The sequence below is a fragment of the Pseudoalteromonas sp. GW168-MNA-CIBAN-0100 genome (assembly GCF_040309225.1).
Taxonomy (GTDB): domain Bacteria; phylum Pseudomonadota; class Gammaproteobacteria; order Enterobacterales; family Alteromonadaceae; genus Pseudoalteromonas; species Pseudoalteromonas arctica.
In genome coordinates this window covers 1-57,671 of record NZ_JBEOOL010000012.1, presented here as the reverse complement: position 1 = coordinate 57,671, position 57,671 = coordinate 1, and the positions used below count along the sequence as shown (strand labels likewise).

Genomic DNA, 57,671 nt, shown 5'->3' with positions numbered 1-57,671 from the left:
GCCAAACAGAGCGCTTACAGGGGCTACTTAAAACCCGTTTAGCCCAGCTATATAAACAAACACCCTCATCTCAAATTGGTTACTTATATGCTCGCGTTTTACAAAAAGAGCACCTTTTCAACGAAGCTATTGATATTGCTAACAACGTTTTGATTAAAGAGCCACAGCATAGTAATAGCCATTTATTGCTAGCCAATATCTTTATGACTCAAGGTAAGTTCGCACAAGCAAAAAAACACTGCGTAGCCTTAATTGGGCAAGTAAGCACTATTACTGCTAGCACCTGTGTACTCGATGTACAAAGCCAACATGAAAGCGTTTTAGACAGCTACCAAGCATTAGTAAAAATTATAAATAATAATCAAACTAGCCTAGCTACAAACCATGTTTTAAGTGAAATGAGCTATCGTTTAAATAACTACAAACAAGCATTGTCTCACTTACAAAGTGTAGATTTAGTTCAAGCCCCTGTGAGCCTAATTGTTTTATGGGCCGATATTCAAATTGCTCTAAATCAACCACAACAAGTATTAAATACATTAAGCGTACTGCTTCCTGATAAAAGTAATTTAGAGGATGCTATTTTGCTAAGACTTTCAATCGCAGAAAAAAAACTAAATAAACGCGATAAAAAATGGCAAAATACAATGGCGCAAAGAGTTACACTACGAGAGCTTCGCAAAGATTCTTTTCATGCAAGTGACTTAGCTAAATATTACCTTGATGTACAACCAAATCGCGAAAAAGCACTTTACTGGGCTCATATTAATTGGCAGCAGGCTAAAATGAGCACCGATGAGCAATTACTTATTCAAGCAAAAGCGATGCAACGAGATACACTATGAAAACGCCTTATCTATTTATACTCACTTTAATGCTGTGCATTTTTTCAACTTACAGCTTTGCCCATCAACTAAGTACAAGTTATATAACCTTAAATAGCGAGAACAATAACGACACCAACAAAAACCAATACACGGGTACCTGGCAAATTAATATAGCCGACTTAGAGCACGCAGTGCCTCTGGATTTAGATAAAAACGGGCAAATTTCGTGGGCAGAAATAAAAGCAAAACGTAGCTCAATTAATAACTTCATTGAAGAAAATTTAAATATCACGCAAAACGCGCAATCATGCCCTTTAAAAAGTGAAGGTATCTATCAGCTAGATAACCATTTTAACCAGCCTTATTTGGTGATTCCGCTGCTGTTTAGCTGTGATGACAATGAAGCAATCTCCCTTTCCTATTCTGCTTTTTTTAAAACCGATGCCAATCATAAATCCATCGTAAATATAAACGGTGTATCTCGTGTATTTAATATCAACGAGGCACAACAAACGTTCAGCTTTGAGCAAACAAGTTATTTAAGTACGTTTAATCAATACGTGTATCAGGGTGTTTTACATATTTGGATTGGTATTGATCATATTTTATTTTTAATCGCCCTGTTACTTACCTGTGTTTTAAAGCGCAGCGATAAAGCATGGCAAGGTATTAGCTCTAAAAAACAAATTATTAAACACACAGCATTGATAGTAACCGCGTTTACGCTTGCGCACTCTATTACGCTTACCGCAACAGCTATGAGCTTAGTCTCACCAAATAGCCGCTGGGTAGAGCTTGGAATTGCTATATCGGTTTTATTTGCAGCATTAAATAATGTGTGGCCGTTGGTACTTCGTTTAGGTTGGCTTACTTTTGCTTTTGGTTTACTGCACGGGATGGGATTTGCGAGCGTACTTGGCGAGCTTGGCTTGTCGAGCGACTATCAACTGCTTAGTATATTGGCGTTTAATTTAGGCGTCGAAATCGGTCAACTTAGTATCTTACTAGTAGCCTTACCAATACTCATTTATGTACGACACTACACTTGGTATAAAAAGTGGTTAATGCCAATGGGCTCCGTTGCTATCGCAATCATTGCACTTCAGTGGTCAATCGAGCGCTTTTAAATAGACTAGAATAAAAAAGCTAGCCAAAGTATTGGCTAGCTTACTTTTGGTTATTTATTTTGAGCGTTACTGCGCTTTATCAAATGGCATCAGTAATGTTTTCATCGCAGGGCGAAGCGCTATTAGTACCGTTTCTTCGGTGAGCTCAGGGTAAAGTAGCTTTCTAAGTAATAACCCTGCCATCATCGAAAAAATAACATTAATTCGACTTTCAAGTTCAAGCTCATCAATGTCTTTTAGCGCACTTCGCTCGCTTGTTAAAAGCTGTCTCATGCGCCCTCTTGCTTGAATATCGGTTTCACGCAAGAGAGTTGCTACTTTAATGTTTCGACCTGCTTCTGCCATCATGTCTAAATCAATCACACATGAGCCTGTATCCATATGCCTTTGCACACCAATATTTAAGCCATCTAAAAGAGCAGCTAAAACATCACCAGGGTGATCTTCAAACTTTTGAAAGATGGAGAACATTTCTTCCATGTCTTTTTCAATAATGCTTTCTATAATGGCTTCTTTGCTTTCAAAGTAATTATAAATATGGCCTGCACTCATCCCTGCCGTTTTAGATATTTCTGCCATACCTGCACCGTGGTAACCTTTACGGCGAAAACACTCTGCAGCAGCTGTTAAAATTTGCTCACGCCTAGCAAGTGCTATCGCGGGATCTGTTTGCCTTTTTGCTTTAGGCTTCATGTTCAACTCCACTACCAAGTCATAAACTCAGTAAAGCAAGAGCTATAAATAGTCTCGCTATATAAATATGTAATGCGGCTTTAAAAGCCGCAAATATTATTTCTCTTCCTGAGCTGTTTCACTGGTTACGTTCCATCCGCCGCCAAGCGCTTTGTACAAGTTAATTTGGCTTGCAAGATACGCTTGCTGACCTGAAATTAACTGTTGTTGTGCGCCGTACCATGTACGCTGAGCATCAAGTACTTGCAAGTAGCTATCTGCGCCTTTTTCGTAACGCATTTTTGATAAATCAAACGTGACTTGTCGGCTATTTATAAGCATATCAAGGGCACTTAATTGCTCTTGGTAACCTTCTCTATCAGCAAGTGCATCGGCAACTTCGCGAAACGCATTTTGAATTTTTTGCTGATAAGTAGCCACTGCAATTTCTTGATCAGCTTTTGCTACATCAAGATTTGCTTGGTTACGTCCCATATTAAAAATAGGTAAGCTAATTGACGGCACAAAACTCCATGTACCTGAGCCTGAATCAAACAAGCCACTTAAATCACTTGAAGCAGATCCGGCATTGGCTGTTAAGCTAATACTTGGATAAAACGCCGCACGTGCAATACCAATATTGGCATTTGCAGCAAGCATTAAATGCTCAGCGGCTTTAATATCAGGGCGTTGCGATAACAGGTCAGACGGTAAACCAACCGGCACTTCTGGCATGCTGATCAAGTTAGTCAGGTCTTTACTAGGCAGTAAATCAGCTGAAACAGATTTACCCACTAATAAATCTAGGGCACTTTTATCACGCTTTAACAAACGCTTGTACGTTGCTATGTCTACTTTTGCTGTAGCAACTGTACTTCTAAGCTGCTCAAGGGTAATTGAAGAAGTTGCACCTAAATCAAAGCTTTTTTGCGTAAGCGATAATGACTCTTGCTGAGAGGTGAGCGTTTCTTTTGCAAGCTCTAGCAGTTGTAAGTCCGTCGCGTAACTAAGCCACGCATTTGCCAACTCTGAAATTAAAGACACCTGCGTACTGTATTGGCTAAGCTCTGTAGAGTATAAATTTTGGAGTGCTTGCGCTGATTGATTGCGTACTTTCCCCCAAATATCTAACTCATAAGACGTAATGCCCACTGTTGCACTGTATTGCGAGCTAATAGCTGCATCGCCAGTACCCGACAAATCAGCCGGTAAACGCTGGCGCGTACCAGAAGCATTTAAATCAAGCGACGGATACAAAGCAGAGTCTTCGATTTGGTACAAACCACGAACACGCTGCACATTAAGCACTGCAATTTGCATGTCTTTATTATGCTCAAGGCTTTGCGTAATTAAGGTTTGTAGTTTTTCATCATTAAAAAACTGCTGCCAATTTAATTGCTTCGCAGCGCTTTGCTCAGTACCTGATGCATAAGCATCAGATACTGGTAGAGCAAGGTCTTTTTGCTCTGGCGCTAATTGACAACCACTTAGCACCAATAAAGCAATTGCACTTAGGCTGAATGTTTTAATGCTCATTCTGCGCTCTCCTTTGTTGTCTCGTTAGTTTTACCAGGGAATACACGGCGAACTAACACAAAGAACAACGGTACAAATACAACAACTAATATTGATGATGCGAGTGTGCCGCCAATAATCGAAATACCTAACGCATTTTGCGCACCAGAACCCGCACTTGAGGCAATAGCAAGTGGTAAAACACCACAAATAAAGGCCATCGAAGTCATGAGTATTGGACGTAATCGTAAGCGTACAGCTGCAATAGCCGCATCAACTAAGCCAAGCCCATCATCCATTTTATGAATCGCAAACTCTACAATCAGTATCGCATTTTTAGATGCCAAACCAATGGTGGTCAACAAGCCTACCTGCAAGTAAATATCGTTAGATAAGCCACCGCCTAGCGCTGCCATAATTGCACCAAATATACCCAGTGGCACAATCATCATTACCGCAAACGGTACCGACCAACTTTCATAAAGTGCAGCTAAACATAAAAATACAAACAACAGCGATAAGCCATATAGTAAAGGTGCTTGACCACTACTTGAGCGCTCTTGGAATGAAATACCGGTCCACTCAGACGAAATACCATTAGGTAATTGTTTAACTAAACGCTCCATTTCGTCCATTGCTTGGCCTGTACTGTAGCCCGGCGCTGCACTGCCTTGAATTTCCATTGCTGAAAAACCATTGTAACGCTCTAAACGTGGCGAACCATACGTCCAGTAGGCACTAGCAAACGCTGAAAACGGCACCATATCGCCATTATCATTGCGCACATACCACTTATTTAGATCCTCAGGCACCATGCGCGATTGTGCATCACCTTGCATATACACTTTTTTAATTCGACCACGGTCAATAAAGTCATTCACATAACTACTACCCCATGCTGTCGAAAGTGTACTGTTAATATCGTTTTGCGACACGCCAAGCGCTTCGGCTTTTGCCAAATCTGTATCAAGTTGTAGTTCTGGCATATCTTCTTGTCCATTTGGACGTACGCCCGCTAAAATTGGACTTTGGCTTGCTAAACCTAATAACTGATTTCGTGCCGCCAAAAGTGCGTCATGGCCAAGACCTACACGGTCTTGTAAAAAGATATTAAAACCATTAGCAGTACCCAGTTCAACAATTGCAGGTGGCGGGAATGCAAACACAAACGCTTCTTTTATCGTTGAAAAGTAGCCCATTGCTTTACCTGCAACACCTTGAACAGATAACTCGTCACGCTGGCGCTCATCCCAATGTTTAAGGTTAACAAAGGCAATGGCTGAGTTTTGGCCAGAGCCTGCAAAACTAAAACCAGTAACGGTAAAAATACCGTTTACGGCTTCAGATTGATCGTTTAAAAAGTGATTTTCTACCTTTTTAACAACCTCAAGCGTTTGTTGTGTTGTAGAGCCCGCTGGCAGTGAAACTTGGTTAAACAAAATACCTTGGTCTTCGTCAGGTAAAAATGCCGTTGGCAAGCTTGAGAATACATAAACCATACCGCCCACAATCACGCCATAAATAAGTAAGTAGCGTTTAGAGTGTGTAAGCATACGGCCTACAAAGCTTTGTGCACCTGAATTTGTTTTATCAAAACCACGGTTAAAGCCTGTAAAAAATCGGCCAAATAACGTCTCATTGTTATGTACATGGCTTGGTTTTAAAAGCGTTGCACACAATGCAGGCGTTAAAATAAGAGCAACTAAAACAGATAACCCCATCGCCGATACCAGTGTTATAGAAAACTGACGATAAATAATACCGGTAGAGCCACTAAAGAATGCCATTGGGATAAATACCGCAGAAAGCACCATGGCAATACCTACCAGCGCGCCTTTAATTTCATCCATAGATTTACGCGTAGCTTCAAGTGCCGAGAGTTTTTCCTCGGTCATTAAGCGCTCAACGTTTTCTACCACAACGATTGCGTCATCTACCAATAAGCCTATGGCAAGTACCATCGCAAACATCGTTAGCGTATTTATTGAATAACCAAAGGTGTACAAAATACCAAACGTACCTAGTAAAACCACTGGCACTGCTATTGTTGGTATAAGTGTTGCCCTAAAGTTTTGTAGGAACAAATACATAACTACAAAAACAAGTACAACAGCTTCAATTAAGGTGTGAATAACTTTTTCGATAGATAACGATACAAACGGCGTTGTGTCGTAAGGTATAACAGCATCTAACCCTTCAGGGAAAAACGGTTTTAGCTCTTCAATCGCTTTTTTAACTCCAGCGGCAGTATCAAGTGCGTTAGCACCACTGGCTAATTTAATACCTAACCCTGATGCAGGTTGTCCATCGTAACGAGCAACAACGCGGTAGTTTTCACCGCCAAGCTCTACTCTAGCAACGTCCTCTAGACGTACAAAAGAGCCATCTGGATTGGTTTTAACCAATATTTGTTCAAATTGCTCTGGCGTTTGTAATCGACTTTGCGCCGTTACTGTTGCATTAAGTTGCTGACCATCAACGGCAGGCATACCGCCAAGTTGACCGGCAGATACTTGTGCATTTTGCGCACTAATTGATGCACTAATATCAGCAGGTGTCAGCTTATAATTTTGTAACTTTGAAGGGTCTAACCAAATACGCATCGCGTACTGAGAACCAAACAGCTGCACTTCACCTACGCCTTCAACACGCGAGACAATATCTTGCACGTTTGATGAAACATAATCGCCAATATCAATATTGGTCATGCTGCCATCTTTAGACACAAATGCATAAACCATTAAAAAGTTACGCGCTGACTTTGCAACTACAACACCTTGCCTTTGAACGGCTTCTGGTAATAGTGGAGTCGCTGTCGCTAGTTTATTTTGCACTTGAACTTGTGCAATATCAGGGTCTGTTTCGGCGCTAAACGAAAGTGTAAGTGTAGCAGAACCACTCGACTCAGACGTAGATGACATATAAAGCAAGCCATCAAGGCCTTTCATTTTTTGCTCAATAACTTGCGTTACCGTATCTTCAAGTGTACGTGCAGATGCACCAGGGTACGTTGCTGTAATACTTACTGCAGGCGGTGCAATTGAAGGATACTGCGAAATAGGTAAGCTCCTAATCGCCAAAATACCTGCAAGCATCACTACAATAGCGAGTACCCAAGCAAATATCGGTCTATCGATAAAAAATCGTGACATTAAAACTCTCCGTTATTGCGCTTGATCGGCTTTAGCAGACGATTGAATTTCAGAAGGATTCACTGGTGCACCAGGGCGGATTTTTTGTAAGCCTTCAACTATTAATTTATCGCCATCCATTAGACCATCGGTAACAAGCCAGTCAGAACCTATTGTGCGGTCTACTTTTAAAACACGGCTTTCTACTGTGTTGTCTTTGCTGACAACCATTGCTGTTGGTTCGCCTTTTGAATTACGGCTAACACCACGTTGCGGAGCTAAAATAGCACCCGCCTTAACACCTTCCACAATAGAAGCTCGGGCATACATGCCTGGCAGTAATAATTTTTCTGGGTTTGAAAATTTAGCACGTAGTATTACTGAGCCAGTACTTGGATCAACTGTCACTTCAGAAAACTGCAATGTGCCTTTATGAGGATAAACAGAACCATCTTCCATAATAAGTTCAACGTCAGTTTGGCTAGTCGAATCAACACTTAGAGCACCTGATGATATTGCTTTTTTAAGTTTGGTAAGCTCATTACTTGATTGTGTTAAATCGATATAAATTGGATCTAACTGAGTCACTGTAGCAAGTGCAGTACTTTGGTTAGCACTAACTAGTGCACCTACAGTTACGCTTGATTTACTAATTTGACCACTAATTGGTGACGACACATGGCTGTAATCAAGGTTAATTTGCGCCGATTTTAACTGCGCTTTAGCCGTTAATAATTCTGCTTTTGCTTGTTTGTATGCAGCATCTGCTTCATCAAAGTCTTGCTGACTTACCGCTTTTATTTTTAAAAGCTCGCTAAAACGAGATGCTTTAGCTTTACTACTTGAAATACTCGCCTGAGCACGTGCTACGCTTGCTTCACTTGCTGCTAAGTCTGCTTCAAATGTCGCAGGGTCTATTTGATACAGTCCTTGGCCTTGTTTAACCTCTTTACCTTCAACAAATAAACGAGATTGCACAATACCACTTACTTGTGGGCGAATTTCAGCAATTTGAAATGCACTGATACGACCAGGAAGTTCTTTTTTGAGAGTAAGCGCTTGGCTTTTTAATGTAAGTACACCCACTGGTACAGCTTTAGGAGCTGAAGCTTGTGACTGCTCAGCAGCCTGATCGCAACCAGTTAAAGCAACAGAACCGACGAGGGCTGACAATACAAATAAAGCGATGCGGGAACGCTGCATGTTAAATACCTTTTAGTTTAGAGTGAACGATCATTCTAAATTAAAACGCGCTGATAATGAATCTTAATTAGAAGAAATTTACACAAACTTACACTCCTCAGTACAATATACGTCTTAGGTTGCATTTAATGTTAATTAGATGAAAATAGAATCAAGACTGTATGAAAATAAAACAACTTAACATATTGAAATAATATCCCATTTTAGAAACGAAGTTTTTAACAGACACAAAAAAGCCAAGCAAATACAGCTTGGCTATTTATATAAAAACTAAAGCACACACCTTATTTTAAAGGATATTAGCACTCTGCGGGTTAATAACCCTTGAAACTAACAACTGCTCTACCCTAATTCCTTCTACATCAACAACTTCAAACTTAAAACCTGAAAAAGTAAAATGCTCCGCGCGTTTAGGTATTCGCTTCATATTGTAAATTAAAAAGCCAGCGACCGTTTCATAGTGCATCTGGTCAGGAAATTCTTCTATATCAAGTACTTTTGCTAAATCGGTAATTGGGGTTAAGCCATCTACAAGCCATGAATTTTTATCGCGTTCTATGATTAATTCGTCGCCTTGATGAGTGATTAAATCACCCATAAACCCTTTCATTAAATCTTTTACCGTTACAATACCCACCGAAAGCGCATATTCGTTTACGACAACAGCAAATGGTTTTGCTGCACTTTTAAACGCATTTAAAGCTTCAGATAAGCTTAATGTTTCGGGTAAGTAAAAAACATCTTTATCAATGAGATCATCGTTTATATTGGCGGCTTCGCCCTTTAGTACTTGTCGTAAAATATCTTTAGATTCAACAGAGCCATGCAACTTATCTAAATTTCCTGACACCACTAAAAAGTGGTTATGAGGATGGTCAATAATTTTAGTCGCAATATCATGGCTAGATTCGTTTAAATCAAAATATACAATTTGGTCGCGTGGTGTCATTACGCTTGATAAAAATCGCGCTTCTAGGTCAAACACATTGCCAATTAATTCATACTCTTGCTTTTGCAAACTACCGTATGCAGCACCTGCTTCCATCATGGCAACAATGTCCTCTGTTGTCACATTGTCTTCTCGCTCAGCGGGCACTTTAAATAAGCGCAGCACAAAGTTAGTGACACCATTAAAAAACATCACCAGCGGGGTTAATGCAAAGGTAACCCAGCGCATTATTGTAACCACTCTAACAGCGACCGCTTCTGGCATGATCATCGCTAAACGCTTTGGCATTAAATCGGCGAACAATATAAACAAGGATGTAATAGTAAAAAATGAGAATAAAAAGCTAATTTTTTCTAAATGTGCACCTTGATAAAACAATACCAACACACTTTCAACATAAGGCGATAAGGCCTGCTCGCCCACAATACCACCCAATATCGCTATCGCGTTGAGTGCTATTTGGATCATGGCAAAAAAAGCCCCTGGATTTTCTTGTAGCTTTAGTACCGCTGCTGCCTTTATATTCCCTTCATCTGCCATTACTCGCAGTTTTATTTTACGCGACGCTGCAATTGCTATTTCTGACATAGCAAACAACGCACTGATCAAGATCAATAAGCTAATCCCGATTAAATCACCCATTTAACGCTCCAAAAAGTTAGTGCTTTTTTAAACAAAAAGCAGCTGGATTATAATCGGTTTTTTAAATGCGGCAATTTATATTTATAAAATATATTAAAGTAATTTAATTTCATGAGGTTACATTGATTAAACTGTTTTTTAAACTGTTTAATTGCCTTTAAAGGCGACTTTTAATTGAACAACTAAGGCCGGATCCATATTTATATTACAAGCAAAAAATAATGGAGATTGAGCTGTATTTAGATTTAGTAATGGCTCGAGTAGCTCAAGCCTAGGCTCAGTTTTTATTCGATAGCTAAATTGCTTTTTGCTAAGAACAACAAAATCAAGAATATCGTGACGAGTGCTTATAAGTTTATCTATTTTATCTAGGCTATCGATGAGTAATAAATGCTTGTTCTCACTAAAGCCCCTTTCAAGCAAATAGTGATGACTAAAGTTATCACGCAGTACTGCTATTTTATATTTTTTAGCATCATTGAGAGTATTTAACTTTATACCTCTGGACTTTAGACCATAAATGGCTGAATCAAAGCTTTCCAGTTCACCTACCCAGTTAAACTTACTTTCTCTATTAGGTAATCGAACAATTGAAAATATACAGGTGTTTTTATCGCGTAGCGCTGCATTGTAAGATATGGCCCAACTATGCGCCAACATAGTGTATTTTATACCAGTGCCTTCTAGCGCTTTATGAACTTTCTCGACAGAGCGGCCAACGAGTTTATTATCTTCATTGAGATACTGAAAATCCGGAAATACTTCCGTTACTATTGTGATTTCAGTTGCATCAACTTTAATACAGCTAATGAACAATAAAAAGATCAATAATTTCATTTAGCAAGGCCTCAACTAACTCATTATAAGTATTTAATAAATATAGCTGAGGCTTTATGAACTGCTAGTTTTTAGTCATGTAATGCACACTTATACGCTGATAGTGCTAGTATTTATAGCTCATACAGCTTACTTGTTCATCGCACTAATTAAAAAGGCTGAAATTTTAGCGCCTTCTCTAAGTGTCGTTTCAGAGCTTGATTGGCCAACTAAAGAGCTGTCGGTAAATGGCGCTATTTCCATCATATCAGCACCCGTAATCGGAAACTCATCCGCAATGGCTGATAAAATATCAAGCGCATGCTGTGGTGTTAAACCATTATGTTCTGGCGTGCCTGTGGCAGATGCAAACTCTGCATCAAGCGCATCAATATCAAAGCTTACGTATACTTCATCAACGTTATCAGCTTTTAATTGTACAATAGCGTCGACAGCAACCGCTGCTGCGCCGCGCTCAATGATTTCATGTGCCCAATGTTGCTTAACGCCAAAGGTACTTTCCCAGTGCGCTTTAGGCTTGCCACTTGAGCGTATACCAAATTGTATTAAATGATGTGGTGCTGGTAAAAATTCTAAAATATGTGTACACCACGAGCCAAAACATAAATCTATGCCTAAGCGCTCAACGAGTAAATCTGTATGCGCGTCAAAGTGAATAATAGCGGTACGCTTACCTTGCTCACGTTTTGCTTTTAAGTACGCTTTGGTAAGTGGGTAACTTATTGAGTGATCGCCACCAATACCAAATATACCTTTATCTTTAAATGTTGCGTAAAAACTGTCGCATACATCCTCAGTGATTGATAATGGGCTTACGTAATAGTCGTTATCTTCATTACCGTATAGGGCTTTTTGGCAATTAGAAATGGTTGCATCATTTAGGTATTTATCATGAAGTAAATGTGGGATTACACGTACATCGCCTAAATCAAACGAATGACACTGCGGTTGCTGATCAATTAAAGCTGAGCGCACAAACAGTGGCCCCCAGTTTGCACCGCGTAAAATACCACCGCCACAGTCTGAGCTAATACCTAACATAACGGCTTTATGTGGAGAATTTGGTAATTCATTTAAAGACTCGCGCCACAAATTATCAACGTTTTCAGTTTGTCCATAAAGTTTATTACGCAGTGCGGCTTTGCGCTCCTTTGCAGTATTTACTGTGTATACGCCATCACCTGGTGCGCACAAACAGTGCTCAACTTTGTTTTTAAATGCTTCAAATTGTGTGCTCATAATAAACTCCTTCGATTTTTATTCTGTACGTAGCTAATTACTTTTGATTAGTTATGCAAAATCACCAAAAGTGCCTAAACTTCAAATAAATTCCACTTTGCTAAATAAGTCTGTGCCTAATATAAATAAACACGTTATCTTTTACGTGCTTAATACAAATTTAAGCCATTGAATTAATTTAATATTAATGAATATTTACCATAAACTATTTAATTGTAGTTACGCGCTTGGTTGATACTTATTATGTCTGCTTGAACATGTCAACAGCACAACAAGGCTACTTGTATAAGCACTTGATTGAATATTCATAGTTGATGAATAAATCAAATTAGTTCTTAAAATTATTAAGACTTAATTGGAGGAGTTAAGATAAAACGGACAATCGTCCTGTACTTGATAAACGTTTCTAGCAATGATGCTAGATTGACACAATTTATTATAAAAAGGCTTAGCTATGGAAAAGGTATTTCACTTAGGACTATGTATTGACGATCTTAAAGGTGCAAAACTTGCGATTGTACCGGGCGATCCAGATCGTGCTGCACGCATTTCACAATTCCTAGACAACCCAACCTGCCTTGCTCAAACTCGTGAGTTTCATGTTTACTTAGGTCAACTAAACGGCCATTCGGTGGTTGTTTGTTCTACGGGTATTGGTGGTCCATCTACGTCGATTGCAGTAGAAGAATTAGCACAACTTGGCGTGCGTAAATTTTTACGTATTGGTACAACAGGTGCGATTCAGCCACATATCAACGAAGGCGAAATTTTAATTAGCCAAGCGTCTGTACGTTTAGACGGTGCAAGCCAGCATTTTGCTCCTCTTAGCTACCCTGCTGTGTCTGACTTTTATGCAACACAAGCTATGGTACAAGCATGTAAAAACTTAAATATCGATTTTCATATCGGTATTACTGCATCAAGCGATACATTTTATCCAGGACAAGAGCGTTACGATACGCATTCTGGTTACGTTCCTAAATCACTACAAGGTAGCTGCGAAGAGTGGCAAAAACTGGGCGTGATGAACTACGAAATGGAATCAGCAACATTATTTACTATGTGTGCAGCCCTTGGTTTACAAGCTGCATGTGTAGCAGGCGTACTTGTTAATCGTACTCGCCAAGAAATACCAAATGTTGACCATGGTGAAATTGAGCGTAAATCTGTAGCGGTCGTATTAGAAGCGGCTAAAGTATTACTTGATTAATACGGATTCTATTATTAATGGGCTATTATAACGATAAGAAAATGGCTCAGTAACAAGGCAAAAATTATGAAGTATAGTTGTCTTATATGAATAATTTTTAACGCAGTTAGTGAGTTATTTAATTCGATAGAATGGCGCATTTTAATAAAGCACAGCTTTGCCTGTGCTTTATTGTTTTTCAGAGGTTATTTTAGCTGAGCGCTAATTACTTCTATTGCCGGTAGATTTTTAAAACTTGCAAGTACAGCACGTGCTACACCCGCTTGGTTTTCATGGCCTGCGGTTTCTAAAAGTGTAATTGATTTTACTGTACTTTCGTTAAAGCTAAGCCCTGCGATAAATAATTGGCTAAGTGCACTTTGTAGTGGCGACAAGCTTGGGCTGTACGCTGCGTTTTCTGCGTAACTTCCGTAAAAATCACCATTTTCAAATGTACTAATTTTTACTGCACTAAAGTTTTTACTATAGGGTACGTATGCGTTTAATGCTGTACTTGCTAGCTTTTCATCTAGTTGATCATTTGCAAATACTTGCTGGTGAGGCTCTGGATTAAACAAGCTAAACGCGTTACCTAAATCAGTCGGCCCAAACGAGTGCGGCAGTAATTCTGCCAACTTAAAGTGTTGCTCTGGCAATAAAATATCAAACTCTTTAGCATCTGCGAGTTCGTTCATAAACTGGCGGCAATACCCACACGGTGCATCGCTAATCGCTATTTTAACTATTTTTTTAGCACCGTTTAACCATGCGTTATTTATAGCCGATTGCTCTGCATGAACCACTAAACTCAATGCTTGATGATCAAACTCTACATTTGCACCAAAGTAAAAGTTTACCTCATCGTTTTCATCAAGTGCTTTAACAATTGCGCCTACATGAAAATCTGATATCGGCGCAACAGCATACTCAGAAGCCAAAGGTACTAAACCTTGTAATAATGCATCATCAGACACATTGAGTTGCGCGCATAACGCTTTAATATTATTAGAATTTAATATGCCACGTTGTGATTTTAATTGACTACGTAATGACGCTGTTTGCGCTACGTTTAATGTGATGTGCGAATTTGTAAGTGCTGTATCTTGCTGTACAGTAAAAGTTGCTGAAGCCATAACATTTTTTAATTATTCAATGGCTAAGTAGTTTAAAAGGTTAAGGTGTTAAATACCAGCCTATTTAACGCAAAAAAAGGGAGCACATCGCGTGCTCCCTTTAATTTTAACTGGTATGCCCAACAAAATAATTAATTGGTATACCTAACAAAATAACATGTTAGCCGGTATTACGCATACCTGCTGCAATACCTGTCATCGTGATCATTAATGCATTATCAATGTCACCTTCGTTGCGTTTTTCCTCTGAGCGAGCACGGCGTAAAAGCTCAACCTGTAGTAAGTTAAGTGGATCGGTGTACGGGTTACGTAAACTAATCGACTCCTTAATCCAAGGTTGTTCGGCTAGTAGGCTTTTTTGCGGGCTAAGTGATTGCACCAAGCTAATTGCTTCTTGAAGCTCTTTTCGAAGTGTTACACCCAGTGGTTTGTACATATCTTCCACCAGCGCATTATCATAATGCTCACTCAACCAACAATCGGCTTTACTAAATACCATTTCTAGCATTTCTAGGCGCGATCTAAAGAACGGCCACTGTAAGCTCATTTCGTTTAGGGTTTCAGCGCCGTACTTATTAAGCGCAGCTTTTAAGCCTGTTAACGCACCTAGCCATGCAGGAAGCATTAAACGGTTTTGGCTCCACGCAAAAATCCATGGAATAGCGCGCAGGCTTTCAACGCCACCATTAGGATTACGTTTTGCAGGACGCGAGCCAAGCGGTAACTTAGACAGTTCAAGCTCAGGTGTTGCCATTCTAAAGTAAGGTACAAAGTTTTCATCATGACGAACTACATTACGGTAATGCTCACATGACTCCTCACTTATTAGCTTCATTACTTCGCGCCACTGCGGTTTTGGCTCCGGTGGCGGTAATAAGTTACTTTGCAGAACTGCGCCTGCGTAAATATTTAAGCTTTGCAGTGCTACATCGGGTAAACCAAATTTAAAGCGAATCATCTCGCCTTGCTCGGTTACACGCAAGCCACCTTTTAATGAGCCAGGCGGTTGTGAATGCAGCGCTTGTGCAGCGGGTGCACCGCCACGTCCTACTGTGCCACCACGTCCGTGAAATAAAACAAGCTCAATACCACGTGCATCAGCAAGTTGTACTAGTTTATCCATTGCTTCGTACTGTGCCCAACCTGCTGCCATCATGCCGGCATCTTTAGCTGAATCAGAGTAACCAATCATTACGTTTTGAGTGTTTTTAATGTGCCCGCGATACCAAACATTATCAAGCAGTGTGGTAATTACATCACTGCCTGCGTTTAAATCGTCGAGTGTTTCAAACAACGGTGCTACTGGTAAATCAAAGCTACAGCCGCTTTCTTTTAGCAATAGTTGTACTGCTAAAATGTCTGACGCTGTTCGTGCCATCGAAATAATATACAAACCAAATGTTGCTTCGTCTTGCTTGGCAATTACATCAAAGGTATCAAGTACTTCTTGTACATCAGGGCTTGGTTGCCAATGTTTTGGAATAAGCGGTCTGCGTGAGTTAAGCTCTGCAAGTAAAAATGCTTGTTTGTCTTGCTCTTGCCATTGGTTATAGTCGCCTAAACCTAAATAACGAGTCAGTTCTGAAAACACATCGCCGTGGCGAGACGAATCTTGGCGCACATCAAGTTTAGCTAAACGCAAACCAAAGCTATTTATACGGTGCAGTAAATCAAGTAATAAGCCATCAGCAACAACTTTCATATTACACTTTAATAACGAGCGATAGCACACCTCAACCGGGTGTTTAAGCTGATTAATATTAGTAATTAAGTCTTGTGAATCGCTGCGCTTATTTTTAATTTTAGCACCTAAGTGCGCCACTGTTTCCGCAACCTGATTTTTAAGCTTTTTGATTACTGCTCTATATGGTTCAAATTCCTGCCCTGCAAGCTCAACAAGCTCATCACTGGCATCTGACATAGAGAGTTCAGCGCACAACGTTTTTAAATCTTGAATGTATAAGTTAAGTGCCATCCAACGACCATGATCAAGCACTTCTTTTGTTACCTGCGATGTTACAAATGGATTACCATCACGGTCTCCACCCATCCACGATGTAAACTCAATTGGGCTGTAATCAATTGGTAACTCTAAGCTCAACTGGTCTTTAACATTCACTGAAAATTCACGTAAAAAGCGCGGAACGGCATGCCAAAGGCTATTTTCTATTACTGCATAGCCCCATTTGGCTTCATCAACTGGCGTTGGGCGAGAGCGACGAATATCGTCAGTATGCCAAGCTTGGCTAATCAGCTGTTCAATACGATTTAAAATATTGTCCCGCTCTTGTGGTAAGTTATCTTTTCGCTCTAATGACGCTAAGCAATCACTTAGTTCAACGTGTTTGTTAATAATAGTACGGCGCGTAACCTCGGTTGGGTGAGCGGTCAGTACTAAGTTTATGTGGAGTTTTGAGAGTGTTTCGGCCAAATGATTACTGTCTAACTGGCCTTGTTCTGCTTTTGTAGCTAACGTTTTTAATGTTTGAGTGAGAGGGTTTTGTTGACCAAGGCCAACGTCATTAAAACGCGAAACGGTATGAAATTGCTCTGCTACATTAGCAAGGTTTAAAAAATGATTAAATGAACGGGCAACCGGTAAAAGCTCTTCATCACTAAGCGCATGTAAAACATCTATTAGCGCTTGTCTGTCGTCTTCGTTACCACTGCGAGATGATTTTGATAAAGCACGAATTTCTTCCACTTTATCTAAAATCGCTTGACCTTGGGCATCTTTGATTGTTTGTCCTAGTAGTTGCCCTAGTAAATTTACATTACCTCGCAAGGCGGCGTATTGTTCACTCATTTATCAGTCTCCATTTTTTCGTAGGACACTATTAATATCATCATGAAGAGATATTTAATAGATCCATTTGCAATGTCTTGTCGTAAAAAAGTATATATAAAATAATCACAAAGCATTCACATGATCATTTTTTACGATGGTAACTGCCCTCTTTGTAGCACCGAAATGCAGCAACTAAAACACGCTGATAACAAAAACTTAATTACGCTTGAAGATCTTAACGCGGGCGACTTCAGTGAGCGCTACCCGTATATTGATAAAGACAAAGCAATGAACTACCTTCAAGCTCAAAAGCAATCAGGTGAAATGATTTATGGGCTTGATGTAACTTACGAAGCATGGAAAATAGTGGGTAAACACAGCTGGTTGAAAATTTTTCGCTTGCCAATAATTCGCTTTTTCGCTGACTGCGGATACCTATTATTTGCTAAGTATCGGCACCCCATCAGTCGCTTTTTAATGCCAAATACTCAGTGCAGTAACGGCCAATGTGGACTAAAAGCAAAAGGTGATAAATGAAAACTATTGTTTTATTCGGCGCAAGCAGCGCCATAGCAAATGCATATATAGAACATCTACAAATAAACACGCCTACTCATCAGATCGTTTGTATTAGTTCAAAAAGTATTGAATCTGGCTCAAGTGTTGTCCACCTGCATACTGACTACACAAAACAAAGTTTAGCGCGCGTTACTAATTACCTAAAAGAGCAAAATGCCGATATACAACAAGTTATTATATTCAATGGTACACTGCACAACGAAACCCATATGCCTGAAAAAAAGCTGGAGGATTTAGACGCTGAGTATTTTAGCCAACTTCTAAATTCAAACACCCTAACTCCCCTACTTTGCTTACAGAGCGTATTGCCGCTGTTAACCCACAAAACGCAGTGTACTATTACAGCACTCAGTGCGCGTGTGGGCAGCATTAACGACAATAAATTAGGCGGTTGGTATACTTATCGCGCATCTAAAGCGGCGCTTAACATGCTATTTAAAACTGCCGCTATAGAGCTTGCTCGTCGTGCTAAAAATACCAAACTCATTCTGTTTCACCCTGGAACTACCGATACAGCACTTTCAAAGCCCTTTCAAAAGAATGTACCTGAAGGCAAATTATTTACGCCTGAATTTGTAGCCAAGCAACTATTTGAATTAACAAACAATAACCCTGATTTAAAACTCAACGGTGAGCCTGCTTATTTAGACTGGCAAGGCTCAACCATACCGTGGTAAGGACTTTTAATGCATTTTACTAAAGCGCAAATAGACGCACTTGAAAAACATACCCGTACACATTTAATTAATTCTCTTTCGGGTTTTAAAAGCGCTAATTTAATTGGCACGCAAGACTTACTCGGCAATACCAACTTGTCGATTGTAAGTTCGGTTATTCACCTTGGGGCTAACCCACCGTTAGTCGCAATGATTATGCGCCCTCACAGTGTGCCGCGTCATACGTTTGAAAATATTTTACAAACGGGCACTTACACCATTAATCAAGTGAATAAGTCGATTTATAAACAAGCTCATCAAACTTCAGCCCGTTACGATAAAGACGAGTCTGAGTTTGATGCTACAGGCTTAACACCTGAATACTTAAACGACTTTGCAGCCCCTTTTGTAAAAGAAAGCCGCTTAAAGTACTCGGTTAAATTTGTAGAAAACCAACATTTAGCCATCAATGGGACTGAGCTCGTTATTGGCGAAATTATGGATGTTTTTGTTGATAAAGCCGCGCTGCAAAGCGATGGTTTCCTAGATTTACAAGCAATAGAAACAGTGGCAGTAACCGGGCTTGATAGCTACCACACAAGTAATAAACTCACGCGTTTACCTTACGCTAAAAAATAATATGACCTTTTAAGAGGTTATTATTTTATAGCCTCTTATCGCATAACATTGAATTTTACCTTGGTATTAAGCACACTAGCTAAAAATCCAAGGAGAAAAATATGACTACCATCGGTATTGGTACACAATCGAGCGAGCAAGCGCTGGCAAGCCTAAGTAATATGACGCAAACGCTAACCCCTATTGCAGCTGACGAACATTTAGAGCGCATAGCCAAAGCGCAAGCTTATATGCTTGCAAACAACATAGATGCAATTTATTTAAACGCTGGCACCAACCTAACCTACTTTACAGGTATGAAATGGTACGCGAGCGAGCGCATGGTTGGCGCAATATTACCGGCCCTTGGTGAAGTACAATACATTGCGCCTTATTTCGAAATTGGTTCACTAAACGGGTTTAAAGTAATAGAGGGGCCTATTCATGGGTGGCAAGAACACGAAAATCCTTATGCACTTTTTGTCGAAGTACTAAAAAAGTTAAACATTAATGAAAACGCAACCATTGGCATTGATGAAAGCGCACAATTTTTTATATTCGACGGCATTAATAAAGCGCAAACGGGTTTAACACTCATAAACGCACAACCTGTAACGGCGCATTGCCGTATGCATAAATCAATTCACGAGCTTAGCTTAATGCAGCGCGCAATGGATATGACCTTAGCCGTGCATCAAGCCACAGCAAGCATGCTTTATGAGGGAATAACCACCACCGAAGTAGAAGCCTTTATTAAGCAAGCACATCAAAAAGTAGGCGCACCAGGTAACTATTTTTGTATTGTTTTATTTGGTGTTGCAACGTCTTTTCCGCACGGTGTTAAAGACGCGCAAGTGCTTAAAAAAGGCGATATGGTATTAATAGATACCGGCTGTAAAGTACACGATTACCTATCAGATATAACCCGTACCTATGTATTTGGCGAACCAACAATGCGCCAACGCATGTTTTGGGATCATGAAAAAGCAGCGCAAATGGCTGCGTTTAATGCCGCTAAAATTGGTGCTACCTGCGAAGACGTAGACGCTGGCGCACGTACTTATTTAGCGGCGCAAGGGCTAGGTCCGCATTACCAAACACCGGGTTGCCCGCATCGAACTGGTCACGGCATTGGGCTAGACATTCATGAATGGCCATACCTAGTTGGCGGTGATAAAACCCCACTTGCCCCAGGCATGTGCTTTAGTAACGAGCCAATGTTAGTTATACCTGATGAATTTGGCGTACGTTTAGAAGATCATTTTTACATGACCGACAACGGCCCTCATTGGTTTACACAACCAAGTTATAGTATTGACGACCCATTTGGGCTTAACGCTTAAAACTGAATACCTTCAAGAGCAGCTGTTTAGTTGCTCTTTTTAGTTTGGTATTGATAAAGCTAAATTAATCCCAATATCCTTTTTTATACTTAGTTATAAGCAATCCTCAAAAGGATAAATATGAAAAACTTTAAAATTGATATCGTTTCAGACGTAATGTGCCCTTGGTGTGTAGTGGGTTATAAAAACCTAGAAACTGCACTAGAGCAACTTAAAGACGAAATGAGCGCAGATATTACGTGGCATCCTTTTGAACTAAATCCAGATATGCCAATTGAAGGTCAAGACTTAAACGAACATTTAATGCAAAAGTACAACCTAAGTGAAGAACAAGGCGACGAAAATCGTAAAAACATGTTCGAAGCCGGTCAGCGTGCTGGGTTTACCTTTAATTTTGATGGCAAACGCATCATGATCAACAGCTTTGATTTGCATCGTTTATTAATGTGGGCACGTGAAGAAGGTAAGCAAACGAAGCTAAAACTCGCCTTTTTTGAAGCGCACTTCACAGATTTAAAATACTTAAACCAAGAAGAAGCGTTGCTCGACGTTGTTGAAAAAGTGGGTCTTGATAAAGAAACTGCGCGCGGTATTCTACATTCAGACAAATACGTACAAGACGTACGCCAAGAGCAAGACAACTTTAAACAGATGGGTATTACGTCAGTACCTACATTTATCATAAACGATAAATATGCACTTACTGGCGGACAACCAAGCGACTCATTCATTCAAGCACTTAAACAAATTAGTGAAGAAGAAGCTAAGCAAGACGCTTAATACACAAATAAAGTTTAAAATTAAGAAAGGCTGCACATTGCAGCCTTTCTTGTATATTCATCAGTGCAAAAAAATACAAATTTATTATTTACCTTGAATCTCTTTTGGTGTCATTATAGAAACGACATCTAAAAAATCGATAACAATACCTATAAAGGGATTTATAATGAAATATATAATTACAACATTGACGTCACTGTTTCTTTTAACCGCATGTTCGACAACACCTCTACCTGATAGCCCTAACTCTACGCTAATGATGCCCAGCCCTCCGGAGTATCCAATTAAAAGTGTCCGTGAAAAAATTGAAGGTAGTGTGACAATGTCTTTTGATGTAAATACATCTGGTAAGCCCATTAATATTAAAGTGATTAAAGCTGAGCCTGTGAAAATTTTTGATAAAGCAGCGATTCGCTCTCTTTCTAAATGGCGTTACGCACCTAAAGTAGTTAATGGTATTGCGGTAGTTGATGAAGACTTAGAAATGACTATAGATTTTAATTTAGCAAAATAATAACTAACTCATTTTGACTAAAAGGGAACATTCATTTGTGTCTTCATAATTTCCTTTATTTATTAATACTTATCAATAAAATAACCTAATTTATATGCGACTAAAAATGTAACTATCAGTATAGCCAAGGATATACTCAACCTTTTGAAGGCAATTAATTTCATTTCAATAGGATTCATTAAAGCAGCTAATAAATTGCCGAGCACACTTAAAAATGATACTAAGAATAAAAATAAAAGGACAAAACCAATAATTGTTTCAATCATTTAATTACCATGTATAGATCCTTGGTTGTTTAATAGCTGCTTCAATAATTAAAATAGACTGTCACGTTATTTGGACTAACAAAACTGTGCTACTAAATTTACTTTTTAAACTTAGAGTTCATCTTTTTCCTTTCCATTTTTCCCTAAGAAATAGGGGTAGGTGTAAGTGTTATTTAGCATTGGCATTGGCATTGGCATTGGCATTGGCATTGGCATTGGCAGAAAATAAAAAACTAATAAATACTCTAAATAACATTTTATTTAATATCCTTATTAAAAATAAACCTCATCACCTAAAAACAAAAAGACCTGACTCTATTTATTTACTTTTTCTTGAAGCTGTAAATAAAATAAAAGTTATCACTTTTCTTATGTAAGCATAGGCCCTCTTTAGAAATAGGGTTACAAGTGTTTGTGAAGGTATTTTTATCTATATTATCCTTACTCTTGCTTGCTATAGCATAGGTAAACTTAAAGTCTTTAGTATCTTTTCTAATAACCTCTAAACCATAAATCCCATATGAGTTTCTTTTTCCAGATAAAACCCCAATTTCGCTTGCTATCTTAGTGATCTCATATAGCTCCACATCGATTTTTTTTAAATCACTACTGACTAAAGGAAAGTTGCTTCCTGCTATATATTCATTTGGGTTTTCTTTTAAATATTTCAATATTGCAATTAATTCTTTATGATTATTAGAAACTATTTTAGAAGCTATATTTTCACTTTCTAAAATTAAACTCTCACTTATAGCTTCGTAATTTTCATCCGCTCCACACGACACTAATAGAAAAAAACTGAATAATATGTAAAGTCTAAAAATCAACATGACTTACCCCTCCCATTTTTTCATATTCTGCCCATATTGGAATAAATTAAGATGACACCCACCCTAATTCTTAGTTCGTCAAAGTGTAAATTTAGGATAGGTGATGAAATGGACGCTTGCTAAGACGCGTCAATTGCCAAACTGCTTAAGTAAATTAAGTACGGTAAAGTACTTTGATTACATGCCAGCCGAATTTTGTTTTAACTAGATGCGGTTCTAAAATTGCACCTTTAAATGCAATTTTGTCAAACTGTGGGACCATTTGGCCGCGTCCAAATTCACCTAAATCACCGCCTTTTTTCCCCGATGGGCATGACGAATACTTTTTAGCTAAGGTTTGAAACTTTGCACCTTTACCTAATTGCTTAATAATATCTTCTGCAATTTCTTTGTGCTTAACCAAAATGTGAAGTGCATGTGCTGTATTTGCCATGAAAAAAGCCTTTTATACCGTTAGCTAAAATTAAACGCGGCGATTTTAACACAACCTCATAAACCTAGCATCTACTTATACTGCAGTGTATTAACGCCTAATTTATAAATAATGTTTGGCATCATCTGGGTTGGGTATTCTGCAGTACTGATATTTACCAAATAACGTATATCTATTTAAAGCAACCCTATCGTATAACCAATTATTAAACCTAGCTGGCAAAATACTAAATACGTTTGCTAGCTTGTATGGGTAACCTAGCTGCTTAACAACGTTAAAAAAAGCATGACTTTGTGTAAATGCTTTACCGTTTTCTAGGTAAACCATTGAGGCATATTCACTTGTTGAAAAACCAAAATGTGTTAACAACAGTTCTCCTTTTGGAGATTGCACGCTGCATAATTTAAAAATGGTATTAGTGTCGTGAGCAATAATAAAGTTACACCACGCGCTGCAAAGCTTACATTGCGCATCAAATAATATAATTTTTTGATTTTGCATTAGTGTAGCTGCATCATCGCTCATAACACTTTCCTTAAATTAAGTACTAAATTACTGCTGCACCGGCTTTTTTTGTAACTTGCGCTGCAAAGTACGTCTATGCATATTAAGTTGCCGCGCGGTAACCGACACATTGCCATTATTACTGTGCAGTACTTGTTGAATATGCTCCCACTCTAAGCGCTCCGGCGACATAACTGCATCATCAATAACATTCGATGCCGATGCCACAGGCTCGGTGTTAAGCGCTTTTAATAATGTTGCCATATCAACCGGTTTAGTAAGGTAATCGTTTGCGCCTAAACGCATTGCCTCTACTGCGGTTGCTATACTTGCAAACCCAGTTAGTAAAACAATATGAGTTTGGGGGAGCAAACTACGCAGCGGCTTTATGAGTGCAAGTCCGTTATCGTCACCTAGTTTCATGTCTAATAAAAAAAAGTCGGGCAATAGTTTACGCGCGGTAAGTAACGCATCACTTTGATTATGCGCCACCTCACAGGTAAAGCCCTGTTTAGTTAAACGCCTTGCCAGTGTGCTGGCTAAATTTATGTCGTCTTCAATTATAAGTAACTTCATGAGGCGTTATTCTCAGTGTTTATAATAGCGAGTTTAACTTTGGCAACAGCGCCGCCATCGGTATGGTTAAACAAGGTAAGTGAGCCATTTAAACGCTCAAAAGTAACGTTTGATAAAAGCACAGCAAGCCCCATTCCTTGATCGCTTGGCATAAGTTGACCACCCAGCTCTGCTAATTGCGATGATGAAAAGCCACGGCCAAAATCGCGAATTAACAAGTAAACGCACTCACTATGTAAGTTATCTTGCTGCCAACTCAGCTCTAATTGAGTTTGGCCTTGTTTTTGATTAGCGAGCGCAGCATTTTGCAATAAATTTAAAATAGCAGGCAATAACATCGCATCACTCAATAGCGTTGCCGCAATAGGTGGCGTAATCCATTTAATGTGCTGATCAGGGTATTGCAGTAAAAGCGTATCTGTAATTTGCGTTTGCAGTTGCTTTACGGTGGTATGCTCTTGTGAATTTTTAAGACGTAATTGCTCTGAGAGTTTTCTAAAGTCGTTAAGTTGCGTACTACACTGAGTAAGCGGCGCTTGCATGTGCTTTACAATAGGGTTGTTTGGTTGGTCTTCTAATAACTCTTCAAACAATAGCTGTAAATTTGCAATTGGGGTCGCTAGTTGATGGGTGATTTGTGCAGCGGCCCCATCAAGGGTAACAAGCTGTTCATTACGCAATTGTTTTTCACGCACGTTTGCAATAATTCGCTCTCGCTCTTTAAGTGCCCTGCTCATTGCGCCAATAACAAGTGCAATTACGCTGGCACTTAAAACAAAATTAACCCACATGCCAATAAAATGACTACTCATATTCATTTGATGCATACTGTGATCGGGCATCTTTATAAGTAGCAAACTGTATGCGGCAATGGCTAACACCGCAATATAAGCTAATCCTTTTTCTCGCAGCGTAACAGCAGCGATCATTATCGGGAGCAATAACAGCGAAACAAATGCATTAGTTGCACCGCCGCTTAGCGATAGTAAAACCGTTAAAAATAATACGTCTGCAGTTAACTGCATCAACATACCCAAAGGTTTTGCGCGACTTACATTACGATAAGCAAATAGGCTAATAAGCTGAAACACAGCCTCAACGGCAATAACAATAAGTAAAGGCAGTAATGCAATTTGATGTTCTAGTAAAAAATAAACGCTAAGTACCGCAATTAATTGCACGGCAATAGCGCCGCTTCGCAGCATTAATAATCGACTAATGGTGGGGTCGGTACGCATTAACAAGAGGTTATTGCCCAATCAAATGTTTAATAAGGTTATTTTAACGGTTATATGATTTTTAATCATCATCCATCGAAATTGAAAACGGCGCACAAGGCGTTCCTTGGTGAAACACCATTTTCCATTGTTCATTACTTTTACGCCAAAGCGACATACGCAATGAATAATTAAACTCAGCGCGAGCAGAGCGCCTAAAAGCAGCTTGGTAACTAAGTTGCACTACATCATCGCTCAGCATTCGGCCCTTAAAATGCTGATTATAAAACTGTGGCACAACCTCGGTAGGTAAACGAGTTAGTACTTGGTATTTATTAAATGTAGTGCCATTGGCAGCAATTTCGATAAATTCATCATCGAGTAAAGCATCTAATGCGCGCTCAGATTGGCGAACTTCTGGGTCTAATAACTGGCGCTCAGCGTCAATCAAATGATTAAACAACGACACTTTTATTTTGCTGCTCATAACCTTCCCTATTGTTTATAAACTTGCCCGGCTTTCATAACAAATTGTACGTTTTTAAGTACGTCGATATTTTTAAGCGGTGAGCCATTCACACTGATAATATCTGCTTGTTTACCAACACTCAAGTCGCCAATGAGTGCGCTTTGCCCCAGCAGTTTAGCTGCATGTATGGTTGCTGATTTAATAGCTTGGGCTTCGCTCATACCATTGTTTACCATTAGACTAAATTCGTTAGCATTAAGCCCATGACGCGACACCCCAGAGTCTGTTCCAAAGGCTATATTAACCTTATTTTTCAGTGCAAGTTTAAACGAAGCCTGCATTTTTGGAGTTACTTCACGCACTTTATCGGCTATTGCCGGTGGCATATTTGGATTTGTAAGCACCTCTTCACTGACCGTTGCACCCGCTAAAAGCGTCGGTACTAAATAAGCTCCCGTTTTTTTAAATAACTTTATTGCCTCTTTATCTAAGTAAGAGCCATGCTCAATGGAATCCACACCGGCTTTTAAGGCCGCTTTTATACCTTGTGTACCGTGTGCATGGGCTGTAACTTTACGCCCTAAGTGGTGAGCCGTATCAACAATTGCAATCAGTTCTGCATCTGTAAGTTGTTGGTTAACACCAGCAGCGGTATTACTTAGTACCCCACCCGTGGCAGTAATTTTAATTACATCAGCACCACTTTTAATTACCTCGCGTACCGCACGGCTACAATCATCCGCGCCATTACAAATACCAATCCCGCCTGTAACCGCATCTGTAATATCTTTTCGATAACCGTGCATATCTGCGTGTCCACCGGTAGGCGATATTGTATTACCCGCTGCAAAAATGCGAGGGCCGTTAATATCATTTCGCTCAATAGCACGTTTTAGCGGAAATATAACTTTGTGATCGCTACCTAAATCTCGCACTGATGTAAAACCCGCATCGAGCGTACGTTGTAAATATTTAATTGAGCGCAAAGCATAATCGGCGTCATATTCTGTTGCCCAGCGGTGAGGGTTTGCTTTAGCATCTCGCTCAAACGTAACGTGAACATGCATATCAATAAGACCAGGCATTACAAATTGATTTTTAAGATTGATAATATCGGCATCAGGTAGTTTAAGTTCTGCTTTTGTGAGGTAGCCGTTTTTAATAGCTGTTATTGTATTATCTGTTATAACTAACGTTTGCTCTGTTTTTACTTTTTGATCTTCGGATGCAAGTAAACTGCCCGCATAAATAATTTTATGCTGTTGAGCAAAAGCCCCATTTGCTATTAATGCCAGCGTTATTGCAGTGAATGTTGTTATTAGTGTTGTTTTCATACTTGCTCCTTTTTTATACTAGCATTACCTTAAATAACCTGTAATTGCGAATATTTACGATGCAAAGCATGCTATAAACTAGTCTTGAAAGCCGTTTTTTGGTATAACTCCCCCATTAGTAACACATGTCAGACCACCTTAAGAGAACATACTATGCCTTACGCACATATCACTGGTTGGGGTAAATGCATTCCACCAGCAAGCATTAGCAACGATGAAATTAGTGAAATAGTTGATACCACCGACGAGTGGATAACCTCGCGTACAGGCATTAAATCTCGCCGAGTGAGCCATGTAAGTACCGCCGAGCTGGCAACCGTTGCAGCTAAGCATGCTATTGCGTGCGCAGGCGTTGATCCTAAAGATATTGATTTAGTAATATTAGCAACCTGTACACCTTCTACTGTTGTGGCAAATACCGCCTCACAAGTGCAAAAAAACATTGGTGCAACAGGCGCTGCCGCAATGGATACAAACGCGGCATGTTCGGGCTTTTTATATGCATTGCAAGCTGCTACAGCACAAATTCAAGCGGGTATGATCAAAAAAGCAGTGGTCATTGCCGCTGAGCGTATGACCTGGTACGTAAACTGGGCACGTCGCGATAGCGCTGTTTTATTTGGCGATGGCGCAGGTGCAGTAGTACTTGAAGCGACAGATACGCCAGCTGGTTTACTAGCAACCAAAACTGGTTGTGACAGTGAAGACCGCGATATTTTACACATCACTAACTTTGGTAGTGATTTAAATAAATATGAGCCAATTGGACCATCTGATTTATTATTTGAAGGTCGTGAAATTTTCAAACGTGCTGTTAAAGGCATGAGCGAAGCGTGCGACGATGTACTTAAACAAGCCGATTTGAGCCTTGATGACATTAATGTACTCGTTCCACACCAAGCTAACTTACGTATTATTCAAGCTATTCAGCATCGTTTAAAAGTACCTGACGAAAAAGTAATGGTTAACATTGGTGAGTATGGTAATACCTCTGCTGCTACGATTGCTATTGCGTTATGTGAAGCCGTTGAGCAAGGGTTAATTAAACCGCATTCAAACATTATGTCTGCTGCATTTGGTGCAGGCCTTACCTGGGCTGCAAGTTACATAAAATGGGGCGAACGCGTAACGCCTATTAGTGTAAGCGATGCCGCTTTACCGCCATGTAATAAAACCGGTTTAGAACTTGTAGCACCGGCCGTTAAAGCATGTAAAGAAGCGCAGCCCAGCTAACACAACATGTAATAAGTCACATATAAAACGCACTTAATTAAGTGCGTTTTTGCTTTTTAAGGAATTAAATTTGAAACTTTTAGGTATTCACCACGCTGCTATTATTTGTAGTGACTATGCACGCTCTAAACACTTTTATAGCAATGTACTTAAACTTAACGTTATTAATGAGCACTTTAGAGCTGATCGTAATTCATATAAGTTAGATTTAGCCATGCCCGATGGTAGCCAAATAGAGCTATTTTCGTTTGATGGATCGCCCGCAAGACCAAGCTATCCCGAAGCACAAGGCTTAAGACATTTAGCTTTTAAGGTAGCGGATGTACAGATTGCAAAAACGTATTTAGAGTCGTGCGATGTAAACGTTGAGGATATTAGAGTGGATGAAATAACCGGCAAAAAGTTTACCTTTTTTGCCGATCCAGATAACTTGCCACTTGAGCTTTATGAGGTTTAAAACTCATAAGCTCAAGTTCTTACTATTGAATCAAAAACTTACTTATTAAAACGATTTTGTAAGTAGTTAAACACTGCACGAATACCTAATGCTTCACCACCCGTTGGACGACCTGGTAATGCACGTAAGTTCCACGCCATTACATCAAAGTGTACCCACGGTGTTGTTGGCTCAACAAATTCTTTTAAGTAAAGCGCTGCAGTAATAGCACCACCAAACGGTGTACTTGCACAGTTTGCCATATCGGCTACATCACTTTTTAGTAAGTTTTTGTATTGCTCAAACAACGGAAGTTGCCAAACAGGATCATGTACACTTAAACCTGCATCAATAATACCGTTTGCTACATCGCGCTCTGTTGAGAAAAAGCCCGGAAGCTCCGTGCCCAGTGCAACACGACATGCACCCGTGAGGGTAGCAAAATCAATAATTAGCTCAGGATTATCGTTTTGTGCTTCGCTTAATGCATCACACAATACTAAGCGCCCTTCTGCGTCTGTATTATCAATTTCGACCATAATGCCTTTGCGTGTTTTAACAACATCGCCAGGGCGAAATGCATTGCGCGATACTGCATTTTCAACAGCAGGTACAAGCACTCGTAATCTAATTGGTAAGTTAGCTGCCATAATAAGCTGTGCTAGTGCAATTACGTGCGCCGCGCCACCCATGTCTTTTTTCATGTTACGCATGCCAGAGCTTGGTTTTAAATCAAGTCCGCCTGAGTCAAAACATACGCCCTTACCTACTAGTGTAATTAATGGAGCATCTGTCGCACCCCATTTTAAATCAAGTAAACGCGGTTTATTTTCGCTTGCACGACCCACCATGTGAATAGTCGGGTAGTTTTGCTCTAGTAACTCATCGCCAATCCACTGTGAAAATTCGCCATTGTAAGTTGCAGCTAAATCTTCCATTACTTGCGATAAATGTTGCGGCATCATGTCTACCGCTGGCGTATTAACTAAATCACGTGCAAGTGTAATGGCATCAGCTTGTTGGCTAATACGCTCAAACAACGCTTTATCGCTAATGGCTAATTGCGCTTTTGCTGTTGGTTTTTCTTTATATTCACTAAATTCGTAACCACCAAGCACAAACCCTAAAGCAACTTGCTCTACAAAAGCGCTCTCACCTTGAATTTGATAAGTACCAGTAGGAAGTGTATTTGCTAAATTACCCGCAGCCCAAAAATCATCGCTACTTTGCATTAAACAAAATACCTGGCTTAACTCGCCCGTTTTAGCATCAGGGATTAAAGCAACACCTTGCTTTTCGAAACCTGTATTAGTTAACCAATTTTGTATAAATGCAGGCTGCTGTGCTTGCCAGTCAGATAATTCGTTTTTAAGAATAAAAGATAAAGGAATACCAGAAGATGTATGACGTAGTAATGCACTCATTAAAAAGCTCATATAATATAAAAATGGTACTTAAGAGCATATCAATAAGCGCACCTAAAAGGTATCGCTAATTTGAAGGGATTTTAGCTACTTTTTTAAGCTATTTTTGGATTCTTGCTTTTGATTTTCTTGATCTATTTTAGCATCAAGTTCTTTAATAGATTTGTTCATATTAAACGAACTTGGCAGTACATCAACTCCCACTAAACTCCCTAATTTAACAACTAAAGGAATTGTAAGCGGGGCAAAAGGTAATACTGCAAACACACCGAGCCCTAACCCTTTTAAAATATCAACAAACTGTTCATTAGCGCGTTTTAACTCCTCTTTACTTGTTTGGCCTTGAGTGTAGCGCCTATAAATAGAGAGCATTTCTTTGGTTTCTTGTTTTTCTTGCGCAAGTGCAATTTTAAGCGCCACCATAGCACGGCGAAAACGCAGCTGTTGGCGTTTTTTACTAATTTTAACTACCCGCCAAGGTGCACGGTGAATAACTTTATATAATCGCATAACTTTTATTTTTACACAGCAGCACGGGTTCACAAAGAATAATTTACTTACAACATCCTTTAACTTATCCTTTGCACCAAATTAGTATTAAATACATACAACAACACTGAATATGACAAACCAACTACCGCAAAAACCTGAAAAACCAAAATCTGATGAATGTTGTGGTGGTGGCAGTTGCTGCCCCTGTGTGTGGGATGAATATAAAGAAAAATTAGTGGCTTGGCGCTGCATACAAAACATTAAAAAACACAAGGAAGAAACAAATAAATAACATTTTAATATTTCCAACGCATTAAAATTCCTCTTAACAACCCTATTTGCACTTATTTAGTTCATTTCCACTTCACTTTGCACCACTGTTGCATTTTTTATTAAATTGAACCTTTTTGTTATCAAACGGTTAATTAACAATTGCTCTCCTCGTTTTTTACCTATAGTCTGTAGATAGGACTTCACAAAAAGTAAGCTTAATTGATTAGGCTTTTGAGCTAAACCCTCAAACTTATGTGAAACAAAAATTAAGTAAAAAATAAATGATGTGAAATTAGCATCAAAAATAAGAATTATTCTAACTGGGGAAAATTAGAATGAAATTAAAAAATAATGCGCTAAACCAAGCAATCAAATTTGCTTTAGCTACAACCACTGCAGGGTTGTTTTTTTCGGGTTCTGCTATTGCAGCAGACGAGCAACAGCAAACTAAAGTAAATAAAAACGTAGAGAAAATTGCCGTAGTAGGTACGCGCTCAGCTCCACGTTCAATCGGTGACTCACCAGTTCCAATCGATATTATTGGCGGCGAAGAATTAGAAAGATCAGGTAATACCGACATGCTTGAGCTTTTAAAAGGTGCCGTGCCATCTTTTAACGTACATCAAAATCCTATTAGTGATGCGGCCTCTCTTGTTCGCCCAGCTAACTTACGTGGTTTACCATCAGACAGCACATTGGTTCTTTTAAACGGCAAACGTCGTCATCGTGCTTCTGTAATTGCATTTTTAGGCGGTGGTATTAACGATGGCGCGCAAGGCGCAGATATTTCAGTTATTCCAAGCATTGCTATTAAACAAGTAGAAGTACTTCGTGATGGCGCAGCTGCACAATATGGTTCTGATGCAATCGCCGGTGTAATGAACTTCCAACTAAAAGACGCTTCTGAAGGTGGTAAATTAGAAATCCGCCATGGTCAATTTTATGAAGGTGATGGCGATACAACACAAGTGTCGGGTAACGTGGGTTTACCGTTTACCGACAATGGCTTTGCTAATTTAAGCTTTCAATATAAAACAGCTGATGCAACAAGCCGCTCAGTTCAACGTGCCGATGCCGCAGCACTTTCAGCTGCCGGTGTTCCTGATGTATCTTCTCTTGCACAAGTATGGGGCGCACCAGAAGTAAACGACGATATTACAATTTTTGGTAACGTAGGTTTAGAGCTAACAAACGATTCTGAATTTTACATGTTTGGTAATTACTCTGAACGTGATGTACGTGGTGGCTTTTACTACCGTAACCCGCAAACACGTTCTGGCGTTTACTCAAATGATGGTGGCGAAACACTACTTGTTGCAGATTTAACACCTGATATGAGCGCTAACTGTCCTACTATTGCAATAACAGATGGCAACGTATTAGATGATCCTGCTTATATAAATGGTGTAGCGAACAACCCAGATTGTTTTGCCTTTAACGAAACGCTTCCAGGTGGCTTTACACCTAACTTTGGCGGCAACATTACTGATACTTCTTTAACTATTGGTACTAAAGGGCGATTCACTGGTGGTTTCTTAAAAGATACTTACTATGACTTAAGCGGTACTGTGGGTTTAAATGAATCACGTTACTTCATCTATGACACGGTTAATGCTTCTTTAGGTGCAGATACACCACGTGACTTCAGTCCGGGTAAATATGAACAGCTAGAGAAAAACTTTAACTTTGATTTATCAAAGGGTGTCGACTTTGGTTTAGCTTATGATGTAAACATTGCCGGTGGTTTTGAATGGCATGAAGAAACATTCACTATCATTTCTGGTGATGAAGAATCTTACACAGCAGGCCCTTTAACAGCACAAGGTTTTGGTATTGGCTCTAACGGCTTCCCTGGTTTTAAACCATCACAAGCAGGTGAGTTTTCTCGTCGTAACTATGCAGCGTATGTTGATGTTGAAGCACCATTTACTGAAGATTTCTTAATGGGCGTAGCGCTTCGCTTTGAAGACTACGACAGCTTTGGTACTACAACTAACTACAAAGTAATGGCTCAATACCATTTAACTGAAGATTTAAATATTCGTGGTTCTGTAAGTAGCGGTTTCCGTGCACCTACAGTTGGTCAAGCTAACGTAAGTAACGTACAAACAAGCTTAGACAGCGGTGTATTACAAGATTCAGCGCTTCTTCCACCAACAAACCCTATTGCAGTGCAATTAGGTGGTACAGAGCTTGAGCCGGAAGAATCACAAAGCTATACACTTGGTGCTGTATACACAATCGGCGAGTTATTTTTAACGCTTGATTACTACAACATACAAGTAGATGACCGTATTAGCCAATCAGATAAAATCAACTTAAGCCAAGCAGATAAAGATACACTTACAGCAGCTGGAGTTCCTAATGTACAAGGTCTTGCTCAGGTAAGCTTTTTTACAAATGACTTTGATACAACAACTCAAGGTATCGATTTAGTTGCAAACTATACTGCTGAACTAATGGGCGGTAGCTCTACATTTAGCCTTGCTTATAACTGGAATGATACTGAAGTAACTCAATTTAGTGAAATTACAGGTGCGTTTAAAGTTAAACGCTTAGAAGAAGATTTACCTAACCATCGTGCAACGTTCACATTGTCTCAACAATGGGAATCAGTTTCTGCATTTGCTCGTGCAAACTACTACGGCGAATACCAAGGTGTTCACGTTGATTATGATGCAACAGCTAAAACAGCAGATGCTGCAGTCACTATTGATGCTGAAGTAACTTACTTCTTAAATGAATCAGTTAGCTTCTCTGTAGGCGCTCAAAACTTATTCGACCAAGATGCTGAAAAACTTGATTTTGCAGATGCAACGGGTATCCCTAATAACAACTGGGGTGGTCAGTTCTACGAAACATCTCCGTTTGGTATTAACGGTGGCTTTTACTACGCTAAAGCAACATATACTTTTTAAACTATTTTCATGAAGAACCAAAGGCGAAATGTTAAAGACATTTCGCCTTTTTAATTTTATAGTTAATAAAAATAATAATGAACAATACCAATTGCATTGAATAAGTGTTCTATTATAGCGCTCAGAAAATAGCGTAATAACAAGGCGAAAACTATGATATGTAGTTGCTCTATATGAATAATTTTTAACGCAGTGAGTTCGCTATTTAATGCGATAGAATGATTATTTTTTTAATAAAATTGGTATAACTATGTTACTTAATAAAGCCAACCAACTACTGCAACAAAATAAACTCAAAGAAGCTGAGTTTCATTTTAAAACGCTATTAAATAGTAACCCTGAAAATGGTGAAGCTTTATTTGGCTTAGGCAGAATTGCCTTACGACTAGAACGTTATGACGCTGGCGTATACCTACTCCAAAAAGCCTGTGAGCGCTTGCCTCATATGCTTGAACCATTACACGCCCTTGCTGATGCATTTAACGGTGTTAATTCGCCAAACGATGCGTTAACGGTGCTCGAATACGCTAAGAAATTAGCAAGTCATAACCCAGAGCCTCATTACTACTTAGCACAGCACTATTTAACACATGGCGAGTTAGATAAAGCCCATACAACCTTTGCTCATGCACTCAGTATTGGGGTATACCCTGTAACAGCTTATATTTTATTTGAACTTGTGCAGTTAGGCCGCTTTGATAAAGAGCATAATTATGTAAGTAATTTGCATCACTTATTAACTCAAACGAGCAATTTACGCTTAAAAATGGTGTGTTACTACGCATTAGCAAACAGTTACGATGCACTTGAAGATACCGAGCAAGCATTTAATTATTTTATATTGGCGAATAAATTACAAAGAAAATTAAGTGAATTTAACACTAAAGATTTAATCCCTTTTTACGATGAAATAATAAAATACAACACCGAGGAATTTATTGCCTCCGCCGATAAAAAATTTACCCGTAATATTACACCTGTATTTATTATTGGTATGCCTCGTAGTGGCTCTACCCTCCTGGAGCAAATATTGGCAAGCCATAGTCAGTTTTCGAGCCTAGGAGAAAGTACGAGTATTAGTAATAACGCGGTTGCTTTTATCGAACAAAAAACGGGAGTTGCTTACCCGCAATGTTTAGCGCATTTAACACCTGACTTAATCAAAAAAGCCCGCGAGCTTTATATCACAACATTAAAAACAGCATCGCCCATCAGACCTTTTATAATAAATAAACTGCCGAGTAATTATCAGTCGCTCGGACTAATATATATCCTATTTCCAAATGCCAAATTTATAAATTTAAGTCGTAATTTTAATGCTACTGCGTTTTCTATTTTCACTAATTACTTTGCCGAAAACGAGCCTTATTTTTGCTCACTACCTGAGTTTAAGCTTTACCATAGTGTGTATGAAAAACTGATGAGCCATTGGCACTCCTTTAAAGGTATGCCAATTTATGATGTCAGTTACGAAGATTTAGTGAGCAACCCAAAAGAGCAGCTAACGCAGTTACTTGGCTTTTTAAACTGTCATTTTGAAGAGCGCTGCTTAGCGTTTTATAAACAAAAAACACCGGTAACCACGTTGAGTAAACATGCTATTCGCCAACCTATTAATAACGCCGCAATCGCTAAGTGGGAGCGTTACAAAACACCTCTTTTAAAGTTACTTGATGAGAATTAATCGGACGTGCTTTAAACCAATTAAGTAAATCTTTAAATTGATCATCACGCGCACTTGGGTTGGTAAGCATATTAATATGATCGTAATCAAAATTATGCCCGTGTTTACGACCGTAAATTCGCATTTGTTGAATGCCAGGCCCTGATTCGTCCATAAACTTTTGAATATCGATTGGTTGCGCTAATGCTTTATCTTTTACCGCAGCAATATGAAGCGTTGGCGGTAAATGCAGGTTGTTTAGCGCTTTTGCATAATCAAAATTATCATCAGAATCTATCCATGGCTTCTTTTTAGCCCATTGCATACTTTGATAATGCGACTTTTGAGTTTCGTTATCGCTTCCCCACTTATAACCTTTAGCATTTAAATAGCCGTGTTTTTTAGCAAGTAAAGGTGCCATAAAATACCAAATTAAATTGGCTTGTAATAATTTTTGAGGATGATTATTAAATAAAGAACGCTTAGAGCCAAAATACACACACGCTTTTACATCATTAATATATTCTGGAAAACGTGCAAACGCGCTGTTCATCAATACCCCGCCCCAAGAGTGAGCGACCCAGTAGTCAGGCTTCTTGCCTTCAATCAACTCTATTTGCTTAATAAAGGCTGGAATATCTTCTAAAATGGCCTCGGTTTGCCCGTACTTAGCGTCACTTGAAATAATCGGCTTACTATCACCTCGGCCACGTAAATCAGCCACATAGCATCGGTACCCATGCTCAGCCAAAAAAGGGGCAAGCCCTTTATTAGAATGGGTGTAAAAAATTTTACCGTTTTCTACAGCTCCATGCATAAAAAATACGACAGGCCCTTGCTGATTATCATCGCTGATTCGACGTAAATGAAGTGTTTGGTGAGCGTCTAAATTGATAATTATTGATTGCTGAGAAATCGCCACAGTTATTCCTTTTTATTATTTTCAACTCATCCTACCAGTAATATTAAATATACCAAAGGAAATGTCTGCACTTTACTCATCAGCATTTGTTACAATCACCACATCATATCTGTTGTTAAAATGAAGCCATGAAAGAAAATAATACACGTTCAAAATTACACCCTCGTAACCTACATAAAAATGGGTACGACTTCGATTTATTAACAACAGAGCACCCTGCTCTACTGCCTTTTGTTATAACCACACCTGCAGGTACTAAAAGTATTGATTTTAGTGATAACAAAGCCGTTAAAACACTCAATCAAGCCCTTTTGAAAGCACATTATAATATTGATTTTTGGGATATTCCCGAGCACAACTTATGTCCACCTATACCTGGGCGTGTTGACTACATTCATTACTTAGCCGACTTATTAAGTGATGATAACCAACAACAAATACCTTTAGGTAAGCAAATTAAAGTACTTGATATTGGCACTGGTGCTAATTTAGTTTACCCGCTTACTGGTACAAGTGAATATAAGTGGCATTTTACAGGGACTGATATTGATGCAGCTTCGGTAAAAATAGCAAAGCAAATTGCTCAGTTTAATGGTTTAAAAATAACCCTAAAACAACAAAAAAACGCATCACATATTTTTAAAGGCGTTGTAAATCAAAAAGATTTATACCACTTAACGCTCTGCAACCCTCCGTTTCATGCAAGCGAAGAAGAGGCAAGTAAAGGCAGTGAACGTAAGTGGAAAAACCTAGGAAAAACACCCAGTAGCACACTTAACTTTGGTGGCCATAATAATGAATTATGGTGTGAAGGCGGTGAAGTACAGTTTATCTCTAACATGATTAAAGAGAGCGAAGACTTTGCAGAGCAAGTACTGTGGTTTACGTCGTTAGTCTCTAAAAAAGATAATATTGCAGCCCTTGAAGAAGTATTAAAAACCCACCCAATAGCACAATATAAAATAGTTGATATGGCACAAGGTCAAAAAATCAGCCGCTTTATTGCATGGACTTACTTTGATAAAGAAACTCGTGAGCAAATTTGTAGCGAGCTTGATTAATACCAATTTTATTAAAAACAATAAAAAGGATAAGGCAATCATGATAGATTTTCGCTCTGATACAGTTACAAAACCAACAAACACAATGCGCGATATTATGTACAGCGCACCGGTTGGTGACGATGTATACGGTGATGATGAAAGCGTTAACCAACTAGAAGCCTATGCGTGTAAGCGTTTTAACTTTAAAGCCGCACTTTATTGTAGCTCAGGTACACAAGCCAACTTACTTGCAATAATGGCGCATTGTGAACGAGGTGACGAATACATTTGTGGCCAAAATGCTCACAACTATAAGTTTGAGGGCGGCGGAGCAGCTGTTTTAGGGTCTGTGCAACCACAGCCTATTGAAAACGATGCTGATGGCAGTATACCTTTTAGTAAAATAGCTGCAGCAATAAAACCAGACGATTGTCATTTTGCAAAAACGCGATTACTTAGCTTAGAAAATACCATAGGCGGAAAAGTACTCCCGCTTGAGTACTTAGCCCAAGCTCGTGACTTTGTTAACACGCATAATTTAGCGCTGCACTTAGACGGCGCACGTGCTTTTAATGCCGCTGTTGAGCTAAATATTGATATCACTGAAATCACAAAGCACTTTGACTCAATTTCTATTTGTTTATCTAAAGGTTTGGGGGCGCCCGTAGGCTCTTTATTATTAGGCTCAACAGCACTTATTAATAAAGCAAGACGATGGAGAAAAGTACTTGGTGGCGGTATGCGCCAAGCCGGAATGCTTGCAGCTGCCGGGCAGTTTGCACTTGAGCACAATGTAGAGCGCTTAAAAGACGATCATGCAAATGCACGTTATTTGGCTCAACAATTAAGTGAAATCAGTGGCTTTACTGTAGATATGAGTAACACCACTAATATGGTTTACGCAACATACACTAGCAGTATAAACATTGAAGAGATTGCTGAGGCACTTAAACAACAAGGTATACTATTTAGCCCAAGCAAGCAGCTTAGGCTAGTAACGCATTTAGATATTACGCGCGAAGATATTGATACATTTTTAAATGCTTTGTCGGCCCATATTTAACGCGGCTTTATAATGTTTGCGGCATACCGAAACGTATCGGTCATTGCCGCCAATTTCTACTTGGTTACCATCGGCTATTGCTTCACCATTTTCATCGGTACGCAGTACATGGTTAGCTTTACGTCCACAGTGGCATACAGTTTTAAGCTCAACTAACTTATCAGCCCACGCAAGCAAATATTGCGACCCTATAAATAGCTCGCCTCTAAAGTCGTTACGCAAGCCATAACACAATACCGGTATACCTAATTCATCAACCACATCTGTTAATTGCATTACTTGTTCTTTTGATAAAAATTGGCACTCGTCAACTAACACACAATGGCGTTTTTTTTCATTATTGAGTGATTGAATAAGATCAAAAACATCTTTGCTAGCATCAAATACATGCGCATCTGCTTGCAAGCCAATACGAGACGATACTTTACCCACGCCTTGTCTATCATCAATGGCAGCAGTCAGGATCACAGGTTCCATGCCACGTTCTTTATAATTAAATGCAGATTGTAATAACGTGGTTGATTTACCTGCATTCATTGCAGAGTAGTAAAAGTATAATTGAGCCATTGTGGTGCCATTTTATAAAAAGTGCGCTTATGCTACCTTAATATTAAATTAATACCAATTTACAAACGCGAATTTACCGAGGTTATTTAAGTGTTTGTAAATATTTAATATAGATAGGTGCACTTTCAAACTTTGATAACCATTGCCACATTTCCAAGCTTAGATCGTTATTTTCTTCGTAGAATTTTTTTGAAAAAACAAGGTAACCATGGCTGGTTTCGTAAGGGGGATAAATAGGTTTAACATTATTACCCTCATACGGATAACTCGACACTTTTAAGCCATCAACTTGGCATAGATCAAGGCTCGCCTGCACCACGCCCTTATCTAGCAACTCAAAAGCTTTGCTTTTAGAAAACGTATTATGAATAAAAAATGGTTCTTCTTTCAACGCGCTATTTAGTCCATAGCCATTAGGAATAGCTATAGTAAATGCTTTATTTTGAAATACTTCGCGAGTCTCCCATTCTTTATGAAATTTATAACGCCCTATAAGGCAGCTACTAAATTCACTTACTGCATAGTCATCTTGTAACTTACCTTGCTGATCAACAGGGTAAACAGCAACGTTTTCTCGTCCTTTGCGGTAACTGGCAATAACAGCATTAACTCGATTAAATTCTAAATCGCTTAAGCATCTACGCCATGGTTTTCTAACAAACTTAATCTCAACACCATCAATCGCTTTATCTAATAAACTTAAAACCTCAACTGAGGCATCAGGTTGATCAATAGGTATAGCCTTATCAACACCTAAAAATAGTGGTGCTGCGTTTTTATCTTCATAACAAAAAAGTAATTCTTTGGCCGTAACGCCATCGCAAAAAACAATACACTTCAAAACAAAAATATAAAGTAACGTTCTAATTTTCATAGTGATTTTTATTTATAAACTAAATCTACAGTGTAGTATGTAGAAGTAAACATACAAAATATTCGTTAAATTAATTTACATTAATCCTTCGTGTTTCAGCAACCAAAGTTTCCTATCAAGCCCACCAGCATAGCCCGTTAACTTTGCATTTGCGCCAATAATTCGGTGGCAAGGCACTATAATACTAATCGGATTTTTACCATTCGCAGCGCCTACTGCCCTCACTGCTTTTGGGTTATTGAGTTGGTTTGCAATATAGCCGTATGTTTGCGACTGTCCAAAAGGTACCGTTAATAGTGCTTGCCATACGCTTTGTTGAAATACTGTACCGTTTGTATCAAGTGGTACATCAAAAGTAGTGCGTTTTTTTGCAAAGTACTCATTTAACTGCGCAGCGCAAATAAGCACCGCCTTGTTAGCGACTTGCTCAAATGGCGTATGAGGGTGCTCAACTGGAGGATAAAACCCAACGTAACTCACTCCTTTATCTGTCGCTTGAATAATTATGTCGTCTATAGGGCTCGAAATTGATGTTTGAATGATCATTATAATTGCTGCCAAAGTTGAAAAGTTAAGTAAGAGCGAAAAGGAGCGCTGTTAGCAGGTACGAAAGGGTTTGCCGCCGCTTGAGCTTTTTTAACACCTAAGTCGCCATCAAGTAATATATCGGGCTGGCTTTGCCCTCGCAACTTTGCATAATTTACCGTCCAAGGACCAATTCCCTTTAAATTAAGCCATTCGTCTAAATCGTCATTTTCAGGATTTAGTGCACAAAACTGGGCTAAGTTGTGTAGCGCATTTTTGCGTGCTTGTGGCATTTTAAAAAATGCAAAATCACTATTAGCAACAATTTTAGCCGTAGGAAAATAAACGGCATCGCCCTCTTTTTCGCCTAATTCGTCAACTAACTTTGTTACTAAATTATGCGCCGCAGTAACACTCACTTGTTGTCCGAGTACCGCCCTTATACCGGCTTCAAAACTTGACCAAATCCCTGGAAGTCTGAGCCCTTCACACACTGTAAACGCATTGTTTATATTGGCGCTTAAATGCGTTTGAATTAAATTAATATCGGCATCTAAATCAAGCACACGGCGTATATTATTTATAACAGGTTGTAAGTACACCGTATTATCTATATCGATAGACACACTAAAGTGATTTTTACTCGCTATAAATTCAGCGGTAAAGCTTCCTTTATATTCCTCACTTGCAAAAGTACGTCCGTAGCTCGTCTGCGTTATCCACTCCATTGGTTTTATCAAGCGCCTTTGTAAAAAGCTCTGCAAAGCAGGCCAATTATAAGGCGGCCTAAATGGCAGGGTTAAAGTGAGTGTTGACGTTGGTTTTTTATCGCCACTGCGCAGCTTCGAGGGAGCTATATTTAACTGCTGTAAAAATGCATCATTAAAGCGCCTAATGCTTTTAAAGCCTGCGGAAAACGCTATTTCGGTAAAGGGTAAATGTGTTTCTTGAATCAGCTTTTTAGCAAAGTGACATTGGTTAAATAATCGATATTGCGTAATCGACACGCCAAAATACTGCTTAAACAACTGTCTTAAATAACGACTACTTACACCTAAGCGAGCTGCTAATTTTTCGCAGTCGTGCTCGTCATTTTGATCTATTAACTGTTTTGCTCTAAGTGCAGTCGTTTTTGTACCCTGCCATGCTGCGCTGCCAGGGGCACTATCGGGCCTGCAACGAATACAGGGTCTAAAACCATCTTGCGCCGCGTTATGAGCAAACTGATAATAAGCAACGTTTTTTTCGTGAGCCGTTGGCGCAGGGCAAATAGGTCTGCAATAAATACCGGTACTTTTTACCGCTACGTAAAAAAGCCCGTCAAAACGAGGATCGCGACTCTGACGTGCTTTTTGCCAATGTGAAGTGTCCATAAACGGCTCTATTAATTAATCTAATAAAGCCTAGCTTATACAAAATAAACTGTATTACTAGCCATATTCGGCACTCAACCAATAGCCAATAAATAACGCCTTTGTACTTCTTGCCAATTAATTACATTATAAAATGCAGCAATATAGTCAGGACGTTTATTTTGATACTTCAAATAATAGGCATGCTCCCATACATCAAGTCCCAAAATAGGGATATTTCCCTGCATTAAAGGGCAATCTTGATTAGCACTATTTTCTACAATCAACTTTTCATCCGGCGTTACACATAACCACGCCCAACCACTACCAAATTGGCTAATTGCCGCGGCTGTAAATTGGTCTTTAAATTTATCAAAACTGCCTAGTTGCTCATTTATAACCTGAGCCACAATACCTTCAGGTTCACCTCCTCCTTGCGGGCTCATTACTTGCCAAAATAAGCTGTGATTAAAATGCCCTCCTACATGCTCTTGTACTGCTTTTTGCAAATTACTTGGTAGCTCATTTATTCCCTTAAGTAACTCTTCAGCATTTGCGGTTGCATATACAGTATCTGCTAAAGCAGCATTGGCTTTATTGATATACGTTTGATGATGCAATGTGTGGTGAATATGCATCGTTTTGCTGTCTAAATGAGGCTCAAGCGCATCATATTCATAATCAAGTGCTGGCAATGTAAACGCCATAAATTACTCCTTATGTTAATGTAGCAGGCTGTTTGTTGAGTCTTTAGAGCATAAGCAAAAATTCACTTGCTCTATTAGCTCAGGTAAAAAATGATAGCGTCTTGTAAATGACACAAGTTCAAAGGAAGTTTTAATGTAATGATGCTTACTCACTTTTTGTATATCGTAATGAGTATGCTTAATTAGTGAAGAGAGTGTTAAGTGTACTTCGCATAGCCATTTGCATGCATTTTCAGGCTGTTGCATAGCTATATAGGTATCAGCTAAATTATGTGACGCAACAACAAGTGCGGGTATACAGTGCTCAATAGCATGAATGACAGTGTTATTAATCTGAGCATATAAAAACTGCTGAAGAAGATGATCTGCAAGTGTTTTAGCTAATAAGTATTTATCGCGAGCTTCGAGAAGTGCACCTTGTTCAAATGCATAATTACCTTGCATTATATTCGACTGCCAAGGGCTTAATGCTTGATCAAGATAAAGTAAATCTGATTGGGATTGTTTTTGGCTTGAGATCATATAATCATCTGCACGTTTATTTATGAGTGTGTATTTAACTTACACACCCATAAAACTAAATGCAAATGATTTTCATTAACTATCTAGCGAAGTCTAATAATTCCTGCCCTGTTAAGCGATATATAATCCATTCGTTTTGAGGCGTTGCACCAATGCTATTGTAAAAATCGATAGCGGGTTTATTCCAATCAAGCACTACCCATTCAAAACGACCACAGTCATTACTAATGGCCTTATTAGCTAAGTGTTTCATAATGGCTTTACCTGCACCATTGCCACGGCTATCTGGGCTTACGTATAAATCTTCAAGGTATAGGCCATTTTTACCTAACCAGGTAGAGTAATTATAAAAATATACCGCAAAACCAATTGGCTCATCACCTTCTAAACAAATTATGCTGTGCGCAGTTGCACCTTCACTAAACAGAGTATCTAAAATTGCCTGCTCGTCTGTTTTTACTGCATCAGGTTCTTTTTCATATATGGCAAGTTCGGTAATAAAGTGCAAAATTGTTTTTGCGTCACTTGGTTTTGCATCACGTATTATAACGGGTTGGCTCATTGTATTTTTACCTTAAATATACTGCTCTAATTTATCTTTTAAAATATCTAATTGAATAGGTTTACTCAAGTAGTCATCCATTCCAGCTGTTATACAACGCTCTTTATCTGAGTTCATTGCATTTGCGGTGATAGCGATTATTTTAATGTTTTTATGCTGTATGCCCGCCAAGCCTTTACGAATAGCAGCGGTTGCAGCAAAACCATCCATAACAGGCATTTGGCAATCCATGAGTACAAGCTTAAAATATCCTGAATCATGCGCTTCTAATATATCAATCGCTAATTGGCCATTCCCAGCAATAGTAACGTCACAATTAAGCTTTTTGAGCATTAATTTAGCCACCTGTTGGTTAATTGGATTATCTTCTACCAGTAGTATTTGGGAAGACTTCTGCATCTTTTCTTTTTTAAGTGACGAAATATAGCCTGACGTAACAAGTGGGAGCGTCTCGCCTGCATCATTACTCGTTATAACTGACAGTGCAGAAATTAAATCGGCAGTGGTTACTGGTTTAGGAAAATATGCCTGAAAGCCAGCATCAGAATAACGCTGCGCGCCTTCCATACCTGCAATACTAGTCATCATTACAAGTGGCATTGATTTATAATGTTCATGTGCTTTTAGTGCTTTACACAGCTCTATGCCATCCATTCCTGGCATTTGCATATCAAGCACTGCAATATCATACATGCAATTTTTATCTTTATAGTGCTGCGCGCACATATCAAGTGCTTCATGTGCATCACATGCGAGTGCAACCTTAGCGCCCCAATGTTCAAGCTGTTGTGAAATTACAATTCGATTTGTCTCGTTATCGTCAACAACTAAAACTGTTAGCTCTTCCATATTAATATTAGGAATATAACGCTCTTTTTGATCTCCCGGAGTTAACATTATAGTGGCGGTAAAGGTACTCCCTTTACCTGCTTCACTTGTAAGAGAAATTGCTCCTCCCATTAACTCACAAAGCTGCTTACAAATAGCCAGCCCTAAGCCACTGCCCCCGTATTCACGCGTTGTTGATGCATCTACCTGAGAAAAAGGGGTAAATAACTGCTGTTGCTTTTCTTCACTTATTCCTATGCCTGAATCTTTTATACTTGCAACAAACTCTAAACCTTGAGCCACTTTATTAATTTTGGCGCTTACCACAACCTCGCCCTTACTCGTAAACTTAACGGCGTTACTCAGCAAATTAGTAAGTACTTGTCGAATGCGCCCAGGATCTCCGCATAACTGCGAAGGCTCTAACGCTACCAAATCTAAAATTATTTCTATACCTTTTTCTTGAGCAGTCAATGCTTGTGCGGCAGCAACTTCGCCAATTAAATCACGTCCATTAAAGTTAATCTCTTCAAGTTCAATTTTACCCGCTTCGGCTTTAGAGAAATCTAAAATATCGTTAATTACACCCAATAAAGAATGCGCACTTGTTTTGGCTATACCTACTTTTGTTTCTATTGGTTTAGGGAGTGACTCTAATTGAACAAGTTCTAGCATACCGAGTACACCATTCATTGGCGTTCTTATTTCATGGCTCATGGTTGCTAAAAATTGGCTCTTGGCAATAGCCGCATCCTCTGCTTTTACAAGCGCTACTTTAAGCTCCTCACTGATTACTTTTCGTTGCTGAGAAATTAAAGTACTTCCCACTAAAGTAGCCAATGATCGAAGATACGTTTCTTCACTTTGCGTCCAATTGTGATGTTCGCATACCGTTTCAGCGCACAAAATACCTAAATTACCATCACCAGTTGCTATTACTGCATCAAGCATCGATTTAATATTTAATGGCTTTGTATACGCTTCTATAAAATCAACAGTTGCTGGATGGGTATAAACATCATCAATGGCTACTAAGTTTTGCTTATAAATGGCGTTATAATATGCAGGATAGTCTTTAGCAGTTAAAACAGCATCTGTATCTACAAACCCTTGTCCATCTATGTATAAACTATGACATGTCATTACATCTCGTTGATCGTTAAAAATCCATACCGACGCACGTGCAACATTTAGCACTTCGCACATAGATTTAACGGCTAGCTTTTTAACTTGCTCTACATCACTATTTTGCACTTCAGGTGCGACTGTAAGCGCGGCTAAATTTTTGTTATAGCGGTTTGCTTTTTCGCTTTCGAGTTCAAGGCGCTTATGTGCATCAATACTTTGAAATGAGCCAAAAACACGTACGCATTTACCATCTTTAAGCTCTGCTTGGCCCATTGATTTAACCCAACGCTCTTGCCCCGAATAGGTCAAAATAATAAGCTCTACACTCCAGCTTTCACCTAAAGTCACAGCGCATTCAAATAAGGTACTTATAGTGTCTCGGTGTATTCCTGGTTTATAAAAATCAATAGCAGTATCTATCCTCGGCTCAAATCCCTCTGGTACTTCGTGGATAACCTTAACTTCATCAGACCAATAAAGAGTATGCGCATCTAGGTCCATCTCCCATGCACCAATCTGTCCTTGCTTACTCATTGATTCAAGCAGGCTTTGCTGACGGCTTATTTTTAATTGTGTATTGTAACGTTCTGTAATATCTAAAATAAATCCATCTAAATACAATATATTGCCATCATCTGCGTAAATCGCTTGGCCTTTTTCGTTTACCCAATGCAAAGAGCCATCGCGGGCTTTAATTCTATACTCAACAGACCATGACTGCTTAGCATTAACACAGCGAACAATTTCATCTTTTATTTTTTGAGAATCGTCTTCACATATTAAATCAAAGAAGCAAAGGTCTTCATTGTGTATCAACTCATCGGGTGAATAACCGGTTATTTCACTCGCTTGCTCGCTCATGTAAAGCATGCTTAATTTGTCATCAAACTTACATCGATAAATTATGCCAGGGATATTTGATACCAAAGATGCAAATCTGTCTCGGCTTCCTTGTAGCTCAAGCTCTGTAGATTTTCGATCTGATATATCTAAATGCGTACCGATCATGCGTTTTGGAGAACCATCGGTATTCCACTCAACTATTTTTGCAGTATCGAGAACCCAGATCCAATGCCCATTTTTATGTTTCATGCGGGCTTCACTAACATAATAGTCAGTCTCGCCGGAAAAATACGCTTGAAGTTTTTTCTCCGACATAGCTAAATCATCAGGGTGAGCATAGGTATACCAAGTATCTATAGTACAAGGTTCAATATCACTGAGCTTGTAACCTATAATCTCGGCCCAGCGGTTATTAAATGTCACCTTTTTAGTATCAATGTACCAATCCCAAATACCCACTGCTGTTGAGTCAATCACTAGTTGTAGCTGTGTTTTGTGCTGTTCAAGCTCTAGCTCTTGTAACTTAAGCGCTGTAATGTCGGTACGAATAGCAATATAGTTTTGTGGTATACCGTTTTCATCTAGAAATGGTGCAATGGTGGTATCTACCCAATAAAAACCACCATTTTTAGCTTTATTACAGATTTGCCCGTTCCATACATCACCGCGTTTAAGCGTTTTGTACATATTTTTAAAAAATTCTTTTTCGTGTTTCCCTGAATTTAATAAGCGATGGTTTTCGCCTATTAATTCATGTTCGTCGAAGCCACTGATCTCACAAAACTTCTTATTTACAAAAGTAATAGTGCCATGTAAGTCAGTTACCGCAACAATGGCATGTTCATCTAATGCACTTTTTTGTTCTGCTAATTGTTTTAATGCAATTTGAAGTGCCGAACGTTGTTTTTGTAATATACTTTGTTGCTCTTCTTTTACAGCTACTAACTTACGTAAGCCCAATGAAAGCTGATTAAATTCAATGCTATCGTTTATTATTGGAACTTTAACTAAATCGCCTTTTGTAATATTTTCGACAATTTTAGCTAAGTTAATTAAAGGCTGAGACAGCCGGCGACCAAACCACCACGACAACGTTAATATCAGCAGTAAGGCACCTGAATTAGTTAATACAGCGAGCTGCTTATAATAATTAGCACCTTGTAGTGCGACTTCTTTTGGTTTTGATACAAGTAGCTGCCAGCCAGACTCATTTAAAAACTCTAATGAATTAATATACCCATATAAAGTGACTTCATTTTTATCAATATAAGAAAAAACACGTTGTATTGGTGAGCTATTTTGAGAGAAAAATGATGGTTGGGTATCGTCTGAAGTATTACTTTTTTGAATTTTATTATTGTGCATAACATAAAATGTTATGTCTTTATTAGCAGCGTGTATTTTACTTAGATTATTTAATAAGCCATTTAAATTTATATCTGCAAGCAATATTGTTTGTAACTTATTTTCATCATTTAATATCGGTAAGCCAATAATATGATATTCACGCCCTGAGGCAGTCATTGACTGGAATTGGATTTTACCTGTATTTATAATCCCAGAACGTATGTTATTAAAGCGCGGCTCTTTAATAACATTTAAAAAAAGTGATGAAGGTCGTGAGTTAACAAGGTTTACATCAATAAGCTCTACATGATTAACAAAGTCATACTGCTCAATAAATTGATTAATTAATTTTTGCTTTTTATTGGGGCTGATATCAAATTGTGATCTAAGCAAATATAAATCTTTAACATGGTCTGTAAACCAAATATCAGCAAATTGCTTACCTATATTATTAAGCTCGTTAAGTTCAGTGTCTGCATTTTGTTTAAGCGTGCTATTTACATGTTCAAGACTAAACCACGTAAGTATACAAAGTGGCCCTAAGGCTATAATTATAAAGGTTATAATTAACTTACTTCGAACAGACTGTCCTTTACCTGTTAATTCACCAAAGTTTAAACCTTTGTCCATGCTTAATATCCAGCAACTTATAATCATTTAATATTACTTACATTAATGCACTAAATATATAAAGACGCAAGTTTTGAGCGGTAAACTCCTTAAAAACTGGGTATTTAGCGTTACAATCTTAAATTCACATTTTTTAAAAAATACGCCTTTATTACTAACTTATAATTACACTTGCTTACGCTACAACTTCTGTAGCTGTTTTAAACTCCTCGTGATATAAGCAGTATTTAATCAATGCGTTTGAGGGCATTATGGCGCACGATCACTCACATAGTCATGTAGACGAAAACCAAAGCAATAAACAGCTCACCGCCGCTGTGGTTATTAATGTATTGCTAACCGTAGCCCAAGTTATTGGCGGGATATTTTCGGGCAGCTTGTCACTTATAGCCGATGCCCTTCATAATTTAAGTGATGCAGCCGCAATACTTATTGCGCTAATTGCACGCAAGATTGGCAATAAACCTGCCGATGACACCCATCACTTTGGTTATAAACGCGCAGAAATACTCGCCACTCTTTTTAATAGCAGTACATTAATAATGATTGGCGTATATTTAATTTTTGAGTCTATTTCGAGCTATTTTAACCCTCAGCCAATTAATGGTTGGATTGTAGTTTGGGTAGCGGCAATAGCGCTAGTAGTCGATTTAGTAACAGCGTTTTTAACGTACAGAGCTGGCGCAAATCACAGTATGAATATAAGAGCTGCATTTATTCATAATGTATCTGATGCAATGGCGTCTATTTTTGTGATTGTAGCAGGTACTTTAATTATTTTATATCAGTGGTATGTAGTTGATTTAATAGCGACAATTTTAATTTCTGTTTATGTTATTTATCACGGTATATTATTACTTAAAGATAGTTGTAAAATTTTAATGCAAGCCGCTCCCTCACATCTTGATAATGCAGCTGTAACTAAAGCACTAATTAAAAAATTCCAGATACAACACGTCGCTAGTATTAAAGCGTGGCAACTCGACGATAAAACCACCCACTGTGAATTAGTTATTAACACGCAAAACCAAATAGATTTAGAAGCTATTAAGCATTATTTACACGACCATTTTAATATTGAAAACTGCATAATCGAAAATCAAAAAATATAATTTTGGTCATATATTTAACAACTGAATTATTTAATTGAAAACAGCTCGTATTATCATTTACAATATTGCCATTAACTCATAATGAGATACCGTTTTTGAAACTTTGGTTACGTAGAATTCATTTAGGCCTTGCCCTTATTAGCGGACTATTTTTATTAATAGTGAGCTTAACCGGTGCTGTTATGATTTATGCAAAAGATATACAGCACTTAATAGAGCCTGCAAAATGGCAAGTAACACCACAAGAAAATTTAATGCCTTACGATGAACTTATACAAAATGTACGAGCTCAAACTAAGCAAAAAATCACTTTTTTTATGCCCGAACAAGCGCCAAACGCCGCATGGCAATTTAGGTTAGCCAATAAACATTACGCCAGTGTTAATCCCTACTCTGGGAGTGTACTAAACGTCTATGAATCAACAGATACTATTTATGGGTTTGCGATGGGATTGCATCGCTGGCTGTTGTTTGAAAACAGTAAGGGTGAAAAAACCTTTCGAAATTGGATGTCGGTATGTGCATTGCTACTTTTAATAAATGTATTACTCGGCTTTTATTTATGGGTAAAGCCCAAAAACAGAGTTAAACGTTTAGCTATAAAACCAAAAGCCAAATTTAGAGTGCTCATGTATCAATTACATACAGTGCTTGGTGTTTACTTTTTTATACCCCTTATGCTTATTGCCTTTACTGGTATGGCATTTAACTGGAAAACACAAACTCAATCTGTATTAGAATTTGTAACGTTTAATAAAGTAGAACAAAGACCTGAAGCGCCAAAAATAATAGCCCCTTCTCAAACTGCGTTAAACTACAATGAAGCAATTAAAAATGCAGAGAACGTATTTCCAGATGGTAAAGTATATAGAATTTACTTACCTAAAAAAGATGACGAAGCAATTGCACTGAGAATGCAAAACCCTGGCGAAAGCCACGCTTACAGCTGGGTTTGGACTAACCCATTTACTGGTAAAGTATTAAACTCATTTGACGCCAGTAAAACCAACTTCACAACACAAGCATGGAACTTTAAGTATAAGTTTCACATTGGTGATTTTGCAGGTCCTATTGTGCAGTTTTTATGGTTATTAATAGCCCTTTCACTCGCATTTTTTATTGTAAGCGGTGTATATTTTTGGTTAAAACGCCATAAATGGAAATAAATCTCATTAACACTTGCGTCATTAGTTGATAATAATTACCATTACGTAAATTGTTATCAACTAAGACACCCCATGTTAAAAACTTCGCTTTGCCTTATTGCTGTTGCAATAAGTACTAACACGTTAGCAAATGAAAATAATAAAAATGAATACACTTCTGATCAGTTAGAGCATGTCATTGTATCTGGCAGCCGAATATCAGAAAGCATTGACGAAGTACCAGCCTCAATTACCGTTATAAATCAGCAACAAATACAACAGCATTTAAAAGTAAGCTCAGAATTGGGGAGCTTACTCGCGCAAATGGTTCCTGGCCTTGCCCCAGATACTGGTAGTTCAAGTAATTCAGGACAAACACTACGCGGTCGTGCGCCATTAATAATGATTGATGGTGTACCGCAATCAACCCCTCTTCGTAATGGTTCTTTAGGCGTAAAAACGTTAGACGCCAGCGCAATAGCGCGCATTGAAGTCATAAAAGGCGCAACGTCTATTTATGGTAATGGTGCCTCAGGTGGCATTATTAACTACATAACAAAACAGGCTCGCAGTGATGGTAAACCTGAAGGTGAAATAAGTATTTCAAGCCGCTTTAGCGCTGTTAAATTAGCAGAAAGTGGCGGCGGTAGAATAGCGGCTGCAGTAAACGGAAAGCTCGATAAACTAAGCTACCTGTTAACGGCAAGCTATGAAGAAAACGGCGTACAACGCGATGCAGAGGGCGATATTTTAGGCTTGCAATATGGTTTATCAGACTCTGAAACTCAAAACTATTTTACCAAACTAACTTATGATTTTGACGACGAAAAGCAACTGCAGTTTAGCTATAACTTTTACAGCTCACAGCAAAAAACTGATTTAGGCGATGTTACTGGCGATGGCAATATAGGGGAAAAAACATACGCTATACACGTCCCCTTAGAGCTTCAAAAACAAGGTAAACCGCAAGGCCCAGAAGGCAACGAAAATATAACCCTAAAATATGTTGATTACGCGTTGTTTGAAAACACACAAATGACCCTCGATCTGTATAAACAAAATATAGAAAACGTATTCTTTTTCTCAACCGCTTTAGCCAATCTTGATGAAGGTTATAGCGGTGGTCAATCGGTTATTAAATCAGACAAGCAAGGTGCCAGAGCTACATTTAATAGTCAGTTTGATTTTGAAAACGTAACAGCCACCCTAATCTACGGTATTGATGCCTTAAACGATAAAACATCGCAACCTTTAGTAGATGGCCGTGTGTGGGTGCCAGAAATGGACATGGAAAGTGTGGCAGGCTTTTTACAAACAAAATGGGTAATAAACGACGACATTATTGTAAAAGCGGGTGTAAGAAACGAAAGCATTGATTTGAGCGTAAGTGACTACCAAACGCTAAAACTTTGCAAAACCGCATCGCAATGTTCAGTACCATTAAATGTGCGTGGCGACACCATTAATTACGATGCAACAACCTATAATGCCGGTATTAAATATAACTTAACCGATGTCTTTAGCCCGTTTTTTAGTTACTCACAGGGCTCTGATATTTCTGATATTGGTCGCTTACTTCGCGCTGCAACCGTTGACGACATTGCACTTATTCAAACACAAGCCTCAATAATCGACAATTACGAAGTTGGTTTTACCTCACAGTTTGAAAACGTACGTTTTGAATTTGCTCTTTACAGAAGTACCTCAGAGCTTGGTACAAGTAATGAGTATAATGAAGTAACAGGAGTTTACGAACCTGTGCGTGCGCCACAAGAAATATGGGGTTACGAAGGGTTAGTTAATTACACTATTACCCAAGACCTTAAGTTAAGCGCCACATACAGTTACGTAGAAGGTAAAAACACCGAAGCTGATGACTATCTAGGCGCAAGTCAAATTAGCCCACCTAAAGCAACAGCGAATGTAACGTGGCAAACAAATGACGAACTATCTCTTGCAATGAGCTTTTTATATGTAGGCGACAGAAAGCGTTTTGATAAAAATGCGCAAGGCCAATACTCTGGCGATCAGGGCCCTGTTAGTAGCTACAACACATTTAACTTAAGTGGCCAATACAATGTTAACGCCAAGTGGAGTGGGTATTTTGGAATAGAAAACCTATTCAATAGTGATTACTACCCTGCCCGCGCACAGGCATACACCTACGGTGGATATAACATTAAAGGATTAGGCACAACCGCAACGCTGGGTGCTAAATATCAATTTTAACAAATAAACGCACGTAATAGGCATGCCCTGCATGCCTATATGCTCAACAAATCCCACATAAATAAACATCTCAATTTTTATTTAGGGCGTGTTGATCTTTGTGGATTGAGATTTGTTCAATCTAGGGGCGATTAAATTGCGGCGCGAGGTTTGTAACCTAGCGGGCTAAGTAAAAACCGAGCAACAAAAAGTTAATCGTCCCTAGAAAGAACCCTTTGGGCAGCGCATGTTTGGTCTTTATGCTGCGTTATCGCCTATTTATGGGGAATAACCACACTACATAGGCACTGCCTTGCCTAAAAACCAAACACACTGCTGTAAATTCAACCACCAAAGTTCAATACGCCCTAGCAATCATGATCTTGTATTAGATGCTAATGCAAATAAAAAACTGTCCATAAACCAAGCAGTAACGCAAACTTAAATAAGAATCAAAACCAATAGTAACGCAATGATTTTTATAGAGAAAACTTGCAATATAGGCTATTTGTACTACACTGCATACAATTGAAATAGTTAAGGCGATTTATCATGAAAGGTAATCAAAAAGTAATCGATGCGTTTAATACATTGTTAGCTAACGAATTAGCAGCAATCGATCAGTATTTTATACACTCGCGCATGTATGACGACTGGGGTTTAAACAAACTATACGAACGCCTTAACCACGAAATGGAAGAAGAAAAAGATCACGCAGACTGGCTTATTAAGCGCATCTTGTTTTTAGAAGGTGTACCAAATATGACTAAACGCCGTGATTTACTTATCGGTAACGACGTAAAAAGCATGATGCAAAACGATTTAACACTAGAGCTTGAAGTAGTTGCGTGTGTTAAAGACGTTATCGCAATATGTGAAGAACAACAAGATTATCAGTCTCGTAGCATTTTAGAAAAACTGTTATTTGATACCGAAGAAGACCATGTTTACTGGTTAGAGCAACAACTTGGCTTAATTGATAAGATTGGTTCTGAAAATTATCATCAAGCACAAATGGCTTAGTAGGAGCATATTATGAAAGGCGATAAAGACGTTATTGCAGCGCTTAATAAAGTGCTCGCTAATGAGCTTGTTGGTATTAACCAATACTTTTTACATGCACGCATGTTTAAAGATTTTGGCTTCACTCAACTAGACAAAGCAGATTACAAAGTATCTATTCAAAAAATGAAAAACGCCGATCGTTTAATCGAACGTATTTTGTTTTTAGAAGGTTTACCAAATCTTCAAGACCTAGGCCGATTACGTATTGGTGAAAACAGCGAAGAAATGATTGCAGCTAACATGAGTTTTGAACTTGATACTATTGGTGAGTTACAAAACGCAGTTAAACTGGCTGAAAGCAAAAAAGATTATATTACCCGTGAAGCCCTTGACCACATTTTAAATGAGCAAGAAGAGCAAATTGATTGGTTAGAAACCCAACAATTACTTATTAAAAATACGGGCATTAAAAACTACTTGCAGTCTCAACTGTAAATAGTAACAAGCATAAAAAAAGCAGCTAAAAAGCTGCTTTTTTTATATCTAAGTTTTTATATGTAATTAAGCAACTTGATCCGTTACATCAGCAATCTGAATAAGTCTGCGATTAAGGATCTTTTTAGTACAACCACAACACTTACCGCATTGGCTGCCTACTTTAAGCTCTTTAGTTAATTCACGCATGGTCGTTGCACCATCGTCAATTGTTTGCTCAATTTTTTTATCAGTCACACCGTGACATAGACAAATATACATGAATACAAACCACTCTCAATTTCATTTAGTGCGTACATACTAATCTAAACGAAAATGGTTATCAATTGTTATTTAGCTAATATGTATTATTTAAAATTTTTTTTGGCCAGTGCCACTTAAATTGAGAATTCGCGGCAGCTTGAGAATAGTTTGAATTTTAAGCAAGGTGTGGCACTCAGATTGAGATTTATTAATTAAAGTTCACCTTAAATCTAAGTAAGGTTAGGTTTAGGCAAATATTTGAATGGTTGAAAATTAATTACATTAAGGCTTTAAAAACCTTAATGTATAAATACGGAATTTATGGGTAGGTGATTTCCGGTTTGTGCCAGTGTAGGTCGGATAAGCGAAGCGCCATCCGACACAGTAAGATACCTTGCCAATTATTATCAACATTTTATGTTGTCGAGTGGCTGGAGATGGATGGTCGCAACCTTAGACACTTATTAGCAGTATATTAGTCAGTGTTAGTAAATTTTGCATAATTAGTAGTGATTTTCGTTCCTTTTTCAGTTCTTGTTATTATTGCTTTTTCAATAAAAACAACTGAGTTACCCAAATAGATCTTTACACTACCACTGGCTATTTCCGGTGTAGCTGTTTCCCACTTTGAATCAACTAACACTTCATAAGTAAGAGTTTTTGGCAAGAAAATCTCTACATTGTTACTGTAAACTCGATAATCATTATTTTTAGATGTTGTAACTTTATCTGAGTTTATCTTAATATCTGATGCCATTGTAGATGGCACTAGAAATAAAACACTACTGAAAATGGCTGCAATCATTGAAGATAACACTGCTATTTTGGATTTAGAGTGATTTTTCTTTAATGGGATTTCAGGCTGGAATAACTTAGTAACATCTAGCTCAAAACAGGAAGCTAATGCTTTAACAGTTTCCAATGAACCTGAACCATTATTTTCTACTCTTTGAATGGTTCTTAAACTTACAGCACTAACATCAGCTAAATGTTGCTGACTCCAAGCTCTGACTTTACGTTCTTCTATAATTTTTTTAGCGTTTAGTTTCATTTCCATTTGTATTTCTCACATGAATATATTGAAGCTATATCCTGTTCAAAAACTCCTTTTTTGTATACGACACATTTGCGTCACCTTAACGACAGGTCAATGCCATACTGCTAACACTTTAGTATTTATGCGACACGCAGTTTGTGTTGCATAATCGCTTGTTGGACTGAGGCGCTACCTGCTCGGTGTGTCAGAGTTGGTGTTGTTTATGCTATGGGAATTTGCTTTTTAGAGGCTCTAGCTAAATCAGCTAATTTAATAAGCTTACCTATTATAATTTAAGCTTTCCCTGCATTGCTCAGCGTTTATTATCTATTCATTAAACCGAATGTTTAACCGTTAAGCAAGGATATTTTTCGCTCGCACAGTCGCTATTAGCCTGAGCAATTAAGCAGGTTAACTTATTGATTTGATGCAGCAAGCAAGGCTGCTAACTCGTTCGCGCTATTTTATTTGTCGCCTCATCTAAATTCATCACACCAATAAATCGTAAGGTACCCGTCTTGCATGACTGGCAAGACCAATGGGGTATTAATCGTTCTTGCTCTACCTTCGGCTTCACCGCTTTGCATGGGGTTGCTAATACTTGAGCCTTTATTAACCCTAACTTTCGCTTGCGACACGCATTAGCTAAAAAGCCATAGTGACGAATGCGCATAAACCCTTTGGGCAATACATGTTGTAAGTAGCGCCGTAAAAATTCATCACAACTCAGAGTCATGACTTTATCGCGGTTGTTATCTGCATAATCGCGGTATTTAAAGCTCACTGTTTCTTCAGTCGCTGACACTAATCGCGATTCTGACATCACGCCTTTTCGGGTATAACGAGCAAGGTAACTAACTAGCTTTTCACTGTACGTTAAACAGGCTTTGCTATACACGCACCATTTGGTTGGTGTGCTTACCTTCGCGAATGAACTATCGCATTCATTGAGCGCCGCGAGCATTTTCCCTCTAAACACTGTTGATAATGCTTTAACGGGGTATAAATAGCCTTTTTCTATTTCATGCCAGTGCGCTTTATCAAGCGCGCCTGCGGGTATCAAGCAATGCAGGTGAATATGCTGACTTAAGTTCTGCCCCCACGTATGCAGTACGCTTGTCATGCCTAACTGGCCATGCCTCTTTCGTTTCGCAAATTTACACAGCGTTTGCCATGCGGCTTTAAATAAACAGTGATACAACGCGTTTGGGTTGTAGTGCGCAATGATATTTAACTCATGCGGGAGCGTAAAAACAAGGTGGAAATAGCGACACGATAATAAATCCTCTTGTTGTCTTTGCACCCATTTAGCCGTAGCCATCCCTTGGCAACGTGGGCAATGACGGTCTCGACAACTACACCCAATTTGTTGTACTTCACTACAGTTATCACATTGCCATGCTTGATAACCGAGCTGCCCCGTTCTGCATGATTGAAGATGTTGGCAGACTCGTAACTGTTGATAACTCATTATGTGGTGCTGCCGATAATTCCCAAGGCCAGAATTTAAAATATCAGCGAGGTGCAAGCCGCTCATTGGTTTCCCCAACTTGCGAGTAAATCAATGCCACCATGCCCTAATTCAGGTAACCAGTGTAAGTAACTTTGCGTGGTTCTAATGTCACTATGACCAAGCTGATGTTGAAGTTGATGAAGCGGCATCCCTAACTCAAGTTGATGTGTTGCATAAGCATGGCGTAATAC

The 57,671-nt window shown here is 38.8% G+C and carries 53 protein-coding genes (1 of these 53 running past the window's edge); 21 read left to right on the top strand and 32 right to left on the bottom strand.

Going from position 1 to position 57,671, the window contains the following annotated elements; genetic code table 11:
- Positions 1 to 845 carry the 3' portion of a hypothetical protein gene (locus AAEY62_RS09360; protein ID WP_350634855.1) on the top strand. The gene continues 181 nt to the left of window position 1, outside the view, so the window shows 845 of its 1,026 coding nt (coding positions 182-1,026); its start codon lies beyond the left edge, outside the window; its stop codon occupies positions 843 to 845.
- Positions 842 to 1,954 (top strand): HupE/UreJ family protein, encoded by a 1,113-nt coding sequence (locus tag AAEY62_RS09355; RefSeq protein WP_350634854.1) that lies wholly within the window; start codon positions 842 to 844, stop codon positions 1,952 to 1,954. Before AAEY62_RS09360 ends, AAEY62_RS09355 begins: the two co-directional genes overlap by 4 nt.
- 66 nt (positions 1,955 to 2,020) lie before the next feature.
- Here the strand turns inward: AAEY62_RS09355 and AAEY62_RS09350 are convergent, their stop codons facing one another.
- The 7 genes from AAEY62_RS09350 to AAEY62_RS09320 all read right to left on the bottom strand — a co-directional run bounded on the left by AAEY62_RS09350 (position 2,021) and on the right by AAEY62_RS09320 (position 12,142).
- Complete coding sequence (locus AAEY62_RS09350) at positions 2,021 to 2,647, bottom strand: TetR/AcrR family transcriptional regulator (RefSeq protein WP_121953593.1); 627 nt, start codon at positions 2,645 to 2,647, stop codon at positions 2,021 to 2,023.
- A 96-nt stretch (positions 2,648 to 2,743) separates the two neighbouring features.
- Positions 2,744 to 4,162, bottom strand: coding sequence for an efflux transporter outer membrane subunit (locus AAEY62_RS09345; protein ID WP_350634853.1), 1,419 nt, complete (start codon positions 4,160 to 4,162; stop codon positions 2,744 to 2,746).
- A complete protein-coding gene (locus tag AAEY62_RS09340; RefSeq protein WP_350634852.1) occupies positions 4,159 to 7,293 on the bottom strand; it encodes an efflux RND transporter permease subunit in 3,135 nt (1,044 codons plus the stop codon). The genes AAEY62_RS09345 and AAEY62_RS09340 overlap by 4 nt, the downstream gene beginning before the upstream one ends.
- A 12-nt stretch (positions 7,294 to 7,305) precedes the next feature.
- Positions 7,306 to 8,475, bottom strand: a complete 1,170-nt coding sequence (locus AAEY62_RS09335; RefSeq protein WP_350634851.1) for an efflux RND transporter periplasmic adaptor subunit — start codon at positions 8,473 to 8,475, stop codon at positions 7,306 to 7,308.
- A gap of 289 nt (positions 8,476 to 8,764) precedes the next feature.
- Complete coding sequence (gene paeA, locus AAEY62_RS09330) at positions 8,765 to 10,066, bottom strand: polyamine export protein PaeA (protein ID WP_350634850.1); 1,302 nt, start codon at positions 10,064 to 10,066, stop codon at positions 8,765 to 8,767.
- A gap of 147 nt (positions 10,067 to 10,213) precedes the next feature.
- Positions 10,214 to 10,903: a transporter substrate-binding domain-containing protein gene (locus AAEY62_RS09325; protein WP_169045147.1), complete on the bottom strand. Its 690-nt coding sequence runs from the start codon at positions 10,901 to 10,903 to the stop codon at positions 10,214 to 10,216.
- Positions 10,904 to 11,032: 129 nt separating this feature from the next.
- Positions 11,033 to 12,142, bottom strand: a complete 1,110-nt coding sequence (locus tag AAEY62_RS09320; RefSeq protein ID WP_350634849.1) for an arginase family protein — start codon at positions 12,140 to 12,142, stop codon at positions 11,033 to 11,035.
- Positions 12,143 to 12,596: 454 nt separating this feature from the next.
- Here AAEY62_RS09320 and udp point away from each other — a divergent pair, with 454 nt between their 5' ends.
- Positions 12,597 to 13,352, top strand: coding sequence for a uridine phosphorylase (gene udp, locus AAEY62_RS09315; RefSeq protein ID WP_007582384.1), 756 nt, complete (start codon positions 12,597 to 12,599; stop codon positions 13,350 to 13,352).
- 185 nt (positions 13,353 to 13,537) lie between these two features.
- On the opposite strand, the gene cdd is transcribed toward udp, so the two are convergent.
- Positions 13,538 to 14,464, bottom strand: coding sequence for a cytidine deaminase (cdd, locus tag AAEY62_RS09310; RefSeq protein ID WP_350634848.1), 927 nt, complete (start codon positions 14,462 to 14,464; stop codon positions 13,538 to 13,540).
- Positions 14,465 to 14,624: 160 nt separating this feature from the next.
- Positions 14,625 to 17,270: a phosphoenolpyruvate carboxylase gene (gene ppc, locus AAEY62_RS09305; RefSeq protein WP_350634847.1), complete on the bottom strand. Its 2,646-nt coding sequence runs from the start codon at positions 17,268 to 17,270 to the stop codon at positions 14,625 to 14,627.
- 120 nt (positions 17,271 to 17,390) lie between these two features.
- Here ppc and AAEY62_RS09300 point away from each other — a divergent pair, with 120 nt between their 5' ends.
- From AAEY62_RS09300 to AAEY62_RS09275, 6 genes are all read left to right on the top strand, one after another.
- Positions 17,391 to 17,789 carry a thiol-disulfide oxidoreductase DCC family protein gene (locus AAEY62_RS09300; protein WP_197117103.1) on the top strand — a complete coding sequence of 133 codons (399 nt, stop codon included), beginning with the start codon at positions 17,391 to 17,393 and terminating at the stop codon, positions 17,787 to 17,789.
- Entirely contained in the window at positions 17,786 to 18,508 is a 723-nt protein-coding gene (locus AAEY62_RS09295; protein WP_007582379.1) for an SDR family NAD(P)-dependent oxidoreductase, read from the top strand. Before AAEY62_RS09300 ends, AAEY62_RS09295 begins: the two co-directional genes overlap by 4 nt.
- Positions 18,509 to 18,517: 9 nt before the next feature.
- Positions 18,518 to 19,126 carry a flavin reductase family protein gene (locus AAEY62_RS09290; RefSeq protein ID WP_121953601.1) on the top strand — a complete coding sequence of 203 codons (609 nt, stop codon included), beginning with the start codon at positions 18,518 to 18,520 and terminating at the stop codon, positions 19,124 to 19,126.
- 101 nt (positions 19,127 to 19,227) lie between these two features.
- Complete coding sequence (locus AAEY62_RS09285; RefSeq protein WP_024591838.1) at positions 19,228 to 20,448, top strand: M24 family metallopeptidase; 1,221 nt, start codon at positions 19,228 to 19,230, stop codon at positions 20,446 to 20,448.
- A 120-nt stretch (positions 20,449 to 20,568) separates the two neighbouring features.
- A complete protein-coding gene (locus AAEY62_RS09280) occupies positions 20,569 to 21,228 on the top strand; it encodes a DsbA family oxidoreductase (RefSeq protein ID WP_024591839.1) in 660 nt (219 codons plus the stop codon).
- A gap of 166 nt (positions 21,229 to 21,394) precedes the next feature.
- Positions 21,395 to 21,742 carry an energy transducer TonB gene (locus AAEY62_RS09275; protein WP_350634846.1) on the top strand — a complete coding sequence of 116 codons (348 nt, stop codon included), beginning with the start codon at positions 21,395 to 21,397 and terminating at the stop codon, positions 21,740 to 21,742.
- A 62-nt stretch (positions 21,743 to 21,804) separates the two neighbouring features.
- Here AAEY62_RS09275 and AAEY62_RS09270 read toward each other — a convergent pair whose 3' ends face one another.
- From AAEY62_RS09270 to AAEY62_RS09235, 8 genes are all read right to left on the bottom strand, one after another.
- Complete coding sequence (locus AAEY62_RS09270) at positions 21,805 to 22,008, bottom strand: hypothetical protein (RefSeq protein WP_350634845.1); 204 nt, start codon at positions 22,006 to 22,008, stop codon at positions 21,805 to 21,807.
- A gap of 323 nt (positions 22,009 to 22,331) precedes the next feature.
- Complete coding sequence (locus tag AAEY62_RS09265) at positions 22,332 to 22,838, bottom strand: hypothetical protein (RefSeq protein WP_024591842.1); 507 nt, start codon at positions 22,836 to 22,838, stop codon at positions 22,332 to 22,334.
- A gap of 154 nt (positions 22,839 to 22,992) precedes the next feature.
- A complete protein-coding gene (locus AAEY62_RS09260) occupies positions 22,993 to 23,271 on the bottom strand; it encodes a peptidylprolyl isomerase (protein WP_008171402.1) in 279 nt (92 codons plus the stop codon).
- Between the two features lie 102 nt (positions 23,272 to 23,373).
- Entirely contained in the window at positions 23,374 to 23,796 is a 423-nt protein-coding gene (locus AAEY62_RS09255) for a thiol-disulfide oxidoreductase DCC family protein (RefSeq protein ID WP_350634844.1), read from the bottom strand.
- A 27-nt stretch (positions 23,797 to 23,823) separates the two neighbouring features.
- The gene (locus tag AAEY62_RS09250; RefSeq protein WP_024591845.1) at positions 23,824 to 24,351 is read right to left on the bottom strand and encodes a response regulator transcription factor; all 528 of its coding nucleotides are present in this window, start codon (positions 24,349 to 24,351) and stop codon (positions 23,824 to 23,826) included.
- Positions 24,348 to 25,589 carry an ATP-binding protein gene (locus AAEY62_RS09245; protein ID WP_350634868.1) on the bottom strand — a complete coding sequence of 414 codons (1,242 nt, stop codon included), beginning with the start codon at positions 25,587 to 25,589 and terminating at the stop codon, positions 24,348 to 24,350. The genes AAEY62_RS09250 and AAEY62_RS09245 overlap by 4 nt, the downstream gene beginning before the upstream one ends.
- A 61-nt stretch (positions 25,590 to 25,650) precedes the next feature.
- Positions 25,651 to 26,055 (bottom strand): nuclear transport factor 2 family protein, encoded by a 405-nt coding sequence (locus AAEY62_RS09240; protein ID WP_024595765.1) that lies wholly within the window; start codon positions 26,053 to 26,055, stop codon positions 25,651 to 25,653.
- Between the two features lie 8 nt (positions 26,056 to 26,063).
- Positions 26,064 to 27,371: a metal-dependent hydrolase family protein gene (locus AAEY62_RS09235; protein ID WP_149603598.1), complete on the bottom strand. Its 1,308-nt coding sequence runs from the start codon at positions 27,369 to 27,371 to the stop codon at positions 26,064 to 26,066.
- Between the two features lie 153 nt (positions 27,372 to 27,524).
- On the opposite strand from AAEY62_RS09235, the gene AAEY62_RS09230 reads away from it, so the two are divergent.
- Both AAEY62_RS09230 and gloA2 read left to right on the top strand, forming a co-directional pair.
- Positions 27,525 to 28,604 carry a ketoacyl-ACP synthase III gene (locus tag AAEY62_RS09230; protein ID WP_350634843.1) on the top strand — a complete coding sequence of 360 codons (1,080 nt, stop codon included), beginning with the start codon at positions 27,525 to 27,527 and terminating at the stop codon, positions 28,602 to 28,604.
- 70 nt (positions 28,605 to 28,674) lie between these two features.
- Positions 28,675 to 29,061 (top strand): SMU1112c/YaeR family gloxylase I-like metalloprotein, encoded by a 387-nt coding sequence (gene gloA2, locus AAEY62_RS09225; protein ID WP_039488460.1) that lies wholly within the window; start codon positions 28,675 to 28,677, stop codon positions 29,059 to 29,061.
- 38 nt (positions 29,062 to 29,099) lie between these two features.
- On the opposite strand, the gene AAEY62_RS09220 is transcribed toward gloA2, so the two are convergent.
- Together AAEY62_RS09220 and AAEY62_RS09215 are read right to left on the bottom strand one after the other, a co-directional pair.
- Positions 29,100 to 30,464 carry a leucyl aminopeptidase family protein gene (locus AAEY62_RS09220; RefSeq protein WP_024605692.1) on the bottom strand — a complete coding sequence of 455 codons (1,365 nt, stop codon included), beginning with the start codon at positions 30,462 to 30,464 and terminating at the stop codon, positions 29,100 to 29,102.
- A gap of 87 nt (positions 30,465 to 30,551) precedes the next feature.
- A complete protein-coding gene (locus AAEY62_RS09215; RefSeq protein WP_007582356.1) occupies positions 30,552 to 30,974 on the bottom strand; it encodes a hypothetical protein in 423 nt (140 codons plus the stop codon).
- A gap of 112 nt (positions 30,975 to 31,086) precedes the next feature.
- On the opposite strand from AAEY62_RS09215, the gene AAEY62_RS09210 reads away from it, so the two are divergent.
- The 3 genes from AAEY62_RS09210 (at position 31,087) to AAEY62_RS09200 (ending at position 35,831) form a co-directional block, all read left to right on the top strand.
- Entirely contained in the window at positions 31,087 to 31,248 is a 162-nt protein-coding gene (locus AAEY62_RS09210; RefSeq protein ID WP_081709178.1) for an oxidoreductase-like domain-containing protein, read from the top strand.
- 316 nt (positions 31,249 to 31,564) lie between these two features.
- A complete protein-coding gene (locus AAEY62_RS09205) occupies positions 31,565 to 34,147 on the top strand; it encodes a TonB-dependent receptor plug domain-containing protein (protein WP_010553992.1) in 2,583 nt (860 codons plus the stop codon).
- A gap of 250 nt (positions 34,148 to 34,397) precedes the next feature.
- On the top strand, positions 34,398 to 35,831 hold the full coding sequence (locus AAEY62_RS09200) for a tetratricopeptide repeat-containing sulfotransferase family protein (RefSeq protein ID WP_024591850.1): 1,434 nt from the start codon (positions 34,398 to 34,400) through the stop codon (positions 35,829 to 35,831).
- Here the strand turns inward: AAEY62_RS09200 and AAEY62_RS09195 are convergent.
- A complete protein-coding gene (locus tag AAEY62_RS09195; protein ID WP_024591851.1) occupies positions 35,779 to 36,732 on the bottom strand; it encodes an alpha/beta fold hydrolase in 954 nt (317 codons plus the stop codon). The two genes, AAEY62_RS09200 and AAEY62_RS09195, sit on opposite strands and share 53 nt — an antisense overlap.
- Before the next feature lie 128 nt (positions 36,733 to 36,860).
- On the opposite strand from AAEY62_RS09195, the gene rlmF reads away from it, so the two are divergent.
- Complete coding sequence (gene rlmF, locus AAEY62_RS09190) at positions 36,861 to 37,793, top strand: 23S rRNA (adenine(1618)-N(6))-methyltransferase RlmF (RefSeq protein WP_350634842.1); 933 nt, start codon at positions 36,861 to 36,863, stop codon at positions 37,791 to 37,793.
- A 40-nt stretch (positions 37,794 to 37,833) separates the two neighbouring features.
- Positions 37,834 to 38,838 (top strand): low-specificity L-threonine aldolase, encoded by a 1,005-nt coding sequence (gene ltaE / locus AAEY62_RS09185; RefSeq protein ID WP_101164264.1) that lies wholly within the window; start codon positions 37,834 to 37,836, stop codon positions 38,836 to 38,838.
- Here the strand turns inward: ltaE and AAEY62_RS09180 are convergent.
- The 8 genes from AAEY62_RS09180 to AAEY62_RS09145 form a co-directional block, all read right to left on the bottom strand.
- The gene (locus tag AAEY62_RS09180; protein WP_010553997.1) at positions 38,812 to 39,405 is read right to left on the bottom strand and encodes a thymidine kinase; all 594 of its coding nucleotides are present in this window, start codon (positions 39,403 to 39,405) and stop codon (positions 38,812 to 38,814) included. The two genes, ltaE and AAEY62_RS09180, sit on opposite strands and share 27 nt — an antisense overlap.
- 82 nt (positions 39,406 to 39,487) lie before the next feature.
- Positions 39,488 to 40,279, bottom strand: coding sequence for an amino acid ABC transporter substrate-binding protein (locus AAEY62_RS09175; protein WP_350634841.1), 792 nt, complete (start codon positions 40,277 to 40,279; stop codon positions 39,488 to 39,490).
- Between the two features lie 75 nt (positions 40,280 to 40,354).
- The gene (locus tag AAEY62_RS09170; protein ID WP_007582340.1) at positions 40,355 to 40,825 is read right to left on the bottom strand and encodes a methylated-DNA--[protein]-cysteine S-methyltransferase; all 471 of its coding nucleotides are present in this window, start codon (positions 40,823 to 40,825) and stop codon (positions 40,355 to 40,357) included.
- Positions 40,825 to 42,177, bottom strand: a complete 1,353-nt coding sequence (locus tag AAEY62_RS09165; protein ID WP_350634840.1) for a DNA-3-methyladenine glycosylase 2 family protein — start codon at positions 42,175 to 42,177, stop codon at positions 40,825 to 40,827. The genes AAEY62_RS09170 and AAEY62_RS09165 overlap by 1 nt, the downstream gene beginning before the upstream one ends.
- 74 nt (positions 42,178 to 42,251) lie before the next feature.
- Entirely contained in the window at positions 42,252 to 42,863 is a 612-nt protein-coding gene (locus AAEY62_RS09160; RefSeq protein ID WP_350602840.1) for a superoxide dismutase, read from the bottom strand.
- A 15-nt stretch (positions 42,864 to 42,878) separates the two neighbouring features.
- Positions 42,879 to 43,385: a DUF2753 family protein gene (locus AAEY62_RS09155; protein ID WP_350634839.1), complete on the bottom strand. Its 507-nt coding sequence runs from the start codon at positions 43,383 to 43,385 to the stop codon at positions 42,879 to 42,881.
- Positions 43,386 to 43,464: 79 nt separating this feature from the next.
- Complete coding sequence (locus AAEY62_RS09150; RefSeq protein ID WP_101164258.1) at positions 43,465 to 43,947, bottom strand: GNAT family N-acetyltransferase; 483 nt, start codon at positions 43,945 to 43,947, stop codon at positions 43,465 to 43,467.
- A gap of 12 nt (positions 43,948 to 43,959) precedes the next feature.
- The gene (locus AAEY62_RS09145) at positions 43,960 to 48,723 is read right to left on the bottom strand and encodes a PAS domain-containing protein (protein ID WP_350634838.1); all 4,764 of its coding nucleotides are present in this window, start codon (positions 48,721 to 48,723) and stop codon (positions 43,960 to 43,962) included.
- A 251-nt stretch (positions 48,724 to 48,974) separates the two neighbouring features.
- On the opposite strand from AAEY62_RS09145, the gene AAEY62_RS09140 reads away from it, so the two are divergent.
- The 5 genes from AAEY62_RS09140 (at position 48,975) to bfr (AAEY62_RS09120) (ending at position 54,688) form a co-directional block, all read left to right on the top strand.
- Positions 48,975 to 49,835, top strand: coding sequence for a cation diffusion facilitator family transporter (locus AAEY62_RS09140; RefSeq protein ID WP_350634837.1), 861 nt, complete (start codon positions 48,975 to 48,977; stop codon positions 49,833 to 49,835).
- Between the two features lie 95 nt (positions 49,836 to 49,930).
- Positions 49,931 to 51,001 carry a PepSY-associated TM helix domain-containing protein gene (locus AAEY62_RS09135; RefSeq protein WP_350634836.1) on the top strand — a complete coding sequence of 357 codons (1,071 nt, stop codon included), beginning with the start codon at positions 49,931 to 49,933 and terminating at the stop codon, positions 50,999 to 51,001.
- Positions 51,002 to 51,073: 72 nt separating this feature from the next.
- Positions 51,074 to 53,209 (top strand): TonB-dependent receptor, encoded by a 2,136-nt coding sequence (locus AAEY62_RS09130; protein WP_350634835.1) that lies wholly within the window; start codon positions 51,074 to 51,076, stop codon positions 53,207 to 53,209.
- Between the two features lie 531 nt (positions 53,210 to 53,740).
- Positions 53,741 to 54,211 (top strand): bacterioferritin, encoded by a 471-nt coding sequence (gene bfr, locus AAEY62_RS09125; protein WP_002958985.1) that lies wholly within the window; start codon positions 53,741 to 53,743, stop codon positions 54,209 to 54,211.
- 12 nt (positions 54,212 to 54,223) lie between these two features.
- Complete coding sequence (bfr, locus tag AAEY62_RS09120; protein WP_101164256.1) at positions 54,224 to 54,688, top strand: bacterioferritin; 465 nt, start codon at positions 54,224 to 54,226, stop codon at positions 54,686 to 54,688.
- A 66-nt stretch (positions 54,689 to 54,754) separates the two neighbouring features.
- On the opposite strand, the gene AAEY62_RS09115 is transcribed toward bfr (AAEY62_RS09120), so the two are convergent.
- The 4 genes from AAEY62_RS09115 to AAEY62_RS09100 form a co-directional block, all read right to left on the bottom strand.
- Positions 54,755 to 54,949, bottom strand: coding sequence for a (2Fe-2S)-binding protein (locus AAEY62_RS09115; RefSeq protein ID WP_002960627.1), 195 nt, complete (start codon positions 54,947 to 54,949; stop codon positions 54,755 to 54,757).
- 457 nt (positions 54,950 to 55,406) lie between these two features.
- The gene (locus AAEY62_RS09110; protein ID WP_024591864.1) at positions 55,407 to 55,988 is read right to left on the bottom strand and encodes a helix-turn-helix transcriptional regulator; all 582 of its coding nucleotides are present in this window, start codon (positions 55,986 to 55,988) and stop codon (positions 55,407 to 55,409) included.
- Between the two features lie 424 nt (positions 55,989 to 56,412).
- A complete protein-coding gene (locus AAEY62_RS09105) occupies positions 56,413 to 57,504 on the bottom strand; it encodes an IS91 family transposase (RefSeq protein WP_350634834.1) in 1,092 nt (363 codons plus the stop codon).
- The coding region (locus AAEY62_RS09100) for a tyrosine-type recombinase/integrase (protein WP_350634867.1) at positions 57,501 to 57,671 on the bottom strand (171 nt) is incomplete at its 5' end. The genes AAEY62_RS09100 and AAEY62_RS09105, both read right to left, overlap by 4 nt.

What these genes read in the sequence shown, in the direction of transcription:
- AAEY62_RS09355 (WP_350634854.1), top strand. Translation starts at nt 842, where the DNA reads ATGAAAACGCCTTATCTATTTATACTCACTTTAATGCTGTGCATTTTT.
- AAEY62_RS09350 (WP_121953593.1), bottom strand. Translation starts at nt 2,647, where the DNA reads ATGAAGCCTAAAGCAAAAAGGCAAACAGATCCCGCGATAGCACTTGCT.
- AAEY62_RS09345 (WP_350634853.1), bottom strand. Translation starts at nt 4,162, where the DNA reads ATGAGCATTAAAACATTCAGCCTAAGTGCAATTGCTTTATTGGTGCTA.
- AAEY62_RS09340 (WP_350634852.1), bottom strand. Translation starts at nt 7,293, where the DNA reads ATGTCACGATTTTTTATCGATAGACCGATATTTGCTTGGGTACTCGCT.
- AAEY62_RS09335 (WP_350634851.1), bottom strand. Translation starts at nt 8,475, where the DNA reads ATGCAGCGTTCCCGCATCGCTTTATTTGTATTGTCAGCCCTCGTCGGT.
- paeA (WP_350634850.1), bottom strand. Translation starts at nt 10,066, where the DNA reads ATGGGTGATTTAATCGGGATTAGCTTATTGATCTTGATCAGTGCGTTG.
- AAEY62_RS09325 (WP_169045147.1), bottom strand. Translation starts at nt 10,903, where the DNA reads ATGAAATTATTGATCTTTTTATTGTTCATTAGCTGTATTAAAGTTGAT.
- AAEY62_RS09320 (WP_350634849.1), bottom strand. Translation starts at nt 12,142, where the DNA reads ATGAGCACACAATTTGAAGCATTTAAAAACAAAGTTGAGCACTGTTTG.
- udp (WP_007582384.1), top strand. Translation starts at nt 12,597, where the DNA reads ATGGAAAAGGTATTTCACTTAGGACTATGTATTGACGATCTTAAAGGT.
- cdd (WP_350634848.1), bottom strand. Translation starts at nt 14,464, where the DNA reads ATGGCTTCAGCAACTTTTACTGTACAGCAAGATACAGCACTTACAAAT.
- ppc (WP_350634847.1), bottom strand. Translation starts at nt 17,270, where the DNA reads ATGAGTGAACAATACGCCGCCTTGCGAGGTAATGTAAATTTACTAGGG.
- AAEY62_RS09300 (WP_197117103.1), top strand. Translation starts at nt 17,391, where the DNA reads ATGATCATTTTTTACGATGGTAACTGCCCTCTTTGTAGCACCGAAATG.
- AAEY62_RS09295 (WP_007582379.1), top strand. Translation starts at nt 17,786, where the DNA reads ATGAAAACTATTGTTTTATTCGGCGCAAGCAGCGCCATAGCAAATGCA.
- AAEY62_RS09290 (WP_121953601.1), top strand. Translation starts at nt 18,518, where the DNA reads ATGCATTTTACTAAAGCGCAAATAGACGCACTTGAAAAACATACCCGT.
- AAEY62_RS09285 (WP_024591838.1), top strand. Translation starts at nt 19,228, where the DNA reads ATGACTACCATCGGTATTGGTACACAATCGAGCGAGCAAGCGCTGGCA.
- AAEY62_RS09280 (WP_024591839.1), top strand. Translation starts at nt 20,569, where the DNA reads ATGAAAAACTTTAAAATTGATATCGTTTCAGACGTAATGTGCCCTTGG.
- AAEY62_RS09275 (WP_350634846.1), top strand. Translation starts at nt 21,395, where the DNA reads ATGAAATATATAATTACAACATTGACGTCACTGTTTCTTTTAACCGCA.
- AAEY62_RS09270 (WP_350634845.1), bottom strand. Translation starts at nt 22,008, where the DNA reads ATGATTGAAACAATTATTGGTTTTGTCCTTTTATTTTTATTCTTAGTA.
- AAEY62_RS09265 (WP_024591842.1), bottom strand. Translation starts at nt 22,838, where the DNA reads ATGTTGATTTTTAGACTTTACATATTATTCAGTTTTTTTCTATTAGTG.
- AAEY62_RS09260 (WP_008171402.1), bottom strand. Translation starts at nt 23,271, where the DNA reads ATGGCAAATACAGCACATGCACTTCACATTTTGGTTAAGCACAAAGAA.
- AAEY62_RS09255 (WP_350634844.1), bottom strand. Translation starts at nt 23,796, where the DNA reads ATGAGCGATGATGCAGCTACACTAATGCAAAATCAAAAAATTATATTA.
- AAEY62_RS09250 (WP_024591845.1), bottom strand. Translation starts at nt 24,351, where the DNA reads ATGAAGTTACTTATAATTGAAGACGACATAAATTTAGCCAGCACACTG.
- AAEY62_RS09245 (WP_350634868.1), bottom strand. Translation starts at nt 25,589, where the DNA reads ATGCGTACCGACCCCACCATTAGTCGATTATTAATGCTGCGAAGCGGC.
- AAEY62_RS09240 (WP_024595765.1), bottom strand. Translation starts at nt 26,055, where the DNA reads ATGAGCAGCAAAATAAAAGTGTCGTTGTTTAATCATTTGATTGACGCT.
- AAEY62_RS09235 (WP_149603598.1), bottom strand. Translation starts at nt 27,371, where the DNA reads ATGAAAACAACACTAATAACAACATTCACTGCAATAACGCTGGCATTA.
- AAEY62_RS09230 (WP_350634843.1), top strand. Translation starts at nt 27,525, where the DNA reads ATGCCTTACGCACATATCACTGGTTGGGGTAAATGCATTCCACCAGCA.
- AAEY62_RS09220 (WP_024605692.1), bottom strand. Translation starts at nt 30,464, where the DNA reads ATGAGTGCATTACTACGTCATACATCTTCTGGTATTCCTTTATCTTTT.
- AAEY62_RS09215 (WP_007582356.1), bottom strand. Translation starts at nt 30,974, where the DNA reads ATGCGATTATATAAAGTTATTCACCGTGCACCTTGGCGGGTAGTTAAA.
- AAEY62_RS09210 (WP_081709178.1), top strand. Translation starts at nt 31,087, where the DNA reads ATGACAAACCAACTACCGCAAAAACCTGAAAAACCAAAATCTGATGAA.
- AAEY62_RS09205 (WP_010553992.1), top strand. Translation starts at nt 31,565, where the DNA reads ATGAAATTAAAAAATAATGCGCTAAACCAAGCAATCAAATTTGCTTTA.
- AAEY62_RS09200 (WP_024591850.1), top strand. Translation starts at nt 34,398, where the DNA reads ATGTTACTTAATAAAGCCAACCAACTACTGCAACAAAATAAACTCAAA.
- rlmF (WP_350634842.1), top strand. Translation starts at nt 36,861, where the DNA reads ATGAAAGAAAATAATACACGTTCAAAATTACACCCTCGTAACCTACAT.
- ltaE (WP_101164264.1), top strand. Translation starts at nt 37,834, where the DNA reads ATGATAGATTTTCGCTCTGATACAGTTACAAAACCAACAAACACAATG.
- AAEY62_RS09180 (WP_010553997.1), bottom strand. Translation starts at nt 39,405, where the DNA reads ATGGCTCAATTATACTTTTACTACTCTGCAATGAATGCAGGTAAATCA.
- AAEY62_RS09175 (WP_350634841.1), bottom strand. Translation starts at nt 40,279, where the DNA reads ATGAAAATTAGAACGTTACTTTATATTTTTGTTTTGAAGTGTATTGTT.
- AAEY62_RS09170 (WP_007582340.1), bottom strand. Translation starts at nt 40,825, where the DNA reads ATGATCATTCAAACATCAATTTCGAGCCCTATAGACGACATAATTATT.
- AAEY62_RS09165 (WP_350634840.1), bottom strand. Translation starts at nt 42,177, where the DNA reads ATGGACACTTCACATTGGCAAAAAGCACGTCAGAGTCGCGATCCTCGT.
- AAEY62_RS09160 (WP_350602840.1), bottom strand. Translation starts at nt 42,863, where the DNA reads ATGGCGTTTACATTGCCAGCACTTGATTATGAATATGATGCGCTTGAG.
- AAEY62_RS09155 (WP_350634839.1), bottom strand. Translation starts at nt 43,385, where the DNA reads ATGATCTCAAGCCAAAAACAATCCCAATCAGATTTACTTTATCTTGAT.
- AAEY62_RS09150 (WP_101164258.1), bottom strand. Translation starts at nt 43,947, where the DNA reads ATGAGCCAACCCGTTATAATACGTGATGCAAAACCAAGTGACGCAAAA.
- AAEY62_RS09145 (WP_350634838.1), bottom strand. Translation starts at nt 48,723, where the DNA reads ATGGACAAAGGTTTAAACTTTGGTGAATTAACAGGTAAAGGACAGTCT.
- AAEY62_RS09140 (WP_350634837.1), top strand. Translation starts at nt 48,975, where the DNA reads ATGGCGCACGATCACTCACATAGTCATGTAGACGAAAACCAAAGCAAT.
- AAEY62_RS09130 (WP_350634835.1), top strand. Translation starts at nt 51,074, where the DNA reads ATGTTAAAAACTTCGCTTTGCCTTATTGCTGTTGCAATAAGTACTAAC.
- bfr (WP_002958985.1), top strand. Translation starts at nt 53,741, where the DNA reads ATGAAAGGTAATCAAAAAGTAATCGATGCGTTTAATACATTGTTAGCT.
- bfr (WP_101164256.1), top strand. Translation starts at nt 54,224, where the DNA reads ATGAAAGGCGATAAAGACGTTATTGCAGCGCTTAATAAAGTGCTCGCT.
- AAEY62_RS09115 (WP_002960627.1), bottom strand. Translation starts at nt 54,949, where the DNA reads ATGTATATTTGTCTATGTCACGGTGTGACTGATAAAAAAATTGAGCAA.
- AAEY62_RS09110 (WP_024591864.1), bottom strand. Translation starts at nt 55,988, where the DNA reads ATGGAAATGAAACTAAACGCTAAAAAAATTATAGAAGAACGTAAAGTC.
- AAEY62_RS09105 (WP_350634834.1), bottom strand. Translation starts at nt 57,504, where the DNA reads ATGAGCGGCTTGCACCTCGCTGATATTTTAAATTCTGGCCTTGGGAAT.